56 protein-coding genes (1 of these 56 running past the window's edge) are annotated in these 56,363 nt (G+C 55.1%); 34 read left to right on the top strand and 22 right to left on the bottom strand.

The window, feature by feature from the left end; translation table 11 throughout:
* A protein-coding gene (locus tag QT231_RS05520; protein ID WP_308335918.1) for a 2-isopropylmalate synthase crosses the window boundary here: on the bottom strand, positions 1–140 show its 5' portion. The gene continues 1,546 nt to the left of window position 1, outside the view; the window shows 140 of its 1,686 coding nt (coding positions 1–140); its start codon is at positions 138–140; the stop codon falls past the left edge of the window.
* Between the two features lie 211 nt (positions 141–351).
* On the opposite strand from QT231_RS05520, the gene QT231_RS05515 reads away from it, so the two are divergent.
* Together QT231_RS05515 and QT231_RS05510 are read left to right on the top strand one after the other, a co-directional pair.
* The gene (locus QT231_RS05515; protein WP_308335917.1) at positions 352–837 is read left to right on the top strand and encodes an Lrp/AsnC family transcriptional regulator; all 486 of its coding nucleotides are present in this window, start codon (positions 352–354) and stop codon (positions 835–837) included.
* Positions 838–909: 72 nt separating this feature from the next.
* Positions 910–1,266, top strand: coding sequence for a RidA family protein (locus QT231_RS05510; protein ID WP_308335916.1), 357 nt, complete (start codon positions 910–912; stop codon positions 1,264–1,266).
* Positions 1,267–1,487: 221 nt separating this feature from the next.
* On the opposite strand, the gene QT231_RS05505 is transcribed toward QT231_RS05510, so the two are convergent.
* The 4 genes from QT231_RS05505 to QT231_RS05490 form a co-directional block, all read right to left on the bottom strand.
* Positions 1,488–2,351 carry a MurR/RpiR family transcriptional regulator gene (locus QT231_RS05505; RefSeq protein WP_308335915.1) on the bottom strand — a complete coding sequence of 288 codons (864 nt, stop codon included), beginning with the start codon at positions 2,349–2,351 and terminating at the stop codon, positions 1,488–1,490.
* Positions 2,351–4,123, bottom strand: coding sequence for an EAL domain-containing protein (locus QT231_RS05500; protein ID WP_308335914.1), 1,773 nt, complete (start codon positions 4,121–4,123; stop codon positions 2,351–2,353). Before QT231_RS05500 ends, QT231_RS05505 begins: the two co-directional genes overlap by 1 nt.
* Positions 4,120–6,357, bottom strand: a complete 2,238-nt coding sequence (locus tag QT231_RS05495) for an ATP-binding protein (RefSeq protein WP_308335913.1) — start codon at positions 6,355–6,357, stop codon at positions 4,120–4,122. Before QT231_RS05495 ends, QT231_RS05500 begins: the two co-directional genes overlap by 4 nt.
* Positions 6,358–6,445: 88 nt before the next feature.
* Positions 6,446–7,801 (bottom strand): aldehyde dehydrogenase family protein, encoded by a 1,356-nt coding sequence (locus QT231_RS05490; RefSeq protein ID WP_308335912.1) that lies wholly within the window; start codon positions 7,799–7,801, stop codon positions 6,446–6,448.
* Positions 7,802–8,026: 225 nt separating this feature from the next.
* Between QT231_RS05490 and QT231_RS05485 the strand changes: the two genes are divergently transcribed.
* From QT231_RS05485 to lpxL, 12 genes are all read left to right on the top strand, one after another.
* Entirely contained in the window at positions 8,027–9,175 is a 1,149-nt protein-coding gene (locus QT231_RS05485; protein ID WP_308335911.1) for a GNAT family N-acetyltransferase, read from the top strand.
* Between the two features lie 180 nt (positions 9,176–9,355).
* Entirely contained in the window at positions 9,356–9,694 is a 339-nt protein-coding gene (gene ftsB, locus QT231_RS05480; RefSeq protein ID WP_308335910.1) for a cell division protein FtsB, read from the top strand.
* Complete coding sequence (gene ispD / locus QT231_RS05475; RefSeq protein ID WP_308335909.1) at positions 9,691–10,398, top strand: 2-C-methyl-D-erythritol 4-phosphate cytidylyltransferase; 708 nt, start codon at positions 9,691–9,693, stop codon at positions 10,396–10,398. The genes ftsB and ispD overlap by 4 nt, the downstream gene beginning before the upstream one ends.
* Before the next feature lie 16 nt (positions 10,399–10,414).
* Positions 10,415–10,903 carry a 2-C-methyl-D-erythritol 2,4-cyclodiphosphate synthase gene (gene ispF, locus QT231_RS05470; RefSeq protein ID WP_308335908.1) on the top strand — a complete coding sequence of 163 codons (489 nt, stop codon included), beginning with the start codon at positions 10,415–10,417 and terminating at the stop codon, positions 10,901–10,903.
* Positions 10,896–11,927 (top strand): tRNA pseudouridine(13) synthase TruD, encoded by a 1,032-nt coding sequence (gene truD / locus QT231_RS05465; RefSeq protein ID WP_308335907.1) that lies wholly within the window; start codon positions 10,896–10,898, stop codon positions 11,925–11,927. Before ispF ends, truD begins: the two co-directional genes overlap by 8 nt.
* Before the next feature lie 62 nt (positions 11,928–11,989).
* On the top strand, positions 11,990–12,736 hold the full coding sequence (gene surE / locus QT231_RS05460; protein ID WP_308335906.1) for a 5'/3'-nucleotidase SurE: 747 nt from the start codon (positions 11,990–11,992) through the stop codon (positions 12,734–12,736).
* Positions 12,723–13,400: a protein-L-isoaspartate(D-aspartate) O-methyltransferase gene (locus tag QT231_RS05455; protein ID WP_308335905.1), complete on the top strand. Its 678-nt coding sequence runs from the start codon at positions 12,723–12,725 to the stop codon at positions 13,398–13,400. The genes surE and QT231_RS05455 overlap by 14 nt, the downstream gene beginning before the upstream one ends.
* Positions 13,397–14,356, top strand: a complete 960-nt coding sequence (locus QT231_RS05450) for a DUF368 domain-containing protein (RefSeq protein WP_308335904.1) — start codon at positions 13,397–13,399, stop codon at positions 14,354–14,356. Before QT231_RS05455 ends, QT231_RS05450 begins: the two co-directional genes overlap by 4 nt.
* 6 nt (positions 14,357–14,362) lie before the next feature.
* Positions 14,363–15,436 (top strand): peptidoglycan DD-metalloendopeptidase family protein, encoded by a 1,074-nt coding sequence (locus QT231_RS05445; RefSeq protein ID WP_308335903.1) that lies wholly within the window; start codon positions 14,363–14,365, stop codon positions 15,434–15,436.
* 166 nt (positions 15,437–15,602) lie between these two features.
* Complete coding sequence (rpoS, locus tag QT231_RS05440; RefSeq protein WP_308335902.1) at positions 15,603–16,574, top strand: RNA polymerase sigma factor RpoS; 972 nt, start codon at positions 15,603–15,605, stop codon at positions 16,572–16,574.
* A gap of 232 nt (positions 16,575–16,806) precedes the next feature.
* The gene (alr, locus tag QT231_RS05435; RefSeq protein WP_308335901.1) at positions 16,807–17,907 is read left to right on the top strand and encodes an alanine racemase; all 1,101 of its coding nucleotides are present in this window, start codon (positions 16,807–16,809) and stop codon (positions 17,905–17,907) included.
* Between the two features lie 12 nt (positions 17,908–17,919).
* On the top strand, positions 17,920–18,834 hold the full coding sequence (gene lpxL / locus QT231_RS05430) for an LpxL/LpxP family Kdo(2)-lipid IV(A) lauroyl/palmitoleoyl acyltransferase (protein ID WP_308335900.1): 915 nt from the start codon (positions 17,920–17,922) through the stop codon (positions 18,832–18,834).
* An 84-nt stretch (positions 18,835–18,918) separates the two neighbouring features.
* On the opposite strand, the gene speD is transcribed toward lpxL, so the two are convergent.
* From speD to QT231_RS05405, 5 genes are all read right to left on the bottom strand, one after another.
* The gene (gene speD, locus QT231_RS05425) at positions 18,919–19,713 is read right to left on the bottom strand and encodes an adenosylmethionine decarboxylase (protein ID WP_308335899.1); all 795 of its coding nucleotides are present in this window, start codon (positions 19,711–19,713) and stop codon (positions 18,919–18,921) included.
* Positions 19,710–20,138 (bottom strand): OsmC family protein, encoded by a 429-nt coding sequence (locus tag QT231_RS05420; RefSeq protein ID WP_308335898.1) that lies wholly within the window; start codon positions 20,136–20,138, stop codon positions 19,710–19,712. The genes speD and QT231_RS05420 overlap by 4 nt, the downstream gene beginning before the upstream one ends.
* A gap of 71 nt (positions 20,139–20,209) precedes the next feature.
* Positions 20,210–20,632, bottom strand: a complete 423-nt coding sequence (locus QT231_RS05415) for a gamma-glutamylcyclotransferase family protein (RefSeq protein WP_308335897.1) — start codon at positions 20,630–20,632, stop codon at positions 20,210–20,212.
* A 3-nt stretch (positions 20,633–20,635) separates the two neighbouring features.
* The gene (murU, locus tag QT231_RS05410) at positions 20,636–21,304 is read right to left on the bottom strand and encodes an N-acetylmuramate alpha-1-phosphate uridylyltransferase MurU (RefSeq protein ID WP_308335896.1); all 669 of its coding nucleotides are present in this window, start codon (positions 21,302–21,304) and stop codon (positions 20,636–20,638) included.
* Positions 21,301–22,308, bottom strand: a complete 1,008-nt coding sequence (locus QT231_RS05405; protein ID WP_308335895.1) for a phosphotransferase — start codon at positions 22,306–22,308, stop codon at positions 21,301–21,303. Before QT231_RS05405 ends, murU begins: the two co-directional genes overlap by 4 nt.
* Before the next feature lie 70 nt (positions 22,309–22,378).
* Here QT231_RS05405 and QT231_RS05400 point away from each other — a divergent pair, with 70 nt between their 5' ends.
* The 5 genes from QT231_RS05400 to apaG are packed head-to-tail and all read left to right on the top strand — an operon-like array spanning position 22,379 to position 28,192.
* Entirely contained in the window at positions 22,379–24,829 is a 2,451-nt protein-coding gene (locus tag QT231_RS05400) for an LPS-assembly protein LptD (protein WP_308335894.1), read from the top strand.
* A gap of 39 nt (positions 24,830–24,868) precedes the next feature.
* Complete coding sequence (locus tag QT231_RS05395) at positions 24,869–25,894, top strand: peptidylprolyl isomerase (RefSeq protein ID WP_308335893.1); 1,026 nt, start codon at positions 24,869–24,871, stop codon at positions 25,892–25,894.
* Positions 25,894–26,964 (top strand): 4-hydroxythreonine-4-phosphate dehydrogenase PdxA, encoded by a 1,071-nt coding sequence (pdxA, locus tag QT231_RS05390; protein WP_308335892.1) that lies wholly within the window; start codon positions 25,894–25,896, stop codon positions 26,962–26,964. Before QT231_RS05395 ends, pdxA begins: the two co-directional genes overlap by 1 nt.
* Before the next feature lie 26 nt (positions 26,965–26,990).
* Positions 26,991–27,818 (top strand): 16S rRNA (adenine(1518)-N(6)/adenine(1519)-N(6))-dimethyltransferase RsmA, encoded by an 828-nt coding sequence (rsmA, locus tag QT231_RS05385; RefSeq protein WP_308335891.1) that lies wholly within the window; start codon positions 26,991–26,993, stop codon positions 27,816–27,818.
* Positions 27,815–28,192 (top strand): Co2+/Mg2+ efflux protein ApaG, encoded by a 378-nt coding sequence (gene apaG, locus QT231_RS05380; RefSeq protein WP_308335890.1) that lies wholly within the window; start codon positions 27,815–27,817, stop codon positions 28,190–28,192. The genes rsmA and apaG overlap by 4 nt, the downstream gene beginning before the upstream one ends.
* On the opposite strand, the gene QT231_RS05375 is transcribed toward apaG, so the two are convergent.
* Positions 28,189–29,637 carry a GMC oxidoreductase gene (locus QT231_RS05375; protein WP_308335889.1) on the bottom strand — a complete coding sequence of 483 codons (1,449 nt, stop codon included), beginning with the start codon at positions 29,635–29,637 and terminating at the stop codon, positions 28,189–28,191. The two genes, apaG and QT231_RS05375, sit on opposite strands and share 4 nt — an antisense overlap.
* Positions 29,637–29,816 carry a hypothetical protein gene (locus tag QT231_RS05370; RefSeq protein WP_308335888.1) on the bottom strand — a complete coding sequence of 60 codons (180 nt, stop codon included), beginning with the start codon at positions 29,814–29,816 and terminating at the stop codon, positions 29,637–29,639. Before QT231_RS05370 ends, QT231_RS05375 begins: the two co-directional genes overlap by 1 nt.
* Before the next feature lie 235 nt (positions 29,817–30,051).
* On the opposite strand from QT231_RS05370, the gene QT231_RS05365 reads away from it, so the two are divergent.
* Both QT231_RS05365 and QT231_RS05360 read left to right on the top strand, forming a co-directional pair.
* Entirely contained in the window at positions 30,052–30,873 is an 822-nt protein-coding gene (locus QT231_RS05365) for a symmetrical bis(5'-nucleosyl)-tetraphosphatase (protein WP_308335887.1), read from the top strand.
* Entirely contained in the window at positions 30,870–31,994 is a 1,125-nt protein-coding gene (locus QT231_RS05360) for a polynucleotide adenylyltransferase (protein WP_308335886.1), read from the top strand. Before QT231_RS05365 ends, QT231_RS05360 begins: the two co-directional genes overlap by 4 nt.
* Positions 31,995–32,007: 13 nt before the next feature.
* On the opposite strand, the gene folK is transcribed toward QT231_RS05360, so the two are convergent.
* Both folK and folB read right to left on the bottom strand, forming a co-directional pair.
* A complete protein-coding gene (folK, locus tag QT231_RS05355; protein WP_308335885.1) occupies positions 32,008–32,556 on the bottom strand; it encodes a 2-amino-4-hydroxy-6-hydroxymethyldihydropteridine diphosphokinase in 549 nt (182 codons plus the stop codon).
* Entirely contained in the window at positions 32,553–32,933 is a 381-nt protein-coding gene (gene folB, locus QT231_RS05350; RefSeq protein WP_308335884.1) for a dihydroneopterin aldolase, read from the bottom strand. Before folB ends, folK begins: the two co-directional genes overlap by 4 nt.
* Positions 32,934–33,036: 103 nt before the next feature.
* Here folB and plsY point away from each other — a divergent pair, with 103 nt between their 5' ends.
* Complete coding sequence (gene plsY / locus QT231_RS05345; RefSeq protein ID WP_308335883.1) at positions 33,037–33,609, top strand: glycerol-3-phosphate 1-O-acyltransferase PlsY; 573 nt, start codon at positions 33,037–33,039, stop codon at positions 33,607–33,609.
* A 22-nt stretch (positions 33,610–33,631) separates the two neighbouring features.
* Here plsY and tsaD read toward each other — a convergent pair whose 3' ends face one another.
* Complete coding sequence (gene tsaD / locus QT231_RS05340; protein ID WP_308335882.1) at positions 33,632–34,687, bottom strand: tRNA (adenosine(37)-N6)-threonylcarbamoyltransferase complex transferase subunit TsaD; 1,056 nt, start codon at positions 34,685–34,687, stop codon at positions 33,632–33,634.
* A 236-nt stretch (positions 34,688–34,923) separates the two neighbouring features.
* Between tsaD and rpsU the strand changes: the two genes are divergently transcribed.
* The 3 genes from rpsU (at position 34,924) to rpoD (ending at position 39,388) form a co-directional block, all read left to right on the top strand.
* Positions 34,924–35,139: a 30S ribosomal protein S21 gene (rpsU, locus tag QT231_RS05335; protein WP_008956349.1), complete on the top strand. Its 216-nt coding sequence runs from the start codon at positions 34,924–34,926 to the stop codon at positions 35,137–35,139.
* A gap of 304 nt (positions 35,140–35,443) precedes the next feature.
* Entirely contained in the window at positions 35,444–37,312 is a 1,869-nt protein-coding gene (gene dnaG, locus QT231_RS05330; protein WP_308335881.1) for a DNA primase, read from the top strand.
* 225 nt (positions 37,313–37,537) lie between these two features.
* Complete coding sequence (gene rpoD, locus QT231_RS05325; protein ID WP_308335880.1) at positions 37,538–39,388, top strand: RNA polymerase sigma factor RpoD; 1,851 nt, start codon at positions 37,538–37,540, stop codon at positions 39,386–39,388.
* A 96-nt stretch (positions 39,389–39,484) separates the two neighbouring features.
* On the opposite strand, the gene QT231_RS05320 is transcribed toward rpoD, so the two are convergent.
* The 4 genes from QT231_RS05320 to QT231_RS05305 form a co-directional block, all read right to left on the bottom strand.
* Entirely contained in the window at positions 39,485–41,056 is a 1,572-nt protein-coding gene (locus tag QT231_RS05320; protein WP_308335879.1) for an AbgT family transporter, read from the bottom strand.
* A gap of 202 nt (positions 41,057–41,258) precedes the next feature.
* Entirely contained in the window at positions 41,259–41,906 is a 648-nt protein-coding gene (locus QT231_RS05315; protein ID WP_308335878.1) for a hypothetical protein, read from the bottom strand.
* Between the two features lie 172 nt (positions 41,907–42,078).
* Positions 42,079–43,740 (bottom strand): phosphoethanolamine--lipid A transferase, encoded by a 1,662-nt coding sequence (locus QT231_RS05310; RefSeq protein WP_308335877.1) that lies wholly within the window; start codon positions 43,738–43,740, stop codon positions 42,079–42,081.
* A gap of 130 nt (positions 43,741–43,870) precedes the next feature.
* Positions 43,871–44,251 carry a diacylglycerol kinase gene (locus QT231_RS05305; protein WP_308335876.1) on the bottom strand — a complete coding sequence of 127 codons (381 nt, stop codon included), beginning with the start codon at positions 44,249–44,251 and terminating at the stop codon, positions 43,871–43,873.
* A gap of 389 nt (positions 44,252–44,640) precedes the next feature.
* On the opposite strand from QT231_RS05305, the gene QT231_RS05300 reads away from it, so the two are divergent.
* From QT231_RS05300 to QT231_RS05285, 4 genes are all read left to right on the top strand, one after another.
* Complete coding sequence (locus QT231_RS05300) at positions 44,641–45,459, top strand: MipA/OmpV family protein (protein ID WP_308335875.1); 819 nt, start codon at positions 44,641–44,643, stop codon at positions 45,457–45,459.
* Positions 45,459–46,145 (top strand): response regulator transcription factor, encoded by a 687-nt coding sequence (locus QT231_RS05295; protein WP_308335874.1) that lies wholly within the window; start codon positions 45,459–45,461, stop codon positions 46,143–46,145. Before QT231_RS05300 ends, QT231_RS05295 begins: the two co-directional genes overlap by 1 nt.
* Positions 46,114–47,487, top strand: coding sequence for an ATP-binding protein (locus QT231_RS05290; protein WP_308335873.1), 1,374 nt, complete (start codon positions 46,114–46,116; stop codon positions 47,485–47,487). Before QT231_RS05295 ends, QT231_RS05290 begins: the two co-directional genes overlap by 32 nt.
* Before the next feature lie 140 nt (positions 47,488–47,627).
* Positions 47,628–48,995 carry an L-serine ammonia-lyase gene (locus QT231_RS05285; RefSeq protein ID WP_308335872.1) on the top strand — a complete coding sequence of 456 codons (1,368 nt, stop codon included), beginning with the start codon at positions 47,628–47,630 and terminating at the stop codon, positions 48,993–48,995.
* A gap of 11 nt (positions 48,996–49,006) precedes the next feature.
* Here QT231_RS05285 and QT231_RS05280 read toward each other — a convergent pair whose 3' ends face one another.
* Positions 49,007–49,903 carry a LysR family transcriptional regulator gene (locus tag QT231_RS05280; RefSeq protein ID WP_308335871.1) on the bottom strand — a complete coding sequence of 299 codons (897 nt, stop codon included), beginning with the start codon at positions 49,901–49,903 and terminating at the stop codon, positions 49,007–49,009.
* Positions 49,904–50,033: 130 nt separating this feature from the next.
* On the opposite strand from QT231_RS05280, the gene QT231_RS05275 reads away from it, so the two are divergent.
* From QT231_RS05275 to mtgA, 4 genes are all read left to right on the top strand, one after another.
* Positions 50,034–51,017, top strand: a complete 984-nt coding sequence (locus tag QT231_RS05275) for an MBL fold metallo-hydrolase (RefSeq protein WP_308335870.1) — start codon at positions 50,034–50,036, stop codon at positions 51,015–51,017.
* Positions 51,018–51,058: 41 nt separating this feature from the next.
* Entirely contained in the window at positions 51,059–52,168 is a 1,110-nt protein-coding gene (locus tag QT231_RS05270) for an S-(hydroxymethyl)glutathione dehydrogenase/class III alcohol dehydrogenase (RefSeq protein WP_308335869.1), read from the top strand.
* Positions 52,169–52,264: 96 nt separating this feature from the next.
* On the top strand, positions 52,265–53,119 hold the full coding sequence (gene fghA / locus QT231_RS05265; protein ID WP_308335868.1) for an S-formylglutathione hydrolase: 855 nt from the start codon (positions 52,265–52,267) through the stop codon (positions 53,117–53,119).
* Between the two features lie 10 nt (positions 53,120–53,129).
* A complete protein-coding gene (gene mtgA / locus QT231_RS05260) occupies positions 53,130–53,846 on the top strand; it encodes a monofunctional biosynthetic peptidoglycan transglycosylase (protein WP_308335867.1) in 717 nt (238 codons plus the stop codon).
* Positions 53,847–53,858: 12 nt separating this feature from the next.
* On the opposite strand, the gene QT231_RS05255 is transcribed toward mtgA, so the two are convergent.
* Both QT231_RS05255 and QT231_RS05250 read right to left on the bottom strand, forming a co-directional pair.
* Complete coding sequence (locus QT231_RS05255) at positions 53,859–54,548, bottom strand: EAL domain-containing protein (RefSeq protein WP_308336051.1); 690 nt, start codon at positions 54,546–54,548, stop codon at positions 53,859–53,861.
* A gap of 143 nt (positions 54,549–54,691) precedes the next feature.
* Positions 54,692–55,606: a DMT family transporter gene (locus QT231_RS05250; protein WP_308335866.1), complete on the bottom strand. Its 915-nt coding sequence runs from the start codon at positions 55,604–55,606 to the stop codon at positions 54,692–54,694.
* Between the two features lie 144 nt (positions 55,607–55,750).
* On the opposite strand from QT231_RS05250, the gene QT231_RS05245 reads away from it, so the two are divergent.
* Positions 55,751–56,140: a DUF4168 domain-containing protein gene (locus QT231_RS05245; RefSeq protein ID WP_088698839.1), complete on the top strand. Its 390-nt coding sequence runs from the start codon at positions 55,751–55,753 to the stop codon at positions 56,138–56,140.
* Positions 56,141–56,363 lie beyond the last annotated feature (223 nt).

The following is a 56,363-nucleotide window of genomic DNA, read 5'->3' as shown; positions in this document are numbered from 1 at the left end:
TCAAGCAGCGCCTGATTGCCATCGCGTAGGTCTTCGCTCACCCAGATCGGGGCGTGATCCAGGTCACGATCCGGCCATTGGCGGTTGAAGGCAGGCACGCGGGGCGCAGGACGATATTTGCGATGATCGAAAGCAGACATAGTGAACTTCCTGAAGTAGTGGTCTTCCTGAAATAACCGTTTTACGGATCGCGGCTGCTTGTGGCGGCCGTACTGAGTGATTGGCTGCTTTTGGCAACTCGTACAGTGTAAAGGGTTTGCTGCGCTAAGTTCTTGCGAAGATAGGGGGTATGAGGCAATATTTGGCAGGAAGTTTCTTTAATATTTTAGTTTTTAGCAGGAGCTGCCTTCTATGTCGGTGTCGCCACTGGTGTTGGATCGCTTTGATCGCCATATTTTGGATATTGTCCAGCAGGAGGGGCGCATCAGTAACCAGGAACTGGCTGATCGTATCGGGCTTTCGCCTTCGCCCTGTTTGCGCCGGGTACGGGCCTTGGAAGAGCACGGTTTAATCCTGAGCTACCGCGCGGAGGTCGATTCCCGCCAACTGGGCTATCAGCTAATGGCGCTGCTGCATATTTCCATGGATCAGCACACGCCGGAGCGCTTTGATAATTTTGAACGCCATATTCGTGACATACCTAATGTGATCGAGTGCCTGATCATTACCGGCCAGGCGGCTGACTTTCAGCTTAAGATTCTGGTGCGCGATATGGACGACTATCAGCACCTTTTGCTGCATGTGATTAACCGCATCGAGGGCGTTACCGGTGCGCATACCAGCTTTGTGCTGCGGCGGGTTTTTGAGCATCGCCCGGTGCCTACGGATCGGCTTTGATAGAGCAGGCATGGTCAAGGCTAAGCCTGGCAGTTTAAACTGCTTTTTTTCAACTTGTTAGGAGTTTGCACTATGACCATTCAACGTCACGATACAAAAGCCCGCATGAGTCGTGCGGTAATTCACCAGGGCGTGGCTTATCTGTGTGGCCAGGTGGCTGGCCCCGAGGCCCGCGACGGTGATATCACGGCCCAAACCGAAAGCATGCTGGCGCGGGTGGATGCGCTGCTGAAAGAGATCGGCTCAAGCCGTGAGCAACTGCTTAGCGCGACTATTTACCTGAAAGATGGCAGCGACTTTGCCGCGATGAATGAGGTGTGGGACAACTGGGTGCCAGAAGGCTACGCCCCAGCGCGCACCTGCGTATGCGCGCCACTGCCCGCTGATGAGCTTAAAGTGGAAATCACCGTCACCGCCGCAGTGAGCTAACTATTTGAGTTTCTATCGGTGCGAGTGCAGCTTTCCGCGAGGGCGCTGTGAACCCTTCCACGGGCGCTACTTCTGCCATCTGACCGCCATGGATGGCGGAAATGTCGGAACTGCAGGGAGCATTTTCCGACCATGGCAAAAGACCCTCGCTCCAACCTGCTCTCGCACCTGCTCCTGAGCGTAAATAGAACTAGATGTTTCCAATAGCTATTCAATCATACTCACTTCCCGGACTTTTCTACCGGAAAGCGGGTGTCGCGCAGGCTGTCTTTGATCTTCTTGAGGTGAGGTAAGAAGTCTTCACCACGCCGCAAGGTCACTCCAGTGGCTAGCGCATCAATCAGGGTTAACTGAATCACTCGCGACGTCATCGGCATGTAGTGGTCGGTGTCTTCGGGAGTGGCGACTTCAAGCGTGGCGGTACACTCGCTAGCCAGCGGTGAGTGGGGTGCGGTAATACCGAGTACCACGGCCCCGGCATCTCTTGCCAGGCGGGCGATATCCACCAACTCCCGGGTGCGCCCGGTGTAGGAGATAATCACCACCACATCCCCGGTGTGGCAAGCGGCGGCGACCATGCGCTGCATCAACACATCGATGTAGGCCATCACCGGCAGGTTGAAACGGAAGAACTTGTGCTGGGCATCCTGGGCCACTGCCCCGGAGGCGCCCAAGCCAAAAATGTGGATCTGCTTGGCCTGGGTGAGATAGTCGACCATTCGCTCGACGGCGCCCATATCGATTTCGCGCTGGGCTTGATCTAGGGCGGCGATGGTGGCGCCAAAAATTTTGTGGGTGTACTGGGTGGCCGAGTCGCCGGGCTCCACCGCACGGGTCACATAGGGCGTACCACCGGCTAAGCTCTGGGCCAGTTTGATTTTAAAATCAGGATAGCCTTTGGCGCCAAAGTTGCGGCAAAAACGGTTGACCGTGGGTTCGCTGACGCTTGCCGCCTGGGCAAGGCTAGCAATACTTAGACTGGTGGCGACCGTCGGGTCTTCAAGAATTACATTGGCGACTTTACGCTCCGAGCGGTTGAGTTCTTCTAAACGTTCGCGTAAGCGGTCAAGTAAGTCATGAGCCATTAACGGTCTCCGTATGGGAATAGGGAAAGTGGAGGTGTGGAGCAGAGCGGTTTCCATTCGCTGCACCACGCCACAAATGCCTCAGCAGGCAGTGGACGAGCGTAGAAGTATCCTTGCGCGGCTTCACAGCCGATAGAGCTTAAATAGGCTGCTTGGCCAGAGGTCTCAATGCCTTCCGCCACCACATCGCAGCCCACACTGTGGGCCAACTGGGTAATGGTATGCGCCAGTTGACGGTCAATCGCGCTGGTTTCCAGATCCATCACAAAAGCACGATCTATCTTAAGTGTCGAGAAGGGCAGCGTTTTAATATACGCCAGGGACGATTGGCCGGTGCCAAAATCGTCAATGGCGACGGCAATATTCATGTCGGCCAATTGGGCAAGCTGCTGGCGAGCGTGATTCATATCGCTCATCAGGCCCGATTCGGTCACTTCCAAGGCTAAGAAGCGTTGCGGTATTTGCCGCAGCTCAAGTCGGGCAAGCAGCTGTTGGGCAAAGTCTTTGCGGCTCAATTGGCGTGCGGCTACATTCACCGCGATATGGAAATCGTCGTTGAGCAGCCCCTGTGCCCGCCAAGTGCTGATATAGCGCATGGCTTCATCCAGCACCCAGTCGCCGATCGATAGAATATCACCGCTGGCCTCTGCTAACGGAATAAATTCGCCTGGAGAGATGAGTCCTAAATCCGGGTGCTGCCAACGTAGCAGCGCTTCCGCGCCTAGAATCTTATGGTCGGCTAGGGATAGTTTGGGCTGAAAGGCGAGCGACATCTCACCGCGCTCAGTGGCGCCACGTATCGACTGCTGAAGTTGCAGCCGATGCCGCTGCTTGGCTTCCAGCGCGGGAGTGTAGTGTTGAACCTTTAGCGACTCTACAGCCGGCAGCGCCAACGCCGCCATATGTACCAAACGTTCTGTCTCAAAGTAGCCTGCTGCGGCGCTAATGCCGATACGGGCACTGAGGGGAAGCAACAGCTCCTCCAGCGCCTGATCCTGTTCGAAACATTCGAGGAGTTGCTCAGCCAGGCGCAGCAGCTTGGTTGGGCTGGCCGTAGGGGTAATGACCAGCAGCTCGCTTCCTCCCCATAACCCGAGCAGGCACTCAGCATCGAGCTGTTGACGCAGCCGCTGGCTAATCAAACACAGTAGTTGATCGGCAACCCGGTAGCCGTGCAGCCGCACCACGTCATCGAGCTTATCAATAGCGATAAACAGTACTCCCGTGCCCGAGGCCTGTAGGGCAGCGGCGTGCAGCGCTTGGCTTAATCCACGCCGGTTGGGTAGCTGAATAATGGGATCAGTACGAGATTGGCGGTCTAACTCCTGGGTACGCTTGGCAACCATCAGCTCAAGAGTGTCGGCTTCCTTATCTCGCACTTGATAGCGGTGCTCGATGTTTAAGGTATTGCGTATGCGCTGTAAGACTTCATCCTGCCTGAACGGCTTGGTAATAAAATCGCGTACACCCATAGTCAGGGCGCGCTGGCGAGTAGCGTTATCAATTTGTGCTGTGAGCACGATAATCGGCGGCATCTGTTCGGCAAAGTGCGCCTTGAGCTGTTCAATGACCGCGTAGCCGTCTAGGTGCGGCATGCGGATATCCAACAGCAGTAGGTCTGGCAACTGCTGCTGGCAGTGGAGAAGCACCTCACGGGGGTCGTTGATCCCGTGGATATTTTCAAACCCATACTCGTCGAGAAGATCAAACATGAGCTCGATGTTAACCGTGCTGTCATCCACTATGAGCAGGTGTTTTTCAGTTAGGCTCATGGTTTCTTTCCTGACCCAGCCTGAATGAACTGGGCAATGGTAGCTTCTAGTTTATCAAGTTCGAGTGGTTTGGTGAGGTAGGCGTTAAAGCCCGCTTCCAGGCCGCGCTTGATGTCGCCGGGCATGGCATTGGCCGAGAGGGCAACCACCGGCAAGACTTGCAGCTGTGGGTCGCGGCGCATCGCTTCCAATGCCTGGTAGCCGTTCATGCCTGGCAGGTGGACATCCATGAGTACCAGGGCAGGCGAGCAGTGGCGCATTATTTCCAGGCCAATTTCAGCGCTGGGCGCAATCTGCAGCGTTATCTCGCCCATTTCTTCAATGATATCTTCCATTAGCCGCTGATTGGCGGGGTTATCCTCGATATAGAGCAGCGTAAAGGCGTTGCTGGGCTGGGCATGAACCGAATGGGGTACATTAGCAGCATCGGCGGTAGCATCTGGGTTAGCGGTGGGTAAGGTAAACCAAAAGGTGGCACCTTGACCGAGCTGGCTGTCTACCCCCATCTCGCCGTTCATACGCTCGATTAGCTCGCGGGTAATCGCTAGACCAATACCTGAACCTTCTATGCCGCCACCTTCTGCATCAAGGCGGTTAAAGGGTTCAAATAGCTCGTGCTGGCGTTCCGGGGCAATACCAGGGCCGGTGTCGGTCACGCTGATACGCACATGGTCGACTAAATGCGCCACGCTAATATCGATTGAGCCGTTGGGGCTGTTGTACTTAATCGCATTGGATAGCAGGTTTAACAGTATCTGTTTGGTGCGCGTGTAGTCGGCGTTTACCTGCCATTGATCATTGGGTGAGGTGTAGCGAAACTGGATGCCTGCCGCCTCGGCGCTGGCTTCCAGGGTGGTGCAAGCGTCGTTAAACACGTTGGCGAGAATAATCGGCTCGATGGAGAGCGTCATATGGCCTGCTTCGATCTTAGCCAAATCCAGCACCTCATTAATCAGGCTGAGCAGGTGCTGACCGCTCCTCTCGATTTGAGAGACCTGGCGTTGCTGCCTAACGCTTAGTGGTTCGCGGCGGCTATTGGCCAAAATCTGCGAGAAACCGATAATCGCATTGAGCGGGGTGCGTAGCTCGTGGCTCATCGACGACAGGAACTCGCTTTTCGCCCGGCTGGCAGTTTCTGCCTGGTCACGGGCGGCAGCCAGATCGCCCATGACCTGTTCGCGCTCGGCCATTTGGCTGTAAAGGTTGATCAACAGCGCACAGGTATTGGTAAACGGCTGTAGCCAGTCCAGCAGTGCTTGATTTAACGGTTGCTTGCTGTTGGCAATGCAGTACATGCCGATCAGCCGCTCGCCGCTGAAGATAGGCACGCCCAGGTAGTTATGAAACGGCGTGTCCGCGATGGGAAAACCGCTGCGTTTGATATGGGGAGCGATGTCGTCGCTAATGATCACTTCACCATAGGCGAAAACACGACCTAACATTGAGTCAGGGTTAGTGAGTGTCAAACTGCCATTACGCAACTGATCCATCAGGTCACGCGACTCTTCGTTCCATGATAGCTCGGTAATCGCATGAACTTTAAGTGCGTTGGTGGCGTTGGTCGGCAATACTTCGCCAATCAGTGCGTAGTCACTGTCGGTAAGTTCGCGCAGCGCCTCCATTAGAAATACCCACAGACGCTTTCCCGACATGAGTGCTTGATAGTCGGTAATACCTTGATGGAGGATTTTGAGCAGCTTTTGCTCTTTTTGCATTCTGCTGGCGGTCTGGGTGAGTTCCAACTGCAGCATATGTAGGCGAAACAACTCTTCAGCCTGACCCGCTAAACTGCCCAGTAGCTTTAATTCACGATCGCTGAACTGGCGCGGCTGGTGGTCAATAATGCATAGGGTACCAATGGCTATGCCTTGGAGAGGGCGTATGGGGAACCCCGCGTAAAAACGGATGCGCGGCGAGTCAGTGACCAGTGGGTTGTCTGCAAAGCGCTCGTCCTTATGAGTGTCTTCGATGACCAGCGGCCCATCAAGGACGATGGCATGGGCGCAGAATGAGACGGTTCGGTTGGTTTCGCACACATCAAGACCCTGGTGTGATTTAAACCACTGCCGCTCTTGATCGATTAACGACACTAAGGCGATAGGCACATCGAACAGGTCGCGGGCGAGTTGCGTCATGCGCTCAAACGCCTGGTCACTGGGTGTGTCGAGTATCTTTAAAGCATGCAAGGTCGCCAGGCGCTCTATTTCATTTTGAGGAGTGTCTGGGGCTTGCATGGCCATTCCAAAGTAGAGAATTATTAAAGTATTCTAAAAGGTCGTTAGCTTAATAGGTAATTACCTATCGGTTATTAATCTATCAGCTTTAGCCAAGACCTATAAGTTTTATTAACCAGCGCCGGTAAGGTGGATAAAGCATTCTGCTAGCTGAGCGTTTAGCTTGATAGAAGATGCCGCGCAAATGGCTAAAACGCTCGAAGCCATGACGACCATGGTAGGCCCCCGTGCCGCTCTCGCCGACGCCGCCAAAAGGTAAAGAAGGCACCGCGTGGTGGAGCAGTGTGGCATTAAACACTAGCGCACCAGAGCGTGTCGTTTGCAGTAACTGCTGCTGTAAGCCCTTGTTATGGGTAAAGGCATACAGCGCAAGAGGGTGGGGACGGGCATTCACATAGCGTATTGCCGCTGACATATCGCTCACACCAATTACCGGTAGGCAACGGCCAAAAATCTCGTCGCGCATCACCTGAAGCCCCTGGTGGGGGTCGATAATCAGCGCCGGAGCATGCGGGCCGTGATCAATGACTCTGCAGCCGTGGTCGTGGGCTTCTTGCAGCATGGCATCCAGCCGCTGCTGGTGGGTCGCATTAATCGCATGGGTAGCCGCGTTGTCATTGGGGCGCTGCTGTTGAATCGCCTCGCTTAACGCCTTAACCAGGGCACTAATATGGCGGCTTTCTACCAGCACGTAGTCGGGGGCGATGCAGGTTTGCCCGCCGTTCATGCCTTTACCAAAAATAATGTCCGCTGCCGCTTTAGCGAAATCCGCATCGCCTGCCACGATAGCGGGCGACTTACCACCTAGCTCAAGTGTCGTGGGGGTTAAGTTTGCTGCGGCGGCTTGGGCCACTTGTCGCCCTACCGAGCTGGAACCGGTGAACACCAGGTGATCGAACGGCAAGCCGCTAAACTGACGCGCCACGTCTACACCGCCTTCCACTACCTTGAGCTCTTCTGGGGTGAAGTATTGCGGCACCAGCCGTTGCAGCAGGGCGCTGGTGGCGGGGGAGTGCTCGCTGGGTTTGAGCATTACCCTATTACCGGCTGCAAACGCATCCACTATCGGCATTAGTGCCAGGCTCCAGGGGTAATTCCAAGGTGATATCACCCCGACAACGCCCAACGGCTGTGGCGCAATGCGTGCTCGGGCAGGCATTAACCGCCACGGCATACTGACTGACCAAGGGCGCATCCAACGCCATAGATGTAGCCTGGAATGGCGAATAGCGAGAAGCACCGCACTGATTTCAGCCATGCGTATTTCTACATCGCTGCGTTGGCCAAAATCCGTCTGAATCGCACGGATAATCTCAAGCTGGTGATGCTTGGTCATACGCGCTAGGCGGGCCAGCCTGTCGCGGCGTTCCGTTAGCGTCGGGTAGGGCATTTGATCGGCAGCCTGGCGCTGCGTTTGGAAGTCACCCGTTAAATCGCGCGTCATGGCCTTTCCTTATATGCCGTTATCGGCGTGGCGTTAACGTTTAGTACGGCAGTTCAATCGCCGCATCTGCTTGCGTTGGCATAGCCCTTGGATTTGGCCCGTTGATTAAGCCCTTTAATTTAGCCCGTTGATCTAGCCAGTGGGTATAGATGATTAGTGTAAACGGTTTATATAAACGGTTAGTGTAAAGTGGTCTTTTAGCCTCTACACGTTCGGGAAGGTGCTATGCCGTTACCCCCACTGTCGATCACTATTCTACCCACCATTGAGGCCGTTACGGCAAGCCAGTGGGATTCACTGGTAGATGACGATCAGCCATTTTTGCGTCACGCGTTTTTACACGCTCTGGAGGTCAGTGGATCTGTCAGCGTGGCCACGGGCTGGGAACCGTGCCACCTGAGTGTATGGCAAGACGAGCAGTTGGTCGCGGCGCTGCCTATGTATTGCAAGCATCACTCCTACGGCGAGTATGTGTTTGATTGGGGCTGGGCGGAAGCGCTGGAGCGCGCCGGGGGACGCTACTACCCTAAAGCCCTCAGCGCGGTGCCGTTTACACCGGTGCCAGGCAAGCGCACGCTAATCGCCAAGCACGCCGATGCCAGAGCCATCCGCGCAGTGCTGGCCAAAGCATGGCGGGAGCAGTGCGAAAGCCTTGATCTGTCTAGCTGGCACTTGCTGTTTGCCGATGAGGCGGATGTCACCGCCTGGCAGGCGCAGTGCCCCGAGTTGATCAGCCGTGAAGGCGTGCAGTTTCAGTGGCGTGATCGTGGCTTTGGTGACTTTGCGGGCTTTCTGGTCAGCCTGACCTCGAAACGGCGCAAAATGATCAAGCGCGAGCGGCGCTTGGTCGCCGATCAAGGCTTACAGGTAACGCGTTTGGAGGGCGACGCGATTACGCCAGGAGATATGGCGCATTTCTATCGCTGCTATGCGATTACCTACCATGAGCGTGGACGCCCACCTTATTTAAACCATGATTTTTTTGAGCGGCTGCGCCAAACCATGCCCGAGGCGCTGGTGCTGGTACAGGCTTGTGTTGAAGAGCGTCCGGTGGCGGCAGCGCTCTACTTTCGCGGCAGTAGTACGCTGTATGGTCGCTACTGGGGAAGCGAAGTGGTGGCTGACTGCCTGCATTTTGAGGCCTGCTACTACCAGGGGATCGAGTACTGTTTACAGCGTGGGTTAACGCTATTTGATCCAGGTACCCAGGGCGAACACAAGTTAATACGCGGCTTTGCCCCCCAGCGCGTCCGCTCGCTGCACTATATTAGCCACCCGGGGCTTGCCGCGGGGGTTGCCCAATTTTGTCATCAAGAGGGCGAACATGTGAGCGCCTACCGTGAGGCGGCCCATCAAGCGCTACCCTTTAAGTAGCTATTTAAGCTGCCATTTAAATGCGGCACGGCTCGCTGGTGTTGCGCCTTGATGGCATAATGCGCGCCAATCAGCGCGTCCGTTTGATACAACTGCTGTTTTAAAAGTGATTTTTACCTGCAGCTTAATCGAGAGTTATTAAAAGTTGGGCTGTAATAGATAGGCTATCGGAGAGCAGTAATGCGTAAATGGCTAGTGTTGACATTGCTCGCTGTCTTCGCGCTGCTGCAATACGAGCTGTGGTTAGGCAACGGCGGCTGGCGCGATTTACAGCACGTGGAGCAGCGGGTGGCGGTGCAAGAGGCGGCCAATGTGCCCATGCGCGAGCGCAATGCGCGGCTGGCGGCAGAAGTGACGGATTTAAAAACCGGTTTAGACGCAATTGAGGAGCGCGCCCGCAGCGATATGGGCATGGTACGCACCGACGAACAGTTCTTCTGGGTGCCGGGAGTGGCGATCCAAAACGAGCTCATTGGTATTAATGCGGGTTTGGTTGCTCCTCAGGAGCCGCCGCAGTGAGTCAAATCTGGCTAATTGTTCCTGCGGCGGGTCAAGGCCGTCGTATGGGGGCCGATAAACCCAAACAGTATTTGACCTTGGCCGACGAGCAGCCGGTGCTGGCGCATACCCTGGCGCGTCTTCATAGTGCTTTTCCTAGTGCTCGCCTGGTGCTCTGCTTAGATGCCGATGACAGTTGGTTTTCATCCCACTGGGTGCCTTTCGCTAATTGGCAGCGCGTAACGGGTGGCAGCGAGCGAATGGACAGCGTATTAAATGCCCTGCACGCCATGGCGGCCGATGATAACGACGTGGTGATGGTGCATGATGTGGCTCGCCCCTGCATTACCGTGAGCGACCTTCTGGCGCTTTATCAAGCCGCTGCGAGCCACCCCGCGGGCGCTCTGTTGGCGATGCCGGTAGCGGATACCATGAAGCGCGCCGATGGCCAGTGCCAAAGCGCGCGTACTGAACCCCGGGATGGTTTATGGCACGCCCTAACCCCCCAAGGCTTTCGCTATGCGCTGCTGCGACGAGCCCTGGAAACCGCCCGCCAGCAGCAAACGCTGGTGACCGATGAGGCCTCGGCGGTTGAAGCCTTGGGCGAGTGCCCACAGTTGGTTAGTGGGCGGCGCGACAACCTGAAAATTACCCACCCAGACGACTTGGCGCTGGCCGCCGCGATTATGGCGGCACAAGCTGCTAACACGCCAGGCAGGCTTTAATCATTAGGAGCTTATAATGCGTATCGGCCACGGATTCGATGTACACCGCTTTGGCCCCGGCGATCATTTAATGATCGGCGGCGTTAAGCTGCCGTTTGAACATGGCTTTGTGGCCCACTCCGATGGCGACGTGCTGCTTCATGCGATTAGCGATGCGCTGTTGGGCGCCTGCGCGCTGGGCGATATTGGCCGTCACTTTCCTGACACCAACCCGGCATGGGCAGGGGCTGATAGCCGCGAGTTGCTACGGCATGTGGTCACACTTATTCAGGGGCAAGGCTATGGGGTGGTCAATATCGACGCCACGCTGATGGCCCAAGCGCCTAAAATGGCGCCGCATATCGAGGCCATGCGGGAAGTCATTGCCGCTGACCTAGGGGTCGCGCTTGGTCAAGTCAATGTTAAAGCCACCACCACGGAACGATTAGGTTTCACCGGGCGCGGTGAGGGCATCGCCGCGGAGGCGGTGGTGCTGCTTAACCGTGCTGAGGCGCTTAATGATTAATATGCCGGAATGGCAACGCTGTCTAGATGCTCAGTTTGGTGCGCCAAAACCGGGCCAGTACCGTGCCCAGCCGGAAGACTTTTGGGTTGATGAGCAGCTTGATTTCACTCCCGAGACACACGGGGAGCATCTGTGGCTGCGAGTTGAAAAGCGCAATCAAACCACGTTAGATGTCGTTAAGACCTTAAGTCGGCTTTGTGACGTAACGCCCCGGGATATTGGTTACTCAGGCATGAAAGACCGCATTGCCGTCACGCGCCAGTGGCTGAGCGTGCATCTGCCCGGTCGTGACGCACCGCCTGAGCTTGAGCAGTCGCTTACTGCGCTGGGCATCACTGTCGTTGAGCAGGCGCGCCACCCCCGTAAACTGAAGCGTGGTGTTCACCGAACGAATCGGTTTGTTTTGCGCTTGAGCGGTGAGGCCATCGAAGGTGACGATTTTATCGGCCGCTGGGAAGCCCTTTGTCAGCGTGGCGTGCCCAACTATTTTGGCCCCCAGCGATTTGGCCCTGAGGGACGTAATATTCAGCGTGCGGAGGCACTACTTAACCGAGGTTGGCGTAAACGCGATGATCGCCAGGGTATGATGCTCTCTACGGCGCGCAGTTTTTTGTTTAACGAACTGCTCAGCGCCCGCATTGCAGATGGCACCTGGTCGCAGCCACTGGCGGGCGATACGCTGATGCTGGACGGCACACAAAGTGTGTTTCGTATCGACGCCTGCGATGCGACGCTCCAGGGGCGTGCCGCAGAACTGGATGTGCACCCCACCGGGGTGCTTTGGGGCGTTGGTGAAGCCAGCGATGGCGACGCTGCTGTTTACGAGGCGCGTTTGCTGCAGCACTACCCAGGGCTATGCAGTGGCCTAGAGCGCAGCGGGGTAAAACAGGCGCGCCGCGCACTGCGTATGCGGCTGCTGAATCCCCAGCTCACCTGGGAGCCTGGTGCTGTCCGACTTTCGTTTGCGCTTCCGCGGGGGAGTTTTGCCACCGCCGTGCTGGGTGAGCTTATGTTGGCTAACTGAGGTTAGTAAAAGTGATGGATATAAGTCGTCACCTTACCAGCTTATGATCAAGGAGACCCGCCATGCGGCGACTACTGCTTTCCAATGATGATGGTGTGCACGCGCCCGGACTGCGTGCGCTGCATGAGGCGCTGTTGGCCCATGCCAATATTCGCGTCGTGGCGCCTGACCGAGACCGTAGCGGTGCCAGTAACTCGCTCACTCTGTCACGGCCGCTCTCGCTGACAGCATTGGATAACGGCTTTTATAGCGTCGATGGTACGCCCGCTGACTGTGTCTATTTGGGCGTGCATGGGGTATGGGACGAAAAACCCGATTTAGTTATCTCAGGCATCAATCATGGCAGTAACCTGGGTGACGATGTGCTCTACTCAGGCACCGTTGCGGCGGCCATGGAGGGGCGCAATTTGGGTATGACGGCGATTGCCATGTCGCTGTGTGGCGAGCGCCATTTTGCGACTGCTGCCAGGGTGGCAGGCACCTTGATTGGTGCTGCGGATCAGCTCTCGCTCCCGCCGCGAACACTGCTGAATGTCAATGTGCCCGATGTACCCTGGGAGGAGATTAAAGGCGTTAAAGTGACTCGCTTGGGCTATCGTGGGCCGGCAGAGAAGCCGTTGGCGGTTAAAGACCCGCGTGGGCGCACGCGCTACTGGATTGCGCCGGTAGCGGCCAATGCAGATGACGGCGATGATACCGATTTTGCTGCTGTCGAGGCGGGCTATGTGTCGATTACCCCTCTACAAACAGACCTAACGCGGCACCCCGCGCTTAATGATGTGCAGGATTGGTTGGATGTTTTTGCCTGATATCTCCCCCGGAGAGCTGCGTGGTCGCGGCATGACCTCCCAGCGCACCCGTGACCGTATGGTCGAACGCCTAATGCAGCAAGGCATTAGCGATGCCCGGGTGCTGGAGGTAATGGCCAGCGAGCCGCGTCATCTGTTTGTCGATGAAGCGCTGGCCCATCGTGCTTACGAGGATACCGCGCTGCCGATTGGCTTCAGCCAAACGCTGTCGCAGCCATTTATTGTCGCGCGGATGACGGAGCTTGTGCTGCGCGCTGGGCCACGCCGGGTATTGGAACTGGGCACAGGGTCTGGCTATCAAACCCTGATCCTGTCGCGATTGGTGGAAGAGCTTTACTCCATCGAGCGTATCAGCGCGCTACACGAGCGAGCGGCGGAGCGCTTAAGACGACTAGCGGCACCTGCCACCCTAGCGGTGGCAGACGGTGGCTTTGGTTGGCCTGATGCCGCGCCGTTTGACGTTATTTTACTCACCGCCTGTGCTCAGACGGTGCCGACAGCGCTACTCGAGCAGTTGAGTCGCGACGGTGTACTCATCGCCCCGTTAGAAGAGCCCGACGGCAGCCAGTGGCTTACTCAGGTAAAGCGCATCGGCAGTGCCTTTGAAAAACGCCGGCTTGAGCCCGTGCGTTTTGTACCCTTACTGCAAGGAGTAGTGGATTGAAGCGGCAACCCTTGGGAATATTTTTAAGAGGCGCAGGGATGGGCGCAGCCGACGCGGTGCCCGGCGTGTCGGGGGGAACGATTGCGTTTATTAGCGGTATTTATGAAGAGCTGATTAACACGATCAAACAGTTTGGCCCCAGTGCCATTGGCGCTTGGCGCCGAGGCGGCTGGCAGGCTCTGAGCAATCATTTGAATCTGGCCTTTCTGGTGCCTCTCCTGGCGGGGGTCGCGGTTAGCCTGTTTAGCGTGGCGCATTTAGCACTCTGGTTGATGGAAGCGCACCCGCTACTGTTGGATGGGTTCTTTTTCGGCCTGGTCACTGCCTCTGCATTGGTGGTATGGCAAGCGAGCAAAGGCTGGAAGCTGTGGTATTTATTACCACTGCTGGTGGGGTTAGTGCTCGCCCAGGGGTTGCCAGGCATGATGCCGCTGGTGTTATTAATTGGTAATGAAGCACTGGTAGTGATGGTGGCAGGCTGCATCGCGATTAGCGCCATGCTATTGCCGGGCGTGTCAGGCAGCTTTCTATTGCTGACCATGGGCCTCTACGGCACCATCATGGGCGCAATTCGCAGTTTAGATCTGGGCATTATCGTGCTGTTCGGCATGGGCTGCATAGTGGGCTTGGCGCTGTTTTCACGGCTGCTGTCCTGGCTGTTACGGCGTCATCACACCTCAACTATGCAACTGCTATTGGGGTTTATTGTCGGTTCGCTACCGGTTCTCTGGCCATGGCGTGAACTGTTACGCTACCAAATAGGGCCAGAGGGGCAAATGATTCCTCTGGAGTACCGCTATTTATTGCCCGCGGACTATGCCGCATTGACCGATGCTTCGGCACAAGTGGGCGGCGTTGTCTCGCTAATGGCCGTAGGTGCCCTTATTGTCGTGTTACTCAACCGATATGCGGATCGTCGGCCAATCGATACCCAGCTTGGCGCTGAAAAGGAGTAGGTTTATATGCGTAAAGGTTATCTACCTAAAGTACTGATGATGTCAGCGCTGGCACTGGCAATCGCTGGCTGTGCCAGCCAGCAAGGCGGAAGCCCCCAGGTGCGTGACTTAAGTCAGGCACGCCAAGCGGTGGAAAGCTCGCCCCAATATACGGTCAAAGCAGGCGATACCCTGTATGGCATTGCGTGGCAGCACAACTTGGATTATCGCCAGCTCGCGGCAATGAATAACATTAATCCGCCTTACCAAATCCGGCCAGGGCAAACCATCGCCCTGCGCGAAGGCGCCGCACCAGCGGCCAGCAGCAACCAGTCCGCTACGAGCACCTCAGGTGGCAGTGGCGCTGTGGCGAGGGGGCTGAGCCCGCAGACCGCGTCGGTGGCGAGTGATGACCAGGAGTTGGATTGGCTACTGCCCGATGAATCGGCGATTCAGCGCAATCAGCGCCTGACGGCTGAACGCAATGCTGCAGAGCAGAAAGCTGGTGAGTCGTCTCCTACGCCTCAGCCTGAAGTGGTCGCGGCGGCTGATCCTGAGCCCGCCCAACAGCCCGCGCCTCAGCCATCATCAGAACCCGAACAAGCGCCAGAGCCAGAGCCGCAGCCAGTATCGGAACCCGAGCCGAAGCCTGAACCGCAGCCCGAAGCTGCTCCGGCTAAACAAAGCGCCAGCGTAGACCGCTCTTCGCGCACCTATACGCCCGCTGAAAATATCGCCTGGCAGTGGCCTGCTGATGGCAATGTGGTCGGGGAGTTTGGTCAGGGTAATAGCATCACCGCTGGGATTGATATCGCCGGTGAAAAGGGGCAACCTGTTAAAGCGGCAGGCCCCGGTATCGTTGTCTATGCGGGCAGTGGTGTCAGGGGGTATGGCAATCTCATCCTACTCAAGCACAACGATCAATTCCTGAGTGCGTATGCCCATAATGACAGCTTACGGGTCAGTGAAAATGATGTGGTCGAGGCCGGAGAGGTGATTGCCACAATGGGGGATAGCGATGCAGAGAACGTCAGATTACACTTTGAGGTTCGCCGTGATGGGCAGCCGCAAGATCCCATGGACTTTCTGCCTTCCCGCTAATGCTCTCACAGGGAGGTTGAGCCGTCAGCGTATGACTTGAACGTTGCCCGAATCGCTGCATTCGAGCGTCATATAACAATCGTCACATAAAAATATGGTGTGCGTCCTTGAACGCACCCCTTTGACTTTCTAAATGGCGGGTAGGCGACAAACGAGGGGTAAGGCCATGAGTATGTTGGAGAAAGATCTACAGGAGGTTGACCTGGATGCTGCTGAGGAGGCGCTTGATGATACTGACGATGTCACGGTAGAAGATGACGCTTTCGAAAAGGCTCTAGGACGCGAGGATCGTCAATCGACCCAAAGCTTGGATGCGACGCAAATCTACCTCAACGAAATCGGCTTTTCGCCACTATTGACGCCAGAAGAAGAAGTATATTACGGCCGCTTGGCGCGTAAGGGTGACCCTTTGGGTCGCTCGCGGATGATTGAATCGAACCTGCGGCTGGTAGTAAAGATTGCCCGCCGCTACCTGAACCGTGGCTTGACGCTGCTGGACTTGATCGAAGAGGGCAATTTGGGCTTGATTCGCGCGGTGGAGAAGTTTGACCCCGAGCGGGGCTTCCGTTTTTCGACCTATGCGACTTGGTGGATTCGTCAGACCATCGAACGGGCGCTGATGAATCAAACGCGAACCATCCGCTTGCCCATCCATGTAGTTAAAGAGCTGAATATTTACCTGCGTGCGGCGCGGGAATTAACTCAAAAATTTGACCACGAAGCTACCGCCGAAGAGATCGCCGATCATCTCGATAAACCGGTCGATGTGGTCAAAAAGATGCTTGGCCTTAATGAGCGAGTGTCATCGGTCGACTACCCCATGGGCGGCGAGAGCGACAAGCCGCTGATCGATACGCTGGCGGACGATGAAGTGCAGGGCCCTGAGGCACGCCTGGTGGATGGTGACGTCAAAGAGCATGTGGATCTGTGGCTTGACGAGCTGAGCGAAAAACAGCGCGAAGTGGTGGTGCGCCGTTTCGGCTTACGCGGCCATGAGTCGGCCACCCTCGAAGAAGTGGGCGCCGAAATTGGTTTAACCCGTGAGCGGGTGCGCCAGATACAGGTCGAAGCACTCAAGAAACTTCGCCGTGCATTGGAAAAACAGGGCCTTTCTTTAGAAGCGCTGTTTGAAACCTGAGTGACAAACAGGTCTGGAAAATGACGGCTGTTGAAACCGCCTAATATCCGGGCGAAGGGGAGGTTGAAGCGAGGGTCTTTTGTCATGGATGACAAAAGTAGCGCCCAGGGAGGGGTTCACAGCGCCCTCGCGGAAACCTCCCCTGAGCATCGATGCTACCTACTATAGCCCTGGCTTAGCTAGGCACCTATTTGATGTTTTTTCTCTACAAACTTTGTAAGTGAGTCACCTCATGCGCCCCCTTGTGGCCGATATTGATCTGGACGCGCTGCGTCACAACTATCAATTGGCGTGCCGCTGCGCGCCTCAAAGCCGCTCAGTGGCAGTGATCAAAGCCGATGGGTATGGGCATGGCGCGCTGTCCTGCGCTAAAGCGCTGGAGAGCCAAGCACCGGCGTTTGCCGTTGCCTGTATCGAAGAGGCCCTTACCCTGCGCGAGGGCGGCATTACCCAACCCATTATCCTGCTGGAAGGCATCTTTAGCGCCGACGAGCTGCCGCTGGTGGACACCCACGGCTTCTGGATTGCGGTACACAGCCAATGGCAGGTCGATGTCCTGTTGGCCGCCTCACCGCAGGCGCCTATTCCCGTCTGGTTAAAAGTTGACTCCGGCATGCACCGCCTCGGTTTTGCTATCGACGAGGCCGCCGCCATCTGGCGTCAGCTTAGCGCCGCGCCTAGCGTAGCTTCGCTACACCTTATGAGTCACTTTGCCAGCGCCGACTCCCGTGATGACCGCTACTTCAAGCAGCAAATGAACCGGCTGCAAGGGTTAGCCAGTGAGCTAGCAGCGCCGCTGTGCCTGGCCAACTCACCAGCCACCCTGGCGTGGCCCGTGGCCCACGGCGATTGGAACCGACCAGGGGTCATGCTCTACGGCAGCGATCCCCTGGAAGAGGCCAACGACATCACCCAGCAGTTGCAACCGGTGATGACGCTACGCTCGGAAATCATTGCCCTGCGCGAGCTGGAAGAGGGTGAGCCAGTGGGCTACAGCGGCCGCTGGCGTGCGCCGCGGCGTTCACGAATTGCCGTGGTCGCCTGCGGTTATGGCGATGGCTATGACCGCCATGCCCGCGATGGCACGCCGGTACTGGTCAACGGCCAACGCTGCGCTATTGCCGGTAAAGTCTCCATGGATATGTTGACCGTTGACGTGACGGATGTGCCTGATGTGGCGATTGGTAGCGAGGTTGTTCTCTGGGGCAGAGCCAGCAACGGCGAAGTGCTATCGGTGGATGAAGTGGCCCGCTATTGCGATACCATCAGCTATACGCTGCTAACAGGGGTACTGCCCCGGGCGCGGCGACGTTATCATGAGCGTTCTGTTTAAACGGTTGTTTGCATGTCGAAATCACGCTACCCGCGCTCATTCGCCCATCCGCGATACTGGCCCACATGGCTTTCTATTGGTGCAATGTATGTTGCCGCCTGGCTGCCTTGGCGATTGAAAATGGCCATTGGCAAAGGCCTCGGTTTACTTGCCTGGCGTTTTGCCAAGCGTCGTCGGCATATTACCGAAACCAATATAGCGCTCTGTTTCCCCGAAAAGAGCCCTGAACAGCAGCGACAGCTGGTCAAAGATACCTTTATTGCCAACGGTATTGGTTTGATTGAAACCGCCACGGGTTGGTGTCGAGATAGCGAACCCTTGCGTCACCGGGTCACTTATATTGGCGAAGAGCATATAGCCCGCGCCGAAGCTAAGGGGAAAGGGGTGATTGTTATCGGTATTCACTTTTCGACGCTTGATTTGGGGGGCGCCCTCCATTCGCTGTTTTTCTCTGCCGATGTGGTTTATCGCCCGCATAACAACCCGCTGTTTGAGCGTTTTATGACCAGAGCCCGTGGACGCATTTTTGGTCAGGCGATTGACCGCCATGACCTACGCGGCGTGGTGCGACAGCTAAAAGCGGGGCGCATGATTTGGTATTCCCCAGACCAGGATTTTGGTCGTGATGTGAGTGTATTTGCACCGTTATTTGGGCAGCAGGCAGCCTCTATTCGTTTGACGGCCAAGCTTGCGCGAATGACAGGATCCCCGGTGGTACCGATGATGTTTCACCGCAACCCGGATAATGCGACGTATACGATTGAAAGCCTGCCTGCCCTGGATGGGTTTCCCAGCAACGACGAAGTAGCCGATGCCACACGAATCAACCAGTTTATTGAACTGGCCATTCGCAAGCACCCAGAGCAATACCTCTGGTTGCACCGGCGCTTTAAAACCCGCCCAGAAGGCGAGCCAAGCGTTTATTGATTACACAAAAAATAGTCAAAAAAAAAGCCAGCGCTAGCTGGCTTTTTGGTGTTCTGGAGCCGCGGCGAGCCCCGGGTTGGTGGCTTAGTCCAGATTGCGGGAGTAGAAAATCTCCAGCATCTCTTTACGCAGACGGCCCTCAATGTCACGGGCTTCTTCAAAGGTAATATCGCGACGCGACGTGCCGAACAGGTAGTTATCCAGTTCGAAGTCTTTGAGCAGCATCTTGGTGTGGAACATGTTTTCCTGATACACGTTGACGTCCATCATCTGGTACGCATGCTTGGTGTCTTCAGCAAGGTAGTCTTGAATGGAAGTAATACCGTGATCGATAAACAGTTTTTTGCCATCCACATCGCGGGTAAAGCCGCGCACCCGGTAATCCATGGTGACGATGTCGGAGTCGAAACTGTGAATCAGGTAGTTCAACGCTTTTAACGGGCTGATATGGCCACAGGTGGAGACATCGATATCCAGACGGAAGGTACTAATACCGTTGTCGGGGTGCGATTCAGGGTAGCTGTGCACAGTGACGTGGCTTTTATCCAGGTGCCCAACCACTGTTTCCGGTAGCGGGCCGGGGCCCGGCTTAACTTGCTCAGGCGCCGCCTCGTCAAGCTCATGTTCGGCAATCAAAATCGTCACGCTGGCGCCGTGGGGTTCATAGTCCTGACGGGCGATATTGAGTACGTGAGCGCCGATGATATTGGTGACATCTTTAAGAATCTGCGTCAGACGCTCAGCGTTGTAGAGCTCATCGATATAGTCGATATAAGCCGCTGTTTGCTCTTCGGTTTTGGCATAACAGATGTCATAAATGTTAAAGCTCAACGAGCTGGTCAGGTTATTAAACCCGTGGAGCCGGAGATTGTCTGTCACGTCCGAGCCTCCTCAATAATCTCAAAGGAATGGGTGATCTTAACGCCGCCGTTAACCAGCATGATCGATGCACTGCAGTACTTTTCAGCGGAGAGTTCAACCGCGCGAGCAACCTGCTTCTCTTTCAACGCGCGTCCGGTTACCACGAAATGGACGTGGATCTTGGTAAATACGGCGGGCACTTCATCGGCGCGTTCGGCATCTAGCTCAGCGACGCAGTCGGTTACATCGGCACGTGCTTTATCAAGAATATTCAAGATATCAAAAGCGGTGCAGCTGCCCATGCCCATCAGCAGCATTTCCATTGGGCGAGGCCCTGTGTTGCGGCCGCCGTGATAGGGCGGGCCGTCGATCACAACGCTGTGCCCGCTACCGGATTCCGCCACGAATTGGCGGCCTTCTGTCCATTTTACCCGTGCTTTCACGCGGCTCTCCTCATCTAGGCGACGAAAGGTAAGTCGCGCAGCATAACATTTCTTGGCCTGCGCGCCTCTCCTCAACGCTGTTGTTGAACATTGTTAATCTCCGGCAAGCGCCAGCCACCCTCATAAATGGCTGGTTTACCCGCCACGCTGGGATTGTAAAGATACACCCAGGCGAGACCAAAACAGGTGGTTATCTGCTGGCGGTCGTATTCACCCGCGGTTGGCGCATCGGCGCGGTAATCCTCTAACCGGTCTAACTGGGCCAGGTGGTCAATGTTTATCTCATAGACCTCTATCATGATCCCTTTTGACGGTTGCCATTTAGCTCCGGGGTAGGGGCCAATATCGTAGAGCGTGAGCGTTGAGGTGACATCGCTCCCCAGCAGTGTGGCACCGTTTAGCCAGTGGGCATTGTTGAAGCCTTGTTTCAGCGTGCCATAGACCGCCACCCGCGGCGTGTCAGCGATTGCTTCGCATAAATAGCACGGATGCATTGGCTAACCTCTTTCGCCCATTAGCTGGTTTTCCAGTGCGGCCAGTCGTTCAGGGGTGCCCACGTCGACCCAGGGCCCTACGTACCGCTCACCGCTTACCCGTTGGTTATCAATGGCGGCTCTGAGCAGTGGCGCCAAGGCAAAGGCGCCCTGTGGCTGGTCGGCTAACAGGGCGGGGTGAATCACACTGATACCAGAGTAGGTCAAGCGCTCAGTGCTGGTTTGATTCACGCGCCCTTCCACTAGGCCAAAATCCCCATTCGCGTGGTGTGGCGGGTTTTCCACCAGCACCAGATGCGCCAGATCGTCGCCTTGCAACGCGTGTTGGCCGGGAATCGCTGTGCACCAAACGTCACCGTTAACCAGCAGAAACGGTGCCTCGCCAAGCAGCGGCAGTGCTTGTTGAATGCCGCCGCCGGTTTCCAGTGGCACTGCTTCCCGGCTCCAGTGAATGCGCAGGCCATAGGCATCACCATCACCGAGTGCCGCGATAATCTGCTCTGCACGATAGCTGACGTTGATGACCACCTCATGAATACCCGCCTCGCTAAGACGCGCCAGGTGGTGCACGATCAGTGGCTTACCCGCCACGGGCAGCAGCGGCTTGGGGCAGTGGTCGGTGAGCGGGCGCATGCGCTTGCCCAGGCCCGCGGCTAAAATCATCGCTTTCATAACACTTCCGCTAGTCGTTGCATGATGGCTGGCCGTAAGCTGCGGTTGACCCACTCGGCGAACTCAGCCTGCTCGGTCAGCTGCGAAAGGCTATCTTCCAGATGATCCAGAAAATGCGGTAAGCGCTCGAGATAGCCACTTCTTTGATCGCGCAGGGTCAAGCGGCAGAAAATACCTAACACTTTTAGCGAACGCTGGGCGGCCATGGCGTGGCATTGGGTCAAAAAAGTGGCAAAATCCACGCTGCCGGGGAGACGGCCATCGCTCCGGGCCTGGTGATAAAAAGCATCGACAAAGTCGGCAAACTGCTCGTTGCTAAAGCGACAGTAGCGTCCCCGCAACAGCGAGATTAAATCATAGCTAAGCGGGCCCGCCACAGCGTCCTGAAAGTCGATCATAAACAGCTGCTGTTTATGCACCATGAGGTTCATGGCATCAAAGTCACGATGCACAGTGACCACCGGCTGCGCTAAGGCGTGCTGGATTAGCTGCTCGCGAACTGCGTGCCAACTTTCTGGCGGCGGCAGCGTTAACCAAGCGCTGAGACACCACTCGGGGAACAGATCGAGCTCGCGGCCCAGCAGCGCCGTATCATAAGCGGGCAGTGCGTCAGGGCCTGCGCGGTTTTGCAGCGCGGCGATCAGCGTGAGAGCCTGCGTATGATAAGACTGTGTGGTAGCGTCGTCGCTAAATAGATGCTGCAGCGGCGTATTGCCCAAGTCTTCAAGCAGCAGAAAGCCATCCGCCAAGTTGGTTGCGTGCACCATGGGTACCGGCAGCCCGGCGCTGCGCCAGCGCCTGGCGATGTTAACAAACGGCTGGGAGTCCTCTTGCTCAGGGGGCGCATCCATGACCACCTGAGTGGTGCCGTCGGGTAGCGTGAGGCGAAAATAGCGCCGGAAACTCGCATCGCCCACGGCGGATGAAAGCGAAATATCGGCCTGGGATAGGCCATTTTGTTGGGCTGCCCACATGGTGAGGGCGTTAATCCGATATGAGGACATGCAAGCTCCTTGCTGGTCGGGCATCATGCGGGCTGTATAATACCGATTCTGGATGCCAAGGATAACGAACATGGGCAAGCGATTTTCGCGCACCTTGCCGGTTGCGCATACGCTAATGGGCAGTTTGCTTGCTGGCGCCTCGTTTACGGCGGTGGCTCAGGGTCAAACCATGTCCGCTGAAGCGCTGGATTGGCAACCCTGGGGGAAAGAAGAAGCGGCTAATCAATTGTGCCGTGGACGCTACGTCATGCCCAGCTACCGTTTGCCAGCGACGGATAACCCGGAAACCCTCTCGCTGGAGGCCAGTAACGTTGATTACGCCGCCAACGGCGAGGCGTTGCTACGCGGGGATGTAGTACTGCGACGCGGCAATGAGGAAGTCCAGGCGGAGCGAGTGTTCTTACCCGCCGACCGCCAGCAGGTCGATGCTGAAGGCAATATCGCCATACGTGACGGGCGCGCTTTAGTGCGTGGCGAGCAGGCGATGCTCCGGCTAAACGAAGACAGGGCCACCCTGGGCAACAGCCACTATGTGCTGTACGAGCAGCGTTTGCGCGGCCAAGCCAGCGAGCTGGAGCAGACGGGGGAAAACGAGTACCGCCTGCAAGATGCAAGCTTTACCACCTGCGATCCGGGCGCCAATAGCTGGCAGCTAGTCAGCAGCGATATTCGTTTGGATCAAGCCTCAGGCTTTGGTACTGCCCGTCATGCGCGCCTTGAGGTAAAAGATGTACCGATTTTTTACTGGCCATGGCTGCGCTTTCCCATTGACGATCGTCGTCATACGGGCCTGCTGTCTCCGTCGATCGGCTTTTCCACGGATGGTTTCGACTACGCCCAGCCGTTTTACTGGAATATCGCCGCTAACCACGATGCGACGATCACGCCGCGCTGGATGAGCGACCGCGGGCTGTTGATGAATGGCGAGTACCGCTACCTGTTTGAGGAGGGAGCGGGCATCGTTGAAGGTGGCTATTTAAACAGTGATGACGGTGGCTCTGGCGGCGGAGAAAATCGCTTTGAGGGTGATGATCGCTGGTATGTGGATGCCCGTCATGCAGGGAGGGTAAACGAGCGCAGTAATTATCGGCTACGCTACGGGGCGGCCAGCGACGGGCGCTACTTTGATGATTTTGGTGGCGAGTTTGGCGAGAGTGATCGCACCAGTATGGAGCGATTGGCCCAGGTCGATTACCGCGGCCAGCGCTGGCAGTTGGATGCCCGTGCCCAGGGCTTCCAGCGCCTGGAAGACCCGCTTAGCGATAGCGATAAACCCTTTTACCAACTGCCGAGCCTGAGCGCGAATGCCAACTGGCAGTTCGACAACGGGCTTTATACCCAGTGGCGATCGAACGCGACCTATTTTTGGCGCGACGTGGATGAGCGCCGCGTGCCGGAGCGCGAAGCGGCCACCGGTAGCCGTTTGCACCTGATGCCTGCGGTTGGCTGGCGCTTTGAGCGGCCCTGGGGTTACCTGGAACCGCGCACCGAGCTATGGAACACCGCCTATGAGCTGGATTACGGCGAGCGCGACACAGAGCGTAGCGACTCACCCAGTCGCAGCGTTGCGCTGACCTCCATCGACAGCGGTCTGGTCTTTGAGCGTGAGCTGGCACTCGGTGGGCGCGATTACCGCCAAACGCTAGAGCCGCGTTTGAACTACGCCTACGTGCCGCGCACCGATCAAAGCGAGCTGCCAGACTTCGACAGCCGCGAGCGCGCTTTCTCCTGGGATCAGCTCTGGTCAGCCCAGCGCTTTTCCGGTACCGACCGAGTGGGCGACCTCAACCGGCTCTCTTACGGCGTCCAGTCGCGCTTATTGGAAGATGCGTCTGGTCGTGATCGGCTCTCATTCGGGGTAGGCCAGAGCGTTTACTTTGACGACCGCCGCATCGATAGCGAAGGTGATGCCGATACGCTGCCGGCTCGACCGGAAGACAACCCTAACGTCAACCCTGAAAGCCGCTACCAGGCCACCCGGGATCGTTCGCCGCTGGTGTCCCGCCTGGACTGGCAGATCAATGATCGCTGGAGCAGCGGAGCAGAATGGCTCTACGATGATCACCGGGAACGCACCGAACGCTCCAGCGTTGATGTCGGTTATCGGCATCCCGAAGGACATGTAGTGAACCTTGGCTATCGTTGGGAGATCGAAGGGTTCGACCCCAGCGTATTGCCGGGCGATGATGGCTTTCGCAACTACAGCCGTGAAGAGTGGGATCTCTCATTTGCCTGGAAGGCCAGCACCAACGTTGATTTGATAGGCCGCTACCTGCACGATCAAACCAATGAACGCTCACTGGAGCAGTTGGCAGGTGTGCAGTGGAACAACTGCTGTTACGGTCTGCAGTTGGTGTGGCGCGAATGGGTAGATGACAATGACACCGCCCGCATCAATGACGACTTTAATGATCGTGGGCTATTTTTGCGCTTCGTATTCCGTGGCTTAGGCGGCGTTGGTCAGGATGCGGATAGCTATTTTGAACAGACCATTCCTGGCTATCGTCCGACTGCTCTGTAAATGACTTCCATCGAATGGCTAATGAAAGAGACGTTTGTTATGAAAATGAGAAAGCCCCTGCTAGGCCGTATGAAACAGCTCTCTGCTGGAAGCCTGCTCGCTCTGTGTGTAGGTGCAGGCCTTGCGCTGGCCCCGCTTGCACTTCAGGCGCAAAACTTCCAATCCACCCAGCGCCAGGCGTTGGACAGTGTGGTGGCGGTGGTTAACGATAATGTGATTATGCGCAGTGAGCTTAATGACCGTATGGCGCAAATCGAGCAGCAGGCGCAAGCCCAGGGCGGTAACCTTCCGCCGCGTTCTCAGCTGGAGCGCCAGGTGCTTGAGCGCATGGTGATGGAAGAGATTCAGCTGCAAATGGCCAAAGATGCCAATTTGAGCATCGATGACACCGAGCTAAACAGACAGGTTCGCTCGATTGCTGAATCCAACGGCATGACGCTGGATGAGTTTGCCGATGCCGTGGAAGCCGACGGTATGACGCTGGCCAGCGTGCGTGAAGATATTCGTCGTGAAATGTTGATGCGCCAGGTGCAGCAGCGCCAAATCAGTAACCGCGTATCAGTCAGTGACCGCGACGTTGAGCGCTTTCTAAACCAGCAGCCCGGCCAGTCCAGCGAGCAGAACTTTATTGAAGAAACCCGTGCCCGCCACGTGCTGATTGCACTGACCCCTAATCGCGATGAAAACCAAGCCCGTGCACGAGCGGAAGAGGTGCGTCAGCGTTTGGCACAGGGGGAGGATTTTGCCTCGGTGGCACGTGAGATGAGTGACGACAGCGGCACGGCCCTCAATGGCGGTGAACTGGGCTGGGTTCGCCCAGGACAAACCGTACCCGCCTTTGAAGAAGCGATGCGTGAACTGGACGTTAACCAGGTATCCCAACCTGTTCGCTCTCAGTTTGGCTACCACATAATTGAGGTAGAGGAGCGCCGTCGCCAGAATGTTACCCAAGAGAGTCGGCGTGAACAGGTGCGCCAGGCGATCTTCCAGCGCCGCGCTAACGAAGAGCTAGAAACCTGGCAGCAAGAGGTTCGCTCCCAGGCCTTTGTTGATATTCGTCTCTAATGGTAGCAAGCACTTTATCACCTGATAGCGCGTTGCCGGTGGTCGTGACCACTGGCGAACCAGCAGGTATCGGCCCAGAGCTGACACTCATGCTGGCGGCTCAAGGCAAGCTTCCAGCGAATACGGTGGCGATTGGCGACCCGGCTATGCTGCGCCAGCGCGCAGCCGCGCTGGGGCTCAATATCACCATTAATGTGTGTTCACCCGGCGAGAGCCCAAGTGGCGCCAAGGGGTTGTTAGTTTGGCCTGTCGCACTAAATGAGCCTGCTACGCCAGGCGTGCTCAATCCGGCCAATGCCGATTATGTGCTGGCTACTCTGGCGCTGGCTGTGGATGCCTGCCAGAAAGGCCAGGCTGCCGCCATGGTGACGGCACCGCTGCACAAAGGTGTGATCATCGAAGGTGGTCATCCAGGCTTTACCGGCCACACCGAGTGGCTGCGCGATGCCTGCGGCGTTGATGAGGTAGTCATGATGCTCGCCACCGATGCGGCACTGCATGCGGCGTCATCAAGCTGGCAAGGCAGTGGCGATCTGCGTGTGGCGCTGGTGACCACCCACTTGGCGCTACGCAATGTTGCCGATGCCATCACCTTTGAACGGGTAACCCGTATCAGCCGACTGCTGGCGGCCGATTTGCAGCGCCAGTTTGGGGTTGCCAAACCACGCATCGCAGTGTGCGGTTTAAACCCTCACGCCGGTGAAGATGGCCATTTGGGGCGCGAGGAGCTGGATGTGATTATTCCCGCCCTTGATGCGCTACGCGCGGAGGGTATGGATATCCTTGGCCCGTTGCCCGCAGATACGCTGTTTACCCCCAGACACCTGGCAGGTGTCGATGCGGTACTGGCGATGTATCATGACCAGGGCCTGGCGGTGTTAAAATACGCGGGCTTTGGTCAGGCAGCTAACATTACCCTGGGCTTGCCATTGGTTCGCACCTCAGTCGACCATGGCACCGCGCTGGATCTAGCCGGTAAAGGCGTGGCAGACCCCGGCAGCCTAAAAGTTGCTATCACTCTTGCCCGTCGTCTAGCCGCCCAGCGGTTGTCTGTAAGATCTCCCGATTGAATCCGCACTCCAAGGAACACCGTTTGATGTCTACTGTGCCCCAACACCGCGCTCGTAAACGCTTTGGTCAGAACTTTCTACGTGACCTCGGCATTATCTCGCGGATCGTTCGCGCCGTTGGCCCGCGCTCGACGGATCGTCTCGTCGAAATCGGCCCAGGCCAGGGAGCGTTGACCGAGCCGCTGCTGGAAGCCGCGGGGCATTTAGAAGTGATTGAACTCGACCGCGACCTGATTCCAGGCCTGCGAGTACAGTTTTTCAACTACCCTGACTTTGTAATTCATGAAGGCGATGCGCTGAAGTTTGATTTTGCCGCGCTGAGAGGTGATGGGCCTGCGCTACGCGTGGTGGGCAACCTGCCCTATAACATCTCCACACCGCTGATTGTGCATTTGCTAGCGGCAGGCAGTGCCATAGAAGATATGCACTTTATGCTGCAAAAAGAGGTCGTTGAGCGCTTAGCGGCAGAGCCCGGCGGCACCGATTGGGGGCGCCTATCGGTAATGGCCCAGTACTACTGCCAGGTCGAACAGCTGTTTATCGTACCGCCGGAAGCCTTTGTGCCACGCCCCAAGGTCGACTCGGCCATCGTGCGCTTAACTCCCCATGAAACGCTGCCCCATACGGCGGATGACCCAGCGCTGTTGTTTGAACTGGTAAAGCTCGCCTTTGGACAGCGGCGTAAAACGCTACGCAATAACTTCAAAGGGCGGGTAAGTGCCGATACCCTGGAAGACCTGGGCATTGACCCCATTCGCCGTCCGCAAACCTTGACCGTGGCGGAGTACGTGACCATTGCCAACCGTGTCGCCGCCAACGAGCAGGCAAGCGGTGAGCGGGGCAGCCAAACGTGAGTGACTTGGCGATCAATATAAGCGTTGTCCCTAGCTACCGTGCCGATGAGTCTAACGACGGCGAGTCGCGCTACGTGTTTAGCTACACCGTAACCGTGCACAATCAAAGCCCCCACAGCGTTCAACTGATGGCACGCTACTGGAAAATTACCCAGGGCGGAGGCGAGTACCAAGAAGTGCGCGGCAAAGGCGTCGTCGGCCAGCAGCCCCTGATCGGCCCTGGCCAAAGCTTTCGCTACACCAGCCGCGCCATCCTACAGACGCCCGTGGGGGTAATGGAGGGTGCCTATACGCTGCTGGATACTTCCACTCAGCGCGTTTTTGAAGCGGCGATTACACCATTCAGGTTGGCCGTGCCAATGCAACTGCATTAGGCACTCTGCGTTAGTCTATCCTCCAGATGGTCGCAAAGCCGCAGCGCCAACTGCACAAGGGTTAACGTGGGGTTGGCGTGCCCCGCGCTAGCAAAAACGCTGGAACCCGCCACGTAGAAGTTATCCTGGGCAAACAGGCGGCAGTCGGCGTTAACGATACCTTCCTCGGCATTAAGGCTCATACGCGTGCCGCCCATATGGTGTCGCCCTGCAAGCTCGCCATCGGTAGGCAGCTGCACCGGTGTATCGGCGAGCCAGGGCTCCATTTGCAGTCTGCCCACCTCGTTGTCGCGCAGATACTCCCCCAGCAACAGCATGCTTTCGCGAATAGTGCGGCGATCCAGCTCAGATTGCCGCCACACCAAGCGGCTGCGCGGTATACCCAGTTTATCCAACTCTTCGCCTAGCTCGATACGGTTGTCATAGCGCGGTTCCTGCTCCCAGGCGGCTCTTAGCACTGCGCCGTGGATTACCCGGCCTTGGGCCTGCCAAACACGCAGTCGGCCGGCCAGCGTTGGCGCCTGATCGGCGAGCTCGTCAACCAGCTCCTGAGTAGCCTCTGGGCTCATGCGGTGCAAGCGCAGCCCGCAATTCAGAATTTGCCGTGCGTTGATGGCGACAGCGGTGGGGGAGAGGAACACATTGTATTCGTCGTCCAAACCCAGCGCTGCGGGCTCAAATAGCAGTGCCTTGCCCACCGTGGCGTGGGGGTGCTCCATCCAGTAGCGCCCCAGGGTGTCGGCTTGGGGTATAAGCTGGCCATTCAACTGCTGATTGCACCACAGCAGCAGGCGCGAGTTTTCGATGCCGCCGCAGGCGAGCACAAAGTAGCGCGCCTGAACCTTGCGATAGTCGCCCCGATAATTTCTAAAAGTAGCGCTGGTAACCGTGCCGTCGTGGGTTTCCAGCGCCACCAAGTTGGCCGTTAGACAGCACTCAAGGGTGGTCGAATCGCTCAGCGTAGCGGCATGCTTCTCCTTCATTCGTGTGGGGCGACCCAGCGAAAAATAGATGCGCTTAAATCCCGCCTCAGGGATCAAATGATCGGCTGGCGTAGGCTCTTGTCCTAGTATATCAATGGCCGCGCTGTAGTAAGGCGCTAGTGCATTGCGGCCTATGGGCCAGGCCGTTTCGCTGGCGGCTGCTTTGGCATTGAAGTCGTAGCGATCCAAGGGGCGGCAAATGCCGCCCCAGTGGTTGGTCGACCCGCCCAAATGGCGCAGCCGAGCGCCATACAGGGGAATGTAGGGATCGCCGACAACGTCGCCTCGGTAGCACTCTTGGGAGCGTTCGCTGTAGTCTGCATCGCCACCTTCGCAGAGCAGTATGCGGTGCCCGCGCTCCGCCAAAGTCACCGCCATAGCAATACCCGCTGCACCTGCGCCAATAATGCAGGCATCCCAGGTGTTGCTGTGTTCGCTGATATCCTCAAAGTCGATATACATCAGCGGTCACTGCTGCGCAGTAGCCAGCCATTGACCGTCACCGCAGAGGGCGGCGGGGCGGGCTTGGGAGTGGCGGCCCGCGCGCTAGGCAGTAGCACTGTGCCAGGCAGTGTGAGTGCGCCAAGGCCAGCTAGCGTTGCCGCTCGCAGCAGCCCGCGTCGAGAATGATCCATGGTCATAGGCGTATCGTTTTCCTTAACAGTTATTACCAAGTGGCTCAGCTATCGAAAGGCGAAGTTATCGAATGACTAAGCTATCGAATGGCTTAAAAACATCAAAGCTTACTTTTTATAGTGATCCAGGTTAGCCCTTTTAACCAGTATTAATCATCATCATAAACGGCCAATGGCAGGCGGAGGTTGCCGCTGAGGTGGTAGTATTTCGCCTACTCACTTTATTAAAAAGGCCTTACGCATGAGCACCTATGCGATCGGCGATCTGCACGGCTGCCACGCCGAATTTGTAGCGCTACTTGAGAAACTCAACTTCAACCCCGAGCGGGATACGCTATGGCTAGTGGGCGATTTGATTAATCGAGGCCCAGGGTCGTTAGCGTGCCTGCGCGAAGTGCGCGCACTGGGTAGCGCCGCCCGCAGCGTATTGGGTAACCACGACTTTCATTTGCTGGTCGTGGCGCGTGGCGGTGGCAAGCTGAGAAAAAACGATACCCTGAGCGATATCCTTGACGCCCCTGATCGCGAAGCGTTGCTGGACTGGCTACAGTGCCAGCCGCTTAGCGTAAGTGAAAACGGAACGCTAATGACCCATGCCGGGCTGTTACCCCAGTGGAGCGTGGCCCAAACCGAGTCTCTAGGGCGTGAAGTGCAGGCGGCGCTCGCCAGCGAAACATCTGGTGAGTTTTTAACCCAGCTGTTTGGCAACCAGCCGGATGCCTGGCGCGACGACCTGGACGGCATGGATCGCCTGCGCCTGATTGTCAATGTACTCACCCGGATGCGCTTTATTGACGCCCAGGGGCGTCTGGACTTTACCGCCAAAGAAGGGCTGGATAGCGCCCCAGCGGGCTTTCTGCCCTGGTTTCAATACCCGCGTGGCGATGACACCCGGCTGCTCTTCGGTCACTGGGCGGCGCTGGAGGGGCGTACCCCTCAGGCGCGGGTGCCCGTTGAAGCGCTGGATACGGGCTGCGTCTGGGGTGGACGGCTAACCGCGCTCAATCTGGACAGCGGTGAGCGAACCAGTGTATCTAGCCATCAGCGGGGAAAACGACAGTGAGTGAGTCAAGCAGTGATCCACGCTTGGCGGGCCTGAACGTGTATCGGGTCGGCGGTGCCGTACGCGACGCGCTGCTGGGCTGGCCGGTTTACGACAATGATTGGGTCGTGGTGGGCGCTACGCCAGATGCCATGCGCAAGCGCGGCTTTAAACCTGTAGGACGTGACTTTCCGGTATTTCTGCACCCGGACACGGCCGAGGAGTACGCCCTGGCTCGCACCGAGCGCAAGTCTGGCCACGGCTATGGCGGGTTTGAAGTACACGCCAGCCCCGATGTTAGCCTGGAAGAGGATCTACTGCGTCGCGATCTGACGATTAATGCTATTGCCCAGAGCCCGGAGGGCGAATTAACCGACCCGTTTAATGGTCAAGGCGATATTGAGCGGCGCGTGCTTCGGCATATTTCAGCAGCCTTTAGCGAAGACCCTCTGCGGGTGCTGCGTACCGCACGCTTTCTGGCCCGCTATGCCTCGCTGGGCTTCACCATTGCCCCTGAAACCCTGGCGCTGATGCGCCAAGTGAGCCAGAGTGGCGAACTTGAGCACCTGGCCGCCGAGCGGGTGTGGGTCGAAACCGAAAAAGCGCTAGGCGAGCCAAGCCCCGCGATCTATTTCACCACCCTTGAACGCTGCGACGCCCTCTCCGTATGGTGGCCAGAATTGCTGGGCGAGGCGCTAGAAGAGGGCCTGGAGGCATTAGCTCAAACGCCTTCCAGCAGTGCTCCGGCGTTGGCCCATTGGCGCTATGCGCAGCTGGTATCGCCGCTAAGCGCTGAGCAGCGTGATGTCCTGGCGGAGCGACTCAAGCTACCCAATGCCGTGGCTCAGCTTGCTCGCCATACCGCGCTTACCCATGCGCTATTAGCCGCTGGGTTGGAGGGCTCAAAGGTGCTGCACTGGCTGGAGCGTCTGGATGGCTGGCGTAAGCCCGAGCAGGTCGAGGCGCAACTGGCGTTAGTCAAGGTGCTGGCGCCTGGTCAGGTTGGTCAGCTTGAAAGCGCCTGGCAGGCTGCCCGAGAGGTTAGCCCCCAGGCGCTGATAGCCGAAGGGTATAAAGGGGCAGCGCTGGGGGAGGCCTTGCGTGAGCGCCGGGGGCTGGCCGTGGAAGCTGCGCTAACCTAGCAGGCCTAGCAGCTTATCGGCGTGCCGCCGCCAGAAGGGGCTGTTCATCAGCTTGGGAGATCCAACGGCCACGCCAGCTGAAATCCACCGCCCAGAGGCGCTGGCTGCCTAGCTCGAAGGCGCTCCATAGCGCGGCATAAGAGGTGCCGCAGCGAGGATGGCGCTGTTCGGGCAGCAGCTCTGCAAGCGGCTGCAAAACAAACGCATTATGGGTAATTTCGACGCGCGGCAGGGCAATATCGTCAACGGTGCCGCAGAGGTTGCCTACAGTGAGCAAGTCGATATCCAGCGCGCGGGGGCTGAATTTGGCAATATTGGGCAAGCGGCCATGCTCAATTTCGAGCTGTTTGCCCCACGCCTGCAGTTCGCCGGGTGTCCAAGCGCTGTGAAACGCCACCACCAGGTTATAGAAATTACGGTTGTCGGCGAAACCGACCGGCTCGCTTTCAAATACCCGGGATATCTGCAGGGGCCCGAAGGTATCGGCAAGCGCATCAAGACAGCAGCGAATATGCCGAGTGGGGTGAATATTGCTGCCTAGGCTAACCGTCACCAGGTTCATGCGCTGACCTCCTGGGCTGCCTCCGGCAGGGCGCCGCGAGTAATTTCCAGGCCGACGCTGGCCGCGTTGGGAACCGCCCCCGGTTTACGTACCGTCAAGCGCAGCCAAGTGATGGGAAACTCCGTACGCAGACACTCTGCGAGGCGTTCGGCGAAGGTCTCTACCAGCGCGAATTGGTGGGCATCGGCAAACCGCTGAATGCGCTGACAGATAGCGGCGTAATCCAGAGTGAGACGTAAATCGTCAGTGGCTGCCGCCGAGCGAATATCGGTCGCCAATACCAAGTCTAAGCTTAGCGACTGTTGAATCGAGCGCTCCCAATCGTAGACACCAATGACGGTGTCGACGCTTAACGCCTCAATCAAAATGCGATCCATCCAGCTTCCCCCTACGGTAACAAGCGGGCGATTGTACGTTAGGATGGGGTTAAACGACAGTAAGCCAGGCTATCGAGACGGTCTATAAAGCGAGCATACAGCCATGGGTTGGATAGTGGTGGGGTATTTTAGCGGCAGTTGGCTGGCAGCGCTGAGCGTATGCCGCCTGGCTGGCGTGGATGATCCTCGCCAACACGGCTCATGTAATCCCGGTTTTTCCAATGTACTGCGCCTATATGGCCCCCGCTTAGCGGCAGCGACACTGTTGTTAGACGCCTTAAAAGCCATGCCCGCCGTGCTGGGTGCAAAGCTGATGAGCTATCCGGTCTGGCTGCAGGGGGTGGTGGGGCTGGCTGTACTGCTAGGCCACAGCTTTCCACTGTGGTATGGCTTTCGCGGCGGTAAAGCGGTGGCCAGTGCCTTTGGCGTGCTGCTGGTACTGGTGCCCCAGGTGGCGCTACTGAGTGCAGCGGTATGGGCGCTACTGGCGTGGCGACTAAAAACAGCGGCGCTGGCCTCGCTGGTGAGCGCGCTAGTAGCGCCGTTGGCCTGTGGCTGGTTTGCGCCGGAGTATGTGATGGTGGTGGGGGGCTTCAGCCTGTTGGTGGTGGCCCGCCACGGGCTCAATATTCGCCGGCTTCGAAGCGGTGAAGAGCCGCCTTTTCGCGGCTCCTAGGGGACTCGTTTGAGTGTGCTGCTTAGCGGCCAAAGATCGTCGGTGGCGCCAGTTGAGCCAATGGCCAGCGGGGCGTCGCCTGCATCATGCCGGGGGCGTCGCACTCGCCCGCCGCCAAGCGTTGAGCACCCACATAAGCAATCATGGCGCCATTGTCGGTACAGAACCGCCCGCGTGGATAGTAGGCGCGGGCCTGACGTTTTTCACACTCAGCCTGCAACCGTTCGCGCAGACGATGATTGGCGCTCACCCCGCCTGCGACCACCAAGCGCTTCAAGCCGGTTTGATCCAGCGCTCGACGGCACTTGATCACCAGCGTATCGACCACGGCCTCTTCAAAGGCGCGGGCGACGTCGGCGCGGGCCTGGGCGTCGAGTTCACCGGCTGTTTCCAACTGGCGAATGGCTGTCATGGTGTGGGTTTTTAAGCCCGAGAAACTGAAGTCGAGCCCCGGTCTGTCGGTCATGGGGCGCGGGAAGCGAAAACGTTTGGGGTCACCCTGTTCCGCCAGCTTGGCGACCTGTGGTCCACCAGGGTAGGCTAGCCCAAGCATTTTGGCAGCTTTGTCAAAGGCTTCACCTGCGGCATCGTCCACCGATTCGCCGAGCAGCTGATAGCGGCCCAGCCCCTGAACTTCGACCAGTTGGGTATGGCCGCCGGAGACCAGCAGCGCCACGAAGGGAAACTCGGGTGATTCGTCCTCAAGCATCGGTGCTAGCAAATGGCCTTCCATATGGTGTACGCCGAGCACGGGGATATTTAAAGCGCGCGCCATGCCGTGAGCCGTACTGGCTCCCACCATTAATGCGCCGACCAAACCCGGGCCTGCGGTGTAAGTGATGCCATCCAGGTCGCGGCGCGTCAGCTTGGCGTCACTAAGTACCTGCTCAATCAGCGGCAGCAGCTTGCGGGTATGATCGCGAGAAGCGAGTTCGGGCACCACACCGCCAAATTCTGCATGCATGGCGATTTGGCTATACAGCGCGTCGGCAAGCAGCCCCTTGCCGCCGCTTAACGCGGTGTCGTAAAGCGCGACACCCGTTTCGTCGCAGGATGTTTCAATGCCCAGCACACGCATAAAGAGGGACTCTCAAAGGCTATTCAAAAGATGTAAAGGTGAAAAACACAAGGGCAGTAGTCTAACATTGTCGCAGCAGGTCAGCGTAAGCATTTGCAATGATGGTCAACGACGACTAAACTACTGTGCGCTGTAAAACTGGGTCGTACACCGCTTTGTTAGTCGCGATATTAACCGCGATATCGCAGTGTACGTACTATCCGAACTCAAGACTCCTTAAGGTAGGTGAGTGCTTAATGCCTTCTGTAAAAGTACGTGATAACGAGCCGTTTGACGTCGCCCTGCGTCGCTTCAAGCGTTCTTGCGAAAAAGCCGGTGTTCTTTCTGAAGTACGCCGCCGCGAGCACTATGAGAAGCCGACTGCTGAGCGCAAGCGCAAAGCGGCCGCTGCCGTAAAACGCCACGCTAAGAAAGTTCAGCGTGAGCAAAAGCGTTTCGAACGGCTCTATTGATCCGTACCCGAGGGGGCCGGAGCAGTTAGCTGGTCGTCTCAAGAGGGATGCCAAGCGGCCGCCACTAGGTGGCCGTTTGTTTTTGACTGTCGTTTTCAAGGCTGTCGTTTCGCAAAACCGTCGCTGTTTATGGTGATCTGATCGGGTAATAGGTCTGATGAGCTTAAGCAGTGTTTTTAAGAACCGTTTTTAAGAACCTTTTTTAAGAACGGCTTTTAAGAAAGGCTTTTAAGAACGATTGCTGAAAACAGGTTTTAAAAACAGTCTAGAAAGTTAGCGCTTTGCGCGAGGATGCCCGTAGTTCATGGCAGGCCAAATTCCACAGCGTTTCATTGATGACCTGTTAGGCCGCGTTGACGTGGTCGAGGTGGTTGGTGAGCGCGTGCAGCTTAAAAAGGCTGGCCGCAACTACTCAGGGCTGTGTCCCTTCCATCAAGAGAAAACCCCATCGTTTACCGTCAGTGCTGATAAGCAGTTTTATCACTGCTTTGGCTGCGGAGCTAATGGTAATGCACTACGCTTCTTGATGGAGTACGACAAGTTACCGTTTCCAGAAGCGGTAGAGCAGTTGGCTGGACGCCTGGGTATTGAAGTGCCGAGGGAAGGCGCTGATGACCCGCGTGCCCAGCAGCGCGAAAAGAAGCGCAAAGAGGGCGTAAACCTGCTCGAGCTCGCCGCCAGTTTTTATCGCGAGCGGTTAAAGATGCAGGAGGGCCAGCCCGCCCAGCGCTACCTGTCGGGGCGTGGGCTCTCGGACGAGGTGATCAAGACCTATGGCATTGGATACGCGCCAGCGGGTTGGGAGGCACTGAAACAGCACCTCAGTGAGCGCGGTATTGGTGAGCCTGTTCAGGTCGAGTACGGCCTGCTGATTCATCGCGAAGATACCGGGCGTACCTACGACCGCTTTCGTGATCGGGTCATGTTCCCGATTCGTGACCTGCGTGGGCGTACGATTGCTTTCGGCGGCAGGGTGATGGGGGATGATCAGCCCAAATACCTTAACTCGCCGGAGACACCTGTATTCCATAAAGGCCGCGAGCTTTACGGCTTGTATGAGGCGCGCCAAGTCTCGAACAAGCTTGAGCAGCTGGTCATGGTCGAAGGCTATATGGATGTGGTGGCACTGGCGCAGTACGGAATTCACAACGCTGTGGCGACGCTGGGTACCGCCACCACGGAAGACCACTTGACCCGCCTTTTTCGACTGGTGAGCCGCGTGGTGTTCTGTTTTGACGGTGACCGGGCGGGAAGGCAGGCGGCCAGCCGGGCGTTGGAAACCGCGCTGCCACAAATGATTGATGGCCGTGAAGCGCGCTTTCTGTTTCTGCCCGAAGGTGATGACCCTGACACCCTGGTGCGTCGTGAAGGCACCCAGGCATTTCAGGATCGTGTGACCTGTGCTATGCCGCTGTCGGAGTTTCTATTCGAGCAAGCGGCCCAGGGGCGCGACTTGAACACTGTGGAAGGGCGCGAGCGGTTTGCCAGTCAGGTGCTCGAAGCATTGAACAAAGTGCCCGAAGGCATGCTCAAATCGTTACTGCTGGAGTCATTGGCAAAGCGTAGCGGGTTGGCGCAAGAGCAGTTGAAAGTGCTGCTTGAAAAGCGTGCCCAGGCATCGCAGCGATCCGTCGCCAAAGGTGACGCTTCGCAGGAGCAGGCAGAGCAGGTGGAGCCCGATTCGGCCTCATCCGCCATGCCCAGCGCTATTTTGGCAGCGCCAAACCGCTCAGCGCGCTCACGTTCCCAGGCGCTCTCCCCGGTTGGGCGTATTGTGCAGCTGTTATTGCACGAGCCCAATCTGGTGGCCACGCTGCCTGAGAGCCTGGAGTGGTTGCCGGAAGATGAGAATGCGTCGCTATGCCGAGAGCTGATTGAACTGCTCAAGGCAGGGCGCTATCGCAGCCCGCAAGTGGTGTTGGCGCATTTTCAAGGCAGCCAGCAGGGGCAGGCCTTGGCGGCCTTCGCCAAACGCGAGCTGTTGATTCCCAAGGCAGACCGGGAAGCAGAGCTGCAGGGCTTGGTGGAACATTTGCAGTATGTTCAGCGTCAGCGTTCTCCCCAAGAGGAGTACGCGGCGTTGCTGGCGCAGGAGCGCGCCGGGCAGAAGTTGGATAAGGAGCAGCGGCGGCGTTTGGCAAGCTTGGTAATGGAGCTTGCCCAGCGCCAATGAGGCGGTGTCTTGGGCGATGGGGTTGAATTCCTAACGTTTCAGCACCAGATATAGGGTCAGCCACCGAGCGTTGGCCTAACCGAACAAACTAACACACCTGAATTACCGCGCAAATACGTCGAGCTGGAAAATTTCCTGCTATTTACGCTATACTGTACGGCTTGTTGAGTTTAATCGATTCAGCGCTCCAGGTGTTTCATTCTTCTTCGTCGAGATAGGGTTTCTATGGCTGGAAATGCGCAGCAGCAGTCGCGTCTGAAGGAGTTGATCGCTCGAGGCAAGGAACAGGGTTACCTGACCTATGCCGAGGTCAACGACCATCTACCCGAGGATATCGCCGACCCGGATCAAGTGGAAGACATCATTGGCATGATCAACGACATGGGTATAAGTGTCGCTGAAGAAGCGCCAGATGAAGACACTTTGATGATGTCGGATCACTCCACGGACGAGTCCGCTGCGGAAGAGGCCGTAGCGGCTCTTGCCGCCGTGGAAAGCGATGTAGGTCGCACCACTGACCCCGTACGCATGTACATGCGTGAAATGGGCACGGTTGAACTTCTGACCCGTGAAGGCGAAATCGAAATCGCCAAGCGGATCGAAGAGGGTACCCGTGAAGTGATGTCGTCTCTGGCCTATTTGCCGGGGGCCGTCGCGTCCATTCTGGACGCCTATGACGCCACCCAGGATGAAGAAGCGCCAGGGCGTCTTTCGGATCTGTTTTCGGGCTTTATCGATCCCGATGAGGGCATCCCCGGCGTCGCCGAAGCAGAGGTGCCTGAGCCGGAGCCTGAAACCGATATTGACGACGACGTTGAGAGCGACGGCGACGATGAGGACGAGGACTCTACGGCCAGTGAAGGTGGCCCGGATCCTGAGGAAGCGCGTGCGCGTTTCGAGCAGATTCGAGAGCAGAACGCCTTGGTGGAAGCGGCGTTTGCCAAGTATGGCCGCGGCAGTGCCGAGCTAAAGGCTGAGCAAGCCCGTCTGGCGGTACTTTTCTCGCCCATCAAGCTGGTACCCAAGCACTTTGAGCGCTTAGTTGGTCAGGTGCGTATCAGCGTTGAACAGGTGCGTGCCCAAGAGAAAGCGGTCATGCAGCTGTGCGTCAAAAAAGCCAAGGTGCCGCGCAAGACGTTCATCAAGTCGTTTCCTGGCAACGAGTCGAGCAAAACATGGCTGGATGAATTCCAGGCGGCGCAGAGCAAGTACGCCGATCGCCTTGAGCCGCTGCGCGCCGATATTGCCCGAGCCCAGCGCAAGATCGCCTTTGAAGAAGATATGGTGCAGCTCTCGGTTGCCGATCTCAAAGAGGTGAACCGCAAGCTCTCGATTGGTGAGGCGAAAGCTCGCCGCGCCAAGAAAGAGATGGTTGAGGCTAACCTGCGCTTGGTGATCTCGATCGCCAAAAAGTATACCAACCGTGGTTTGCAGTTCCTGGATCTCATCCAGGAAGGCAACATCGGCTTGATGAAAGCGGTTGATAAGTTCGAATACCGCCGCGGCTATAAGTTCTCGACCTATGCTACCTGGTGGATTCGTCAGGCAATCACCCGCTCGATTGCCGACCAGGCGCGCACCATTCGTATTCCGGTGCACATGATTGAGACGATCAACAAGCTCAATCGCGTATCGCGCCAGATGCTGCAGGAAATGGGCCGTGAGCCGACGCCGGAAGAGCTCGGCGAGCGTTTGGAAATGCCGGAAGATAAAGTACGCAAGGTGCTCAAAATCGCCAAAGAGCCGATCTCCATGGAGACGCCGATTGGTGACGACGACGATTCACACCTGGGCGACTTTATCGAAGATGGCACTATGCTACTGCCCATTGATATGGCCACCGGTGAAGGTCTTATCGAAGCCACGCGCAACGTACTAGGCGGCTTGACCGCCCGTGAAGCGAAAGTGCTGCGCATGCGTTTCGGTATCGATATGAATACCGACCATACGCTGGAAGAGGTAGGTAAGCAGTTTGACGTAACGCGTGAGCGAATCCGTCAGATTGAAGCCAAAGCGCTGCGCAAGCTGCGCCACCCCAGCCGCTCGGAGCCACTGCGTTCGTTCCTTGACGAGTGAATGCAGTAAGTAGTGAGTGGTGAATAGCCACCGCTAAGATCAAAAAGCCCGCCGTTCTTTGAACGGCGGGCTTTTTGCGTTAAAGGATGTAAGGTCTTACAGCGTGTAGTAGGTGGCGGAGCCAGGGCCAACAGGTAAGCCAAACACAAAAACCCAAACGAAGAACAGCAGGCTCCATCCAATCAGCATAAACAGCGTATAGGGAAGCATAATAGCAACCAGCGTACCAATGCCCATATCTTTCCGGTAGCGAGTTGCTACGGCTAGAATCAGGCCAAAGTAGCTCATCATCGGGGTGATCAGATTAGTGACTGAATCACCGATACGATAGGCTGCTTGAATGACCTCGGGTGCGTAGCCCATTAACATTAACATGGGTACAAAAATGGGAGCCGTCACCGCCCACTGTGCCGAGGCGCTGCCCAACGACAAGTTGACGAACGCACACATAATAATGAACAGAGCAAACAGGCCTGGGCCGCGTAGTCCGAGAGATTCTAGTAGATCCGCACCAGCAATCGCGGTCACGGTACCAAAGTTACTCCAGTTAAACAGTGCCACGAACTGAGCAGCGAAGAACACCAGAACAATGTATAAGCCCAGGCTGCTCATGCTTTTAGCCATGGCATCTACCACATCGCGGTCATTGTGCATGGTGCCTGCCAAGCGGCCATAGACAAAGCCCAATAGAGTGAATGACACCGCTACAATCACAACAATTCCGCGTAAAAAAGGCGAGCCGCTTATTAGCCCCGTTTCAGGGTTGCGCAGTATGCCACTCTCCGGCACTACCATCCCGGCGACCAGAGCAACTAATACCAGTGTGGCTAAGCCGGTACCTTTTAGGGCACGTTTTTCTGTTGATGAGAGACCGCCCATGCTTTGATGGTTAATGTCACTATCGGCTTGATCAGAGTCGAATTTACCCAGCTTGGGTTCTACGATGCGCTCGGTGACTAAGCCACCAATCAGTGTCACAAAGAAGGTACTGACGAACATAAAGAACCAATTAGCTTCTGCACCCACTATATAGGCAGGATCGAGAAGTCGCGCCGCTTCCTGGGTAATGCCTGAAAGTAATGGGTCAACTGTGCCGATTAGCAGGTTAGCGCTATACCCCCCAGAAACACCGCAGAACGCAGCAGCTAGACCCGCAAGGGGATGCCTGCCCAATGAGTGGAATATCATAGCGGCAAGCGGAATCAGTACTACATAGCCAAGCTCTGCGGCCATATTAGACATAATGCCTGCAAAGACTACCGCGTAAGTAACAATTCGGGGTGACCGGTTGAGCACTAAGGCGCGCATGGTCGCGGAGAGCAGTCCCGAATGCTCGGCAACGCCTACGCCTAGCATAGCCACCAACACGGTGCCAAGCGGGGCGAAGCTAGTGAAATTGGTCACCATTTCAGTGACTAGTCGGCGTAAACCTTCGGCATTAAGCAAAGAGTTAACGGCGATCCATTCGCCTTCATTGGCGGGCCGAGGGTCAGCCACGGAAACCCCAAAAGCTGCCGCGACCCCGCTTGCAACAACGACTAATACGCACAGTATTGCAAACAGAGTAACGGGGTGAGGAAGTAGGTTACCCAGCCACTCAACACTATCTAGAAAACGGGTGAAAAAGCCTCGCTGCAGGTTTTTTTCATCATGCTTGGTTTTATTCATAAGGTTTATGTCGTCAATGTAAGGGTTTCTAGTAAAAAATATGGTTGTGAAGCATAGCGAGCGACACTACGTTGAAGCGCAGCGGGTCGCAAACGGCTTTTTGCATAACGAGATTCGAAAAATGAAACGCCACCTTGCCAAGCAAAGGCGGCGTTTATTAGTGATTACTTGAGGGACTTACAGCGGGCAGAAGTAAGGGGGGTTAAGACGATGTTTGCCGAGCCCGATAAACACGCCGGGCCAGGAGCAGTAGCTCCAGCGTGGCGATCAAGATCAGGCTGTAACCGAGCAGCTCTACAACTTCTTCAGCGACGCTCTTAAAGGTACCCGAGTAGCTGTCTTCAAGGATGGCTTGCCAGAATTCTTGCCGTCCATATAAACGTGAGAAAATGTAGGTGGTTAAAACGCCAGCCGTAAACATACCAAAGGCAAAGGTATTGCTGTAATGGGTGAACTCCTCCAAAAAGCGTTGGCGCTGCTTAACCACCCAGAAAAGCGTGGGGAGAATAATCAGCGCAACCAGCACCTTCCAGGTGTTGTCAGCGACATAGGTATCTAAAAAGTGATCCTGCTCACGCACTAGTGAGGCGGCCAAAAACGCTAACAGTAGCAGCGTGACGTTGGGCCAGACTTTAAGTACCTGGCGAATATAAATCAGCATGGTGCAGCAAGTGGCCAGTACCAGCGTTTGGGTAAACTCGGTATAGCCCCACTCTGAAAAGCGTACTGAGGGCAGATAAAGTGCTTCTAAATAGGCGCCTTGGGTGATCGCACCAACAAACAGTACGTAGAGAACCGCACGCACTAAGAGGGGGCGAAAGCCGATAGGCCAGGGAGGGGGAGTAGACATACCAACATCCTTTGTGGGTAAGCAGCGCCGCTGTTCGTAGATACAAACATGCATGGGTGAATGTTCATTATATCGTCACACTTATATGACCGCACGTCGATACTGTGGCTAATTGCTCGGCGGCGCTGCAAAGTGCCCATAGGGGGCGTCTCTACAACCAAACACTGCAGACCTAGCCAGAACACGGCTTACTGATATCCAATTCGTCCTGGTAAATCATTGTTGATACATTTAGTAATCCCAGTACGCTGTGGAATAAGTTGTCATGCGAAGCGGGGTTTTCAGCAATTTCGTTTAGGCACTCAATATCTATACTTTCGCGTTGAGAAAAAGTGGGTGAAAGCCACCACAACATGGGGATATGCGTTTGTTCATCCGGTGCAATGGCATAAGGAATACCATGTAGATAAAGCCCTTTCTCACCAAGCGATTCTCCGTGGTCAGATAGATAGATCATTGAGGCATCATAGTTTGATTGATTGGCTAGCATTTCAATGGTCTGGCTCAAAATATGATCTGTATAAAGAATAGCGTTATCGTAGCTATTAGTAATTTCTTCTTGAGAGCACTGCGATAAGTCGGCAGTTTTACATGTGGGCATGAACCTTTCGAAATTGCTGGGATAGCGTTGAAAATAACTTGGGCCATGATTACCTAGTTGGTGCAGAATAATAACCGTGTCACGTGGGTTTGGTTGACTTATCTGCTGACTAAGTTCGTAAACAAGTGCTTCATCTAAACAGCGTCCTTCTTGACAAAGCTGTGGATACTCATCAGCCGTTATCTTCCAATTTGCCACACGATCACAGACGCCTTTACAACCTGATTGGTTTTCTATCCATATGACATTCAGGCCAGCACGCTTCAGCACGTCAAGCAAAGATTCATGCTGTCGAGCATAAGCTTTATCGTATTCGCGACGACCAGGCAGAGAAAACATGCAAGGTAAGGAAACTGCTGTACTCGTACCGCAAGACGTTACCTGTTTAAAATTAATAACAGACGACAGATTGGTCAATTCAGGTGTTGTTTGGCGTTGATAATCATTAAGCCCCCAGTTTGCGGCCCGCACAGCTTCGCCCACCACAATGACGAGAAGCTTGGGTTTTGCTTCTTCGTTTGGTTCCATAAATGCATCCGCTCCAACAGACAAGCGTGGAGTATCAGCAGATGGCGCTTCGCTAGTGATTACTTTCACCATGGAAACCAGGTAGTTACCTGGTGTTATTAGGTAGCGAAGCTCCTTGTTATTGCGCATTAGTGACGACACATCTTGATAAGATAGGATGGTCGAAAGCAGGAGTACAGCCACTCCGCCTAGCCAATAGGCAAGGCGACGTAACATGGCTTTGGGCCAGGTCGTTTTCTTGAGGTCGACTCGCCACAACACTATCGAAGGCAGAATAAAATAAAGCGATAAGTGGAAAAGCAGACCGAGCGTTAAAAGTTCCCGAGCTTCACTGGTATCTGTCTGCAACACATTGTCCAGCATGGTCGTATCAAAATAGACCCCGTAAGAGCTAGTAAAGTAACTAACGGAAGAAGCCACAAGGAGTAATATTGTCAGTACAATCTTGGAAGACCAATAAAAAGAAAATAATAAAAATACAACAAAGTGAAGGCTGGTGATAATTAAAAACATAAGAATCACTATTCCGATTGAACTGGCTTCACTTATATCGTATCTATGTAAAACTTCTTTCCATAAGGAATTGTTATATATCAGAGTGAATGATATTGTGACCAGCAGTGTAAGCAAGTCAGAACTTATGCGTGGACGATAGCTTATAGCTCGGTAGATAGATTTGTAACCAAACAGTATGTTCCTATTCATGATGTCTGCTACCATTTTTTAGTGAATCATAATATGAATAAGTGATTTGGATATAACGTGCGACTAAATAGCTTGTATTAGCTTTTTTTAGTCATATGGCTGGCGTTATGTTGATCATTTATTAGTGTTCTTAATCGAATAACACGCAAAACCAAACACCTGTCATTAAAATTATGCTTAATAAAACGGCAGCAGAGCCGATGTCTTTTGCGCGACCGCTAAGAGGATGGTGATCAAAACTTATTCGATCCACCGTTGTCTCAACTGCAGAATTAATTAGTTCAACCACAAAAACTAATGTCAGCGATGCAAATAGAATTGCCTTTTCAACTGATGTTGTGTCTAAGATAAAGATAAGAGGATAGAGAAAAAGGCTAACGACAACCTCCTGCCTAAACGCTGCTTCACTTTTCCAACAAGCGTGGAGCCCGTCAATAGCATTCACAAAAGCGCGAAATATGCGCTTTATTCCTTTTCCATTAGTTTTAGATTGGGGGGGTAAGGTATACAAGGTGGCTCTCTCATCAGTGCGTTAGACTATTTACAATAGAGCACTAAACTTACCAGCCACTTACCTGAAACTTACCTGAAACTTACGTCTGGTAAATTCCTATGCTTAAATTTCCGCGTGTTCTAAGTCAAACAGGCCAGGGACTTACCAGGAGCAATTGGAGAAAAATGACGTGATGCTGTAAGAAGGCGGTATCATCGATGCCACAGTCATTTCTGCGTCCTGCGTCATCTGACTAAAAAATGGGCATGTGGCACATTGGCATGAAAATGCACATGGCTGGCGGCGACGAGCTCGCCTAAATGAGGAGTTTTTTCAGTAAGTTTCAGGTAAGTCAGGTGATGAATACTGCTTTTTTGGGAAACAGAAAAAAAGCCAAGAGGCTCCTTATGCAGTCATCACTTTCATCAGCGCGTTGTTTCGATACAGCAGTTATCCATCGTGCAACTGCTATGCTAACTATCATTGGCCTAGCCCTGCCTCTGACAGCGCTCGCTACTGGCAAGCAGGCAGATGGCGATTCATCCTGGGAGATCGGATTGGGGGTCGTCAGTAGCCAAGAGGCTTATACTGGTATGGATAGTGATATTATGCCATTGCCGATAGTGGCATTCGAAAATAGCTATATTCAGCTTTCAGTGCCTGAGCTTTCGGTTAAGCTGCCCAGTTATGAACTTAGTGATTCAAATGAGTTTAATTTTAGTATTTTCGGGAGGTATGATTTCCTTGGCTACGAAGAAGGAGATGCACGTATTCTGAAGGGTATGGAAGATCGTGATGGTGGCTTTTGGGCAGGCTTTAAAACGGAGTGGCAAAACAGCTTTGCTGATATTAGTGCTAAATTCGCCACCGAAGCCGCTGGTGATAGCAAAGGCAGCAGTTTTAATTTAGCTATAGAAAAAACATGGTATTTTAAAGAAAATTTTATGTTGACGCCTCGTCTAGCTGCTAATTGGCTAGATAGTCATTATATCGACTACTACTATGGCGTGCGTAAAAATGAAGTGACCGTTGGTCGTGGCTATTACAATGGTGAAGCCGGTGTCAATGTAGAAATAGGCGTACTTGGAGGCTATGTGTTCGAGCAAAAACATTTTGTGCTTCTCGATGTTGGCATCACAAGTCTGGCATCAGAGATTAAAAACAGCCCCTTGGTCGATAGTTCAACCGAGAGTTCTATAGCGCTTGGTTATCTCTACCGTTTCTGATGAATCGTATACTTCTGCTTGAAGACCATGAGCGCTTGGCGCGGTTGATATGCAAAGGGCTAGCCATGGCAGGTATCGTCGCTGATGTGTTCAGCCGCATTGATCACGCGATGGTTGCTTTGCGGCAAGTGCCTTATCAGGCGTTGGTGATCGATCGAGGCGTCCCAGACGGTGATGGTTTATCGTTGTTGCAGCATTTACGCGCGGCAGGCAATGCCATTCCCTGCTTGGTGCTGACAGCGCGCACAGAATTGAATGATCGAGTCGAGGGCCTAGACGCCGGAGCGGATGATTATCTTACCAAGCCATTTGCAATGGAAGAAATGGTCGCACGGGTGCGAGCGCTGCTGCGCCGCCCTGTAGAAGCCCGTTCGCTGGAACCACAATGCGGCGATTTAACGTTACGGCCGGCTGATAGCCTTATTTGTTGTGGAGATAAATGCGAAATTTTGGCCCAGGCTGAAATGCAAATAATGTTACTGCTGATGCGTAGGTATAAAGAGTCGGTACGCCACAGCGCACTGGAAGCCGCTGGTTGGGGGTTAAGCGAAGCCGTTACACCCAATGCTTTGGATGTTGCTTTACATCGGATTCGACGTAAATTGCTAGCCATTGGTTCACAGCAATGGATAGTGAATAGAAGGGGCATAGGCTATGCGCTTCAGGATAGAAAAGCAACTAAATAGCATCAGCGTTAAAACGTTATTGGCTTTTTTTATTAGCATGGTGCTGAGTATTAGTCTCATTGTTTTCGTGCTGGATGCCGTATATTTTTTCAAGAACAGTATCTTTTCAGAAACTGATGTAAATGATTTTGCTAAGAACTTTGCTCAAGAGATCCTATACAATAAAGAGGGTATCCCAGAAAAAATGGGACTTGAGCTGGAATATCCCTGGCTGTTTGAAAGTTTAGTGCAGGAAGCCGCTTACAGAGTCATTGATCAATCTGGGAAAGTGGTATTGTATTCTGCAGCAGGCGCTTCATTTTGGTCTTCCGTTGATATTGCTCATCCAATAACTACTGGGTATTTTAAGTTTGAACATGATGGTGTCTTAATGGATGCTGCCACCGCAAAGGCAGAAAATGACGGGCAAAGCTGGTTTGTTCAACTTGCTGTAAGTCGACGGTTTATGTTTTTTTCTCATGATACATTTGGTTTTCGCTTTGTAAGGAGCGGGGTGATAATATTTTCATTGGTTCTTCTTTTGGTCTTTTTTTTCTGTGCTCATTTCATTGTCCGGCATACACTTAAACCGTTACGTAAACTATCTGAATCGGCTGCATTAATTTCTCCAAAATTTTTACAGGCTCGGCTTGAAAATGACAATTTGCCGACAGAAATTGCTCCTTTAGTCATCAGTTTTAACCATACGCTTGAAAGGCTTGAGCATGGCTACCGCACACAACAAGAATTTCTTTCCACAGCAGCTCATGAATTGAAGACACCGCTGACGCTAATTCGCACACAGCTGGAGCTAATGGAAGAAACAGAAGAGCGTAACTGGTTGCTTAATGACGCTAATTACATGTCTCGCCAGGTTCAGCAACTGCTTTTGTTGGCTGAGACAAGTGAGTTTAATAACTATAACTTTATCGTTGTCGATATAAAATATGTTGTTAATGAGGCAGTATGTTATTTGCAGCGTATGGCTGAAGCTGCAAAAGTTAGCTTTGTCGTAAAAGATTATAGTAGTGGAAGCCAGTGGCGAGCCGACAGAGGCGCACTATTTACTCTGTTGAAAAATTTATTAGAAAACTCTGTACAACATGCACCTGCTGGTACATCTATTCTTATAATGATTTATTCTAATAAAATTCAGGTGAGAGATTGGGGGAGTGGCATTGACGAAAGCCAGTTGCCACTCTTATTTACTCGTTTTTGGCGAGGAGATCACCGACGGGATATTGGAGCAGGTTTAGGTTTGTCTATATGTCAGGAAATAGCACATGTTCATGATTGGACAATTTTTGCCCAAAGGATGGAGCCTGGCTTACTTTTTCAGCTAGTTGTGAATCCCTCCGTTTAGATGGACGTTCTGCCTGAGAGGGCTACACAATAATCCTTTAAGACGTTATAGCTTGCTCACATTTTGCTCGACCAGCGAACTGTGAAACCATCACAATTACGATACCGTAGGTAATAACAGCGTTGTGAGGCGAAATAGACATGGCTATTAGTGTGTTTGATCTTTTCCGAATCGGCATCGGGCCATCAAGCTCCCACACTGTTGGGCCAATGCGCGCTGCGCGAGACTTTGCCTTAGCGCTTGGCGATACCCGCGTTACCCGGCTGGTGGTAAGGCTGCATGGGTCACTTGCCGCCACTGGGGTGGGGCACGGTACTGATCAGGCAGTGATCATGGGGCTAATGGGCGAAGCGCCAGAAAGTATCGATCCGGATACGATTGCGTCGCGCTTAAAACAACTTGCTGAAGGTGAACCGCTGTTGTTGGCCAATGGGCAACAGATTACTTTTGCCCCCTCTGTGGATGTGGAGTGGGACGATACCTGCCTGCCGTTTCACCCCAACGCCATGGTGTTGAGCGCCTATTGTGATAACGCTCTGGTGGCGACCAATACCTTCTATTCCCTTGGGGGCGGTTTTTATGTCGATCAAGCCAAAGCGGATCAAGGCGAGGTTGGCGAAGATGCCACCGAGCTGCCGTACCCCTTCGATACGGCGGCAGAGCTGCTTGCGCTGTGTCGGCAGCATCAACTGCGTATTAGCCAACTGATGTTTGAAAACGAGAAAGCCTGGCGCAGTGAAACAGCTATTCGTGAAGAGCTGCTGACCATTTGGCACGCCATGAGCGACAGCATCGAGAATGGCCTGCGTGCGACGGGTCACTTGCCCGGCGGATTGAATGTACGTCGGCGTGCACAGCTACTCCATCAGCAGTTGCTTCACCCGCCGGAAAACCAGCGGTTGATCGTGTCGAGCTTTACCGTAATGGATTGGGTCAATGTGTTTGCGCTGGCGGTGAATGAAGAGAACGCCGCCGGGCGGCGCATGGTCACCGCGCCGACCAACGGCGCGGCAGGCATCGTGCCTGCTGTGTTGGCGTACTACCTAAAGTTTGAACCCGACGCCAGCGAGGCCGATGTCGTGGATTTTCTGCTTACCGCCGGAGCGGTGGGCATTCTATGCAAAAAGAACGCCTCCATTTCTGGAGCAGAAGTCGGCTGCCAGGGTGAAGTGGGGTCTGCTTGTGCCATGGCGGCCGCCGGACTTGCCGAAGTGCTGGGCGGCACGCCGGGGCAAGTGGAGAACGCCGCCGAGATTGGCTTGGAGCATAACCTGGGGTTGACCTGCGACCCGGTCGGTGGGCTTGTTCAGGTGCCCTGTATCGAGCGTAATGCGATAGCCTCCGTCAAAGCGATCAACGCCGCTCGCATGGCCCTGCACGGCGATGGCGAACACTTTATATCGCTGGATAAAGTGATCCGCACCATGCGCGATACCGGCCGTGATATGCAGGATAAATACAAAGAGACCTCTAAAGGCGGGCTCGCCGTCAATGCTATCGAGTGCTAGTTAATCAAGAGCTAGACCAGCGGATTCCCGGGTAGCAGGGTATCTATATTAGCGACGAGGTAGTCGACCAACTGACGGATTTTGGGCGACAGGTGGCGGTGGCGAGGGTAGACCGCCCAAACGGCGGTATCGTGGTGCTGAAAAGGCTCAAGCACGGCCACCAGCTCACCGCTGGCCAAGTAGGGAGCAACGTAGTAGTCCGGCAGTTGTGCAAGGCCGAGGCCTTTGCGTGCCGCGTCTAACAGCGCTGGGCCGGAGTTGCCCGACCAGCACCCCTCGACACGCACTTCACGGCGTTGCCCGTTGACTTCAAAGAGCCAGTTGGGCCGTGAGCCAATCAGGCAACGGTGTTGGCTAAGCTCTGACAAGGTGTGAGGGCGCGGTGCTTGGCGAAAGTAGCTTTGCGAGCCGACGATATACTCGCGGCGGTCGCAGAGACGTCTGGCGATCAGGCTGGAGTCCTTTAATACCCCCATCCGAATGGCAATATCATAGCCCTCTTCAATAAGCTCCACGGGGCGGTTAGTGAAGTGCATATGAACATCCAGTTGCGGATGCAAACACTGAAAGTCATTCACCAGCGGGGCGATAAAGCGCTCGCCAAAGGTCGTGGCCGAGGTGAGTTTAAGTAGCCCGCTGGGTTTGGCCTGGAGTTCGCTAAGCGCCTGCTCGGCATCCCGCAGCCCGTCAAATAGATGACGGCAGTGCTCCACGTAGGTGGCGCCCGCATCGGTTAAGCGGATCTGGCGGGTGGTGCGGTAGAGCAGTTGTACACCTAACTGGTTTTCGAGCTGACTAACCAAACGGCTGATATGCGAGGTCGACACCTTCAGGTGACGGGCCGCAGCAGAGAACGTGCCTAAACGCACCACCTCAACAAAGGCTTCGATACGGCTCCAGTGCTGCATGCTAACTCCCTGGGTCAATTGCGATTGTTGCTGTGTGGCAATAATCTTGTGAGTGTATCCCGGTTTATCAAGAGCGCCTAGCTGGCCTACACTGCTACCATCGGTAGCTTATAAATGGAGCCTTTTGCTTATGTCTATATCCTTATCTCAATGGTCGCGTGGTGCGTTGGCAGTGGCCGTGAGTGCTGGCTGGGCAGTTACTGCCCAAGCAGAGCTACCCACCCAGCAGCAGGAGCAAGCGCCGGGCTGGTTTCGTATGATGGTCGGGGAGTATGAGGTGACCGCTCTATACGACGGTCATACGGCTATTGATACCTCCTTGCTAAAAGGCATGGAACAAGAAGAGATTCTCCGCCACCTGGATGCGTTATTCATTGATGCAGAGAGCGGTATGCAAACCGCGGTAAACGCTTTTCTTATCCACACTGGTGAGAACCTAGTGCTAGTTGATGCCGGTTCTGCCGCCTGCTTTGGCCCCTCCTTGGGCCAGGTAGAGAGCAACCTGCGTGCTTCTGGCTACTCGCCAGATGATGTCGATACGGTGTTGATGACTCACCTGCATCCTGACCACGTTTGCGGTTTGGCCGATGAGAATGGCGAAGCGGTCTACCCCAATGCTGAGCTGCGTGCCAGCCAGGCAGATGCTGACTTTTGGCTGGATGAGGAGCGTGCTGCAGCGGCCCCTGATTCTGCCCAGGCCTTCTTTACTATGGCCCAAGAGGCGGTAGCGCCTTATCAAGAAGCTGGTCGTTTCAATCCTTTCACGGCAGGTGATGAAGTGCTGATGGGTATCGTTGTTCAAGATACTCATGGCCACACCGCCGGGCACTCTAGCTTTATGCTCAATAGCGATGATGACGCCATGCTGGTATGGGGTGACGTGGTGCACAGCTACGGCGTTCAATTTGCTGACCCTACTGTTGCCATTGAGTTTGATTCTGACCCCGAGCAGGCCGTTCGTACCCGGGAAAGCGTGCTCGAAAGCGCGGTTGAAGATAAGCACTGGATTGCTGGTGCCCATATGCCATTTCCCGGTATTGGTCATATCACCAAAGATGACCAAGGATATCGCTGGCTGCCGATTGAATTTGGCCCGGTAACAACTGATAAGTAACGTCTTAGTTTTTCTGAAGTAACGAGCATTTAGGAGTCAAAATGAAGTCACGCGCAGCTGTTGCACTGGAAGCGGGTAAGCCGCTAGAGCTGGTTGAGATTGATGTGGAAGGCCCGAAGGCGGGGGAAGTACTGGTTAAAATGGCTGCCACCAGTGTCTGTCATACCGATGCTTACACGCTCTCCGGTGCTGATCCGGAAGGTAACTTCCCTGCGGTTCTCGGCCATGAAGGCGCGGGGGTTGTGCAGGAAGTGGGTGAGGGTGTCACTAGCCTTAAGCCGGGCGACCATGTCATACCGCTTTACACCGCTGAGTGCGGCAAGTGTAAATTCTGTTTGTCGGGTAAAACCAACCTGTGCGGCAGCGTGCGCGCTACCCAGGGTAAAGGGGTCATGCCCGATGGCACGTCGCGTTTTTCACTCGATGGCAAGATGCTCCATCACTACATGGGCACTTCTACTTTCAGCGAGTACACCGTATTGCCCGAAGTCTCCCTGGCAGTGGTTTCCAAAGAAGCTCCCATGGATAAAATCTGTCTGCTGGGCTGCGGCGTGACCACCGGTATCGGTGCGGTGCTGAATACCGCAAAAGTAGAGCCGGGCGCCACGGTGGCGGTGTTTGGTCTCGGTGCTATCGGTTTGGCGGTGATTCAAGGCGCGGTGATGGCCAAGGCGGGACGCATTATTGCTATCGACGTTAATGCTGATAAGTTCGAGCTGGCTAAACAGTTTGGTGCCACCGATTTTGTGAACCCGAAAGAGCACTCAGATCCGATCCAGCAGGTGATTGTCGATATGACCGACGGCGGTGTCGACTACTCCTTTGAGTGTATCGGCAACGTCAATGTGATGCGTTCGGCGTTAGAGTGTTGCCATAAAGGCTGGGGCGAGTCGATCGTGATCGGTGTCGCCGGTGCCGGCGAGGAGATCTCAACAAGGCCGTTCCAACTGGTCACCGGGCGGGTCTGGAAAGGCTCTGCTTTTGGCGGCGTAAAAGGCCGTAGCGAACTGCCGGGCTACGTTGATCGTTACATGAACGGTGAGATCAATATCGACGATTTCATTACCCACGATATGCCGTTCGAGAAAATCAACGAAGCGTTCGATTTACTGCATGCGGGCAAGAGCATTCGCACCGTGCTGCATTACTAGTCCCCGCATTATTAAGTAGTATAGAAAGCACGTTTGAAACGCTAAAACGCGGTAGGGTAGACCTGCCGCGTTTGCTGCATTTAAAGGAACCTGCCCATGAGCATGAGTGAAACGCTAGAACTGGTGTCTGCCAACCGTAGTTTTGGTGGCTGGCATAAACGCTACCGGCACTACTCCCGTGCGCTGGACTGCAACATGATCTTCGCCGTTTACTTGCCGCCCCAGGCGGAAAACGAGCGTGTACCGCTGCTTTGGTGGTTGTCGGGCTTGACCTGTAACGACGAGAACTTTATGCAGAAAGCGGGCGCTCACCGTATCGCTGCTGAGTTAGGCGTGGCCATTGTTTGCCCCGATACCAGTCCACGGGGCACCGACTTGCCCGGCGAACACGAAAGCTTTGATTTGGGCTCCGGGGCCGGGTTTTACGTTAATGCCACCGAGTCGCCGTGGAAATCTCACTACCGCATGTACGATTATGTGATTGAGGAGCTGCCTTCCGTGGTGCGTCAGCACTTCCCGGTCAATGGCCGCGAATCTATTAGTGGGCACTCGATGGGGGGGCACGGGGCATTGATTTTGGCGCTGCGTCACCCCGGACGTTTCCGTTCCGTGTCGGCCTTCTCACCCGTGGTCAATCCGATGAACTGCCCTTGGGGGCAGCAGGCGTTTAGCGCCTATTTGGGTGACGATCAGTCCCGCTGGCGCCAGTATGATGCCTGCGAACTGGTGGCTAACGGCGCATCACGCCAGCGGCTGTTTATCGACCAGGGCGAAGCGGATCAATTTCTGGAAGAGCAGCTTCAGCCAGAGCGTTTAGAAGCCGTTTGCGAAGAGCACGATCACCCCTTAACGCTACGCCGCCAGCCGGGATACGATCACAGTTACTTCTTCATAGCCTCGTTCATTGAGGATCATCTGCGCTATCATGCAGACCACCTCATGAAGCGTTAAGGATAACGGAATGCTCAATCGCTCGCTGCGCCGATTTATGCGTCTGCTATGGCGGATTGTTTGGCGCGGCGTGTTAGCGTTTGTGCTGCTGTCAGTCGCGCTGGTACTACTGTTTCGGGTCGTTCCGCCACCGGGGTCGATGGTGATGGTCGAGCGCAAAATAGAGAGTTGGATCAACAGCGAGCCGATTCGTATACAACGCGAGTGGCGAGGCTGGGATTCGCTTCCCGTTAACGCCAAGCTGGCAGTAATTGCGGCAGAGGATCAGCGTTTTCCGCACCACCAGGGGTTTGACCTTGTCGAATTGCGTCGCGCGTTGCAGGCCAGCCAAGACGGTGGGCGATTACGCGGTGCCAGCACTTTGAGCCAGCAAACGGCGAAAAACGTTTTTCTATGGACAGGTCGCAGCTGGACGCGGAAGGGGATGGAAGCGTGGTTTACGCTACTGATCGAGATACTCTGGAGTAAGCAGCGCATCCTGGAGGTCTATCTCAATGTCGCCGAGTGGGATCGCGGCGTATTTGGTTTAGAAGCCGCTGCTCAGCACTATTTTGGCGTATCTTCCAGTTCGTTAACTGAACGTCAGGCAAGCCTGCTTGCGGCTATTTTGCCCAGCCCGTTGACACGCAGCGCCGCACGTCCCGATGCTCAGGTTGAGCGGCGAAGCCAGTGGATCCGCCAGCAAATGCGCAATTTAGGTGGAGCGGGCTATTTAGAGCACCTCTAGCCTAGCGTGCCTCTAGTCATATTTGGCGTCGTCAATTTCCGCCAGTGCTTCCAAGTTCGGGCGGGAGAAGTAGTAGCCTTGCTGCATAGGAATGCCCAGTGCCAGCAGGCAGCGTGACTCCTCGCGGGTTTCCACGCCCTCCGCAATGAGCTGTATTGCTAATGTTTCTGCTAACGTCACCAGACTACTGAGTATGGCCTGACGGCGCTTGCTGCTGTCGCACGCCATCACGATATCGCGATCGATTTTCAAGGTGTCGGGGCGCAGATCGGTCAATAAGTCGAGATTGGCGTAACCGTTACCAAAATCATCAAGCGAGGTGGTAAAGCCCATCTCGCGGTAACTCTCAATGATGGTGCGCATATGGTGGCGGTCTTTGACCCGCTCGGTTTCGATAATTTCGAAATTGAGCCGCTCGGTGGGCCAGCCAACGCGGTGCGCTGCTTCGAGAGTTGCTTGAATGCACGCCTGAGGCTCATAAACTGCATTAGGCAGAAAGTTAATAGAGAGCCGTTCCTGCATGCCCAGTTCGCTGGCCAACTCAATCGCTTTGATACGGCATGCTTGGTCAAAGCGGTACATCAACTCGTCGGTCACCTGGCCAAGTATGGAAAAAGCGGACTCACCATTCGGGCCGCGTACCAACGCCTCGTAGTAAATGATTTGTCGCTGACTGACATTGACGATCGGTTGAAATGCCATGGTAAAGGCAAACGGTACCGGCGAATCGCACCGGTTACAGTGTCCGTTCACCCTGGCACAGTGGTGGTGTGCTGACATATTTATCCAAGCTCTGGTCTACAACTATCGGTAATTATAATAACCACGTTAATTATAAAAACGCGTTATCGTCTAATCGCCATCACCACCCCAGTGATGGCGACCAACATCCCCACAAGCCCCAGCAAGGGAAGACGTTCGTCAAATAGCCACCACGCCTGCAGCGCCGTGACCGGAGGCACAAGATAAAAAAGACTCGCCACACGCGAGGCCTCTCCCTTTTTAATCAAGGCCATGAGTAACAGGATAGCGGCAATTGAGAGAATCAACACCAGCCATCCCAATGTAAGCACAAAGGTGCTGCTCCACTCCACTTGGCGGCTCTCAAATAATAATGCGCCTATCCCGAGCAGAGCGCCCGCAGCCAAGTACTGGATCACAGCCCCCGAAAGTAGCGGCATACTGGTGCAGTACCTTTTCTGATAGAGAGTGCCCAGCGAAATCCCCATCAAAGCGGCGGTGACACACAGCAGAGCGCTAATCCCGAAACCGTCAAACAGCGACTCGCCCACCTCAAGCTTACTACCCAGCACTAAACTGATACCTATCAGGCCCAGTCCTAGCCCTAACCACTGACGCCAAGAGAGCCGCTCACCTAATAACGGCCCGGCAAAGGCCGCGGTCAGCAGTGGTTGAAGCCCGACCAGTAGTGCCGCTAAACCGGCGGGCATACCCAGGTAAATGCCATAGAAGACACCTCCTAAGTAGGCGCCATGGACTAGAAAGCCCGATATAGCGATATGTGTCCATAACCTGGGTGATGAAGGCCAGGGGATTCGCATCACTAAGACCAGTGGAATCAGCAGCAGTAGCGTGAGTACAAAGCGAATAAACAGAAATGTGAAGGGTTCTGCGTACGGCAGCCCGAATTTGGCACCGATAAAGCCGGTACTCCAGAGCAGAACAAAAATTGCTGGCATGGCGGCAAGCCCCGCCGAAGGGAGGTCTTTGGGGCGTAACTTATTGAATGTGCTAGACATGTTTTTTCCGTGGTGGCGTGCGTAATTCACTTGTTTGATACATTTTGTTCTTTTTGTTACTGCCTTTTACATAAAAAATTGAACCTGGTTGAATATGGCGCGTCACAATGGGCACATCCACAACGCAATACTGAGGTTTCTTTTATGCAACGTATGACTGCTCTGTTCTCCGCTGCCCTGCTCGCGACCGGCCTGATGACGGCTACTGCCCACGCCCAGGAAGAGCAAGGCGCTGCACAAGATCCAATGGCAACCCAGCAAGCACCTGCCCAGGATTTCTCTGACGACCAGCTCCAGCAGTTTGCCGATGCTTCTCAAGAAATTGCGGTTATTTCTCAGGAATATACCCAGCGTCTGCAGGAAGCGGAAGATGAATCAGCGCAACAGGAAGTGCGCACCGAAGCTAACGACCGCATGATCGAAGTGGTTGAAGACAGCGGCCTAGATGTTGATACCTTCAACGCTATTGGTCAATCCATTCAACAAGACCCAGAAATGATGCAGCGCGTGCAGGAAATGGCTAACCAGTCGTAAGTCATACTGCTGAAAGATACCGAGGTCATTTTTGCTAATTTTGTTTTGCTAATATAGCAACTTATATGACTTCGGCCAAAAAGCCCGGTGCCTAACTGAACTGCACCCCAAAAGTTGGACACTCCTCCAACGATTGGGGTGTTTTTCATGGCGAAACATAATGAAGAGTTCAAACTGTTAGTCGTACAGCGTTACACAGAAGGACAGCTGGGTTATAGGAGTC

The sequence above is a fragment of the Halomonas sp. SpR1 genome, from assembly GCF_031010175.1.
GTDB lineage: Bacteria > Pseudomonadota > Gammaproteobacteria > Pseudomonadales > Halomonadaceae > Vreelandella.
The sequence above is the reverse complement of the archived record's forward strand: the minus strand, read 5'-3'. Positions and strand labels throughout refer to the sequence as shown.

Coding starts and splice junctions, on each gene's coding strand:
- QT231_RS05515 (WP_308335917.1), top strand. CDS start 352: ATGTCGGTGTCGCCACTGGTGTTGGATCGCTTTGATCGCCATATTTTG.
- QT231_RS05510 (WP_308335916.1), top strand. CDS start 910: ATGACCATTCAACGTCACGATACAAAAGCCCGCATGAGTCGTGCGGTA.
- QT231_RS05505 (WP_308335915.1), bottom strand. CDS start 2,351: ATGGCTCATGACTTACTTGACCGCTTACGCGAACGTTTAGAAGAACTC.
- QT231_RS05500 (WP_308335914.1), bottom strand. CDS start 4,123: ATGAGCCTAACTGAAAAACACCTGCTCATAGTGGATGACAGCACGGTT.
- QT231_RS05495 (WP_308335913.1), bottom strand. CDS start 6,357: ATGCAAGCCCCAGACACTCCTCAAAATGAAATAGAGCGCCTGGCGACC.
- QT231_RS05490 (WP_308335912.1), bottom strand. CDS start 7,801: ATGACGCGCGATTTAACGGGTGACTTCCAAACGCAGCGCCAGGCTGCC.
- QT231_RS05485 (WP_308335911.1), top strand. CDS start 8,027: ATGCCGTTACCCCCACTGTCGATCACTATTCTACCCACCATTGAGGCC.
- ftsB (WP_308335910.1), top strand. CDS start 9,356: ATGCGTAAATGGCTAGTGTTGACATTGCTCGCTGTCTTCGCGCTGCTG.
- ispF (WP_308335908.1), top strand. CDS start 10,415: ATGCGTATCGGCCACGGATTCGATGTACACCGCTTTGGCCCCGGCGAT.
- truD (WP_308335907.1), top strand. CDS start 10,896: ATGATTAATATGCCGGAATGGCAACGCTGTCTAGATGCTCAGTTTGGT.
- surE (WP_308335906.1), top strand. CDS start 11,990: ATGCGGCGACTACTGCTTTCCAATGATGATGGTGTGCACGCGCCCGGA.
- QT231_RS05455 (WP_308335905.1), top strand. CDS start 12,723: ATGTTTTTGCCTGATATCTCCCCCGGAGAGCTGCGTGGTCGCGGCATG.
- QT231_RS05445 (WP_308335903.1), top strand. CDS start 14,363: ATGCGTAAAGGTTATCTACCTAAAGTACTGATGATGTCAGCGCTGGCA.
- rpoS (WP_308335902.1), top strand. CDS start 15,603: ATGAGTATGTTGGAGAAAGATCTACAGGAGGTTGACCTGGATGCTGCT.
- alr (WP_308335901.1), top strand. CDS start 16,807: ATGCGCCCCCTTGTGGCCGATATTGATCTGGACGCGCTGCGTCACAAC.
- lpxL (WP_308335900.1), top strand. CDS start 17,920: ATGTCGAAATCACGCTACCCGCGCTCATTCGCCCATCCGCGATACTGG.
- QT231_RS05415 (WP_308335897.1), bottom strand. CDS start 20,632: ATGCATCCGTGCTATTTATGCGAAGCAATCGCTGACACGCCGCGGGTG.
- murU (WP_308335896.1), bottom strand. CDS start 21,304: ATGAAAGCGATGATTTTAGCCGCGGGCCTGGGCAAGCGCATGCGCCCG.
- QT231_RS05405 (WP_308335895.1), bottom strand. CDS start 22,308: ATGTCCTCATATCGGATTAACGCCCTCACCATGTGGGCAGCCCAACAA.
- QT231_RS05400 (WP_308335894.1), top strand. CDS start 22,379: ATGGGCAAGCGATTTTCGCGCACCTTGCCGGTTGCGCATACGCTAATG.
- QT231_RS05395 (WP_308335893.1), top strand. CDS start 24,869: ATGAAAATGAGAAAGCCCCTGCTAGGCCGTATGAAACAGCTCTCTGCT.
- pdxA (WP_308335892.1), top strand. CDS start 25,894: ATGGTAGCAAGCACTTTATCACCTGATAGCGCGTTGCCGGTGGTCGTG.
- rsmA (WP_308335891.1), top strand. CDS start 26,991: ATGTCTACTGTGCCCCAACACCGCGCTCGTAAACGCTTTGGTCAGAAC.
- QT231_RS05375 (WP_308335889.1), bottom strand. CDS start 29,637: ATGTATATCGACTTTGAGGATATCAGCGAACACAGCAACACCTGGGAT.
- QT231_RS05370 (WP_308335888.1), bottom strand. CDS start 29,816: ATGACCATGGATCATTCTCGACGCGGGCTGCTGCGAGCGGCAACGCTA.
- QT231_RS05365 (WP_308335887.1), top strand. CDS start 30,052: ATGAGCACCTATGCGATCGGCGATCTGCACGGCTGCCACGCCGAATTT.
- folK (WP_308335885.1), bottom strand. CDS start 32,556: ATGAACCTGGTGACGGTTAGCCTAGGCAGCAATATTCACCCCACTCGG.
- folB (WP_308335884.1), bottom strand. CDS start 32,933: ATGGATCGCATTTTGATTGAGGCGTTAAGCGTCGACACCGTCATTGGT.
- plsY (WP_308335883.1), top strand. CDS start 33,037: ATGGGTTGGATAGTGGTGGGGTATTTTAGCGGCAGTTGGCTGGCAGCG.
- tsaD (WP_308335882.1), bottom strand. CDS start 34,687: ATGCGTGTGCTGGGCATTGAAACATCCTGCGACGAAACGGGTGTCGCG.
- rpsU (WP_008956349.1), top strand. CDS start 34,924: ATGCCTTCTGTAAAAGTACGTGATAACGAGCCGTTTGACGTCGCCCTG.
- dnaG (WP_308335881.1), top strand. CDS start 35,444: ATGGCAGGCCAAATTCCACAGCGTTTCATTGATGACCTGTTAGGCCGC.
- rpoD (WP_308335880.1), top strand. CDS start 37,538: ATGGCTGGAAATGCGCAGCAGCAGTCGCGTCTGAAGGAGTTGATCGCT.
- QT231_RS05320 (WP_308335879.1), bottom strand. CDS start 41,056: ATGAATAAAACCAAGCATGATGAAAAAAACCTGCAGCGAGGCTTTTTC.
- QT231_RS05315 (WP_308335878.1), bottom strand. CDS start 41,906: ATGTCTACTCCCCCTCCCTGGCCTATCGGCTTTCGCCCCCTCTTAGTG.
- QT231_RS05310 (WP_308335877.1), bottom strand. CDS start 43,740: ATGAATAGGAACATACTGTTTGGTTACAAATCTATCTACCGAGCTATA.
- QT231_RS05300 (WP_308335875.1), top strand. CDS start 44,641: ATGCAGTCATCACTTTCATCAGCGCGTTGTTTCGATACAGCAGTTATC.
- QT231_RS05295 (WP_308335874.1), top strand. CDS start 45,459: ATGAATCGTATACTTCTGCTTGAAGACCATGAGCGCTTGGCGCGGTTG.
- QT231_RS05290 (WP_308335873.1), top strand. CDS start 46,114: ATGCGCTTCAGGATAGAAAAGCAACTAAATAGCATCAGCGTTAAAACG.
- QT231_RS05285 (WP_308335872.1), top strand. CDS start 47,628: ATGGCTATTAGTGTGTTTGATCTTTTCCGAATCGGCATCGGGCCATCA.
- QT231_RS05280 (WP_308335871.1), bottom strand. CDS start 49,903: ATGCAGCACTGGAGCCGTATCGAAGCCTTTGTTGAGGTGGTGCGTTTA.
- QT231_RS05275 (WP_308335870.1), top strand. CDS start 50,034: ATGTCTATATCCTTATCTCAATGGTCGCGTGGTGCGTTGGCAGTGGCC.
- QT231_RS05270 (WP_308335869.1), top strand. CDS start 51,059: ATGAAGTCACGCGCAGCTGTTGCACTGGAAGCGGGTAAGCCGCTAGAG.
- fghA (WP_308335868.1), top strand. CDS start 52,265: ATGAGCATGAGTGAAACGCTAGAACTGGTGTCTGCCAACCGTAGTTTT.
- mtgA (WP_308335867.1), top strand. CDS start 53,130: ATGCTCAATCGCTCGCTGCGCCGATTTATGCGTCTGCTATGGCGGATT.
- QT231_RS05255 (WP_308336051.1), bottom strand. CDS start 54,548: ATGGCATTTCAACCGATCGTCAATGTCAGTCAGCGACAAATCATTTAC.
- QT231_RS05250 (WP_308335866.1), bottom strand. CDS start 55,606: ATGTCTAGCACATTCAATAAGTTACGCCCCAAAGACCTCCCTTCGGCG.
- QT231_RS05245 (WP_088698839.1), top strand. CDS start 55,751: ATGCAACGTATGACTGCTCTGTTCTCCGCTGCCCTGCTCGCGACCGGC.